Origin of the sequence: Methylobacterium sp. GC_Met_3 (assembly GCF_026540775.1) — a bacterium.
Taxonomy (GTDB): domain Bacteria; phylum Pseudomonadota; class Alphaproteobacteria; order Rhizobiales; family Beijerinckiaceae; genus Methylobacterium.
In genome coordinates, this window is record NZ_JALNUL010000005.1 from 50,572 (window position 1) to 98,962 (window position 48,391).

Below are 48,391 nucleotides of genomic sequence, written 5' to 3' on the forward strand. Positions count from 1 at the left end.
ATGGACGCGGCCGCGCCCTTGGTCTGGTCCGAGGTGCGCTTGAGCGCGCTCTCGACCTTGCTGAGCGGGCCGGAGACCTGATCGTCCAGTTGCGCGACGATGCGTAATTTATCGTCGGCCACGGCCTGCCCTGTCGTCGAGAGTGGCGATCACCGCGCGCCGTGCGCTCGGATTATTCGTCGTCGGCGAGCCCATCCGGCTCAGCCTGCGCCGCATCGTCGAAATCCCGCATACGCGCCTCGATGTAGGCGAGGTCGCGCGGGCGGATCTGATCGGGCGGTATGCTGAAGGGCCAGCACCGCCCCCAGAGCATCCCGTGGCGGATGATCTGATCGACGCGTGCCGTCAGGCCGCCGCCCGGTTGAAAAAACGGCTGAGGCGGGCCGCCAGCGCGATCACGTCCTCGGCCGCCATCGTGTCGACTGTCGAGGCCGGCACCTTCGCGAGGCGGGAGATCAGGGGTCGGACCTGATCCTGCGTGAGGCCGGTCAAGAGATTGAACTCGAAAACTTCCTTGCCGGACGGCGCGTCGAGGACGAGGCAAATCATGTCGTCGCCGTGCGCCTTCACCTGTCGGCTGAGCTGGAATTCGTAAGGCCACACCAGAATTTCGGGCGCGGCTGCCGGGGCTTCGGCTTCCTGGCCATCGGAGGCGGACTTCAGCATCGCGGTATCTCCGGATCAGTTTGACAGGGCGCGGCCATCGGCCGGCATGAACAGCGGGTGGACCGTTTCCCGGTTCTCCGCGAGCAGCTCCTCGGCGCGGCCGGCGTCGCCGTAGAGGCGGTTAGCGAGCGTCAGGAGCGGCATGCGGGTCGCGAACGTGTAGGGGACGATCCGCGGCAGCGGGCGGGCCCGAGCAGTCAGGTCACGAACTGCCGCGCCGTGCATCGCGACTAGCGAGCGCCAAACGGCATTGTTGAAGCGACCGGCAGCGAAGTCTTCGGCCGGCGCGAAGGCCGCGTTCACGCGCACGAGGGTAGCGTCGACGTCCTGCCGGCTCGTGAAGGTTGTCGCCGCGATGATGCGGGTCATCTGCACCAATGCCAGCACGGCGGCCGTCTGGGCCACGCGCTGCACCGGAAGGTCGGCCGCCGTGACGCTCTGTGCCTGCTGCCGAACCCGATCCATGCCCGCGAATGTGGCGCCGGCTACCGTAGCGGCCGCGAAGCAAGCGCGCAGCTGCGTGCCGAAGGTACCGGCTTGGACTTGGTCGACCGCGTCGGCTGCGAGCGCGCCGCAGAGCTGCCGGAGCGTCGCTCCGTCCGGGCTCGCGGTGTCGACGCCAGAGGCAAGCAACGCGTCGAGCACGGCCTTCAGCGCCGCGACAGCGACGCGGCGCTGGGCAAAGGTCATCGGGTCTCAGCTCCAGTCGTCGTCGGTGCCGGCGGACAGCGCTGCGGCATTCTCGGCATCGAGAGCCGCCGCCATGGCGTTTGACTGAGTGTCCTCGCTCGGTGGCGGCGCTGCCGACCCGCTCTGCGATCGGACGAAGGCCATCTCGAAGCGGCAGAAGCCGCCCTGGTCCTTCGTTTCCGTCCGCTGGTAGGTCTCACACCGCATGATCGCCCTGCCCATCGTGGACAGGACGAGCAGGCCTCCGCCTTCTTTCTGGAGGGCCGCTTCGAGCGCATCGGCCTCGTCGAGATAGTCCGAGCCGATGACGTAGGCGCTGATCGTGACGCGGGTGACGCGTCGACCCAGGTCCTCGTCGAGCGAGCGGTCGCTCTTGGCGAACTCGAAGGCGAACCCTCGGCGGCCGCCGTATCGGGTGTTCGCCTCGATCTTGAACGGCACGCCGCGGAACGATGGCGGCCGAAGCTCGTCATGCCAGGACATCGTAGCCCCTCAGACCGGGACCCCGGTCACAGCTCGTCGCAAGCGAGCCCGGTCCAGACAACGCCGACCTTGCCGGCCGCCGTGTCGATCTCGTGCGCGGACTCGGTCCAGGCGCTGCTCAGCACGTAGGCCTTGCCGTTGTTGAGTTCGGCCGTGACCGTCACGTCGGTCATCGCGTCGAGTTCGGCGATGGTCAGACCCGCCGTGGTGGACAGATCGCCCTTGATGAAGGGCAGGCGCGGCGTCTCGATGAAGCCGTGCGGGCCATCCTGGCCGGCCACACCCTCGCGCTTCACGCTCGACGGCGAGACGATGAACGAGCCGCGCAGGTCGTACTGCTTGCCGCCGGCCTTGAGGAAGGCTGTGCCGCCGATCTTTCCAGCCATGACAGGCTCTCCAAAGAAAAACCCGCCTCAGAGGGCGGGTCATGTTGCGAGTAGGACGGAGGGCCGATCAGGTGCCGGAGGCGCTGAGCGGAAATTGAAGCCTAAATTGCGCTTTGATGTTCAGCCTACGCAGCTGGTTCACGACGTCCGGCGGATCCAGGATCTCGACCGTGTTGGGCTCGGTGTTCGAGCGCGTCACCGACAGGTTGGCGATGTAGAGGTCGGCGTTCTCGACGAGGCCGTCCGTCTCCATGTCCCGGTATTCCGAGACCATCTCGGCCTTGATCATCAGCGGGGTGACGATCGGCTTGCCGGCGCCGAACTTCGTCCCGTCGTTGGCGAGCGCACAGCGCGGGTACTTGCTCGTCAGTGCCTGCCGAACCCGGGTGTAGCGCTCATCGAGGGTGGCGAGGGTCGTGACCAGCTCGTAGGCGTTGTCGGCTTGGCCGTAGCTGTTCTTCTGGTAGTTCGTCTGCTCGCGCAGGATGATCGGCTGACCCGTGGAGCCGCCGTAGACGTCGGTCCCCTGGATCGCGATGCCGACCTGGGCGAGCGCGTTCAGCTGCGCCTTGTTCCAGCGGTAATCCGCCGGCGCCGGCAGCACGCCGATCAGCGGTAGCGTCTGGAGCGGCTGGGCCGCGTAGGCGTTGATCGAGAAGGCGGCGGCCGCGGTGTAGGCGGCGGTCCACTCCCAGCCTGGGGATGGCGACTGCTGCTCGAACCCCATGGTGGAGATCAGCGCCGAGTTGTTCGACTGACCCCACAGGAAGGTGTCGGCGTAGGTACCGCGCCGTGCCGAGAAGATCTGGCCGTAGCTCTGGCGGTACGGGCCCCAGCGCCCGCTGTCGGTGAAGCCGTATTCCTGATCCCACACCGCGTAGGAGCCGCTGTCGTGGAACGGCAGGCCGACGAACTTGAACGGCCGGTCGAGGAGAGCTGCGATCGCGTTGGTGAAGTCCGGTGTGCCGGTCCCGCCCGCGAGCAGGTTGCCGGTCGGGTAGGTCAGCGCGAGGCCGGCCGGCAGCTGCTCGCCGCCATACGTCCCTCGGTAGCTGTCCAGGACCGTTACGCTGTTGCCGGTGATCCCCTTCCACTTGCAGGTCAGGGTCACGATGGCAGCCGCAACGGTCGCGGTCACCGGCAGGTCCGGGGTCGCGTTGATCGCCGCGGCGATCTTTGCGGCCACCGTCGCGGTGGTGTCGGCCGAGACGATCGAGACCGGCACGAGCTGGCCGGCGATGTACAGCGCGAGCGTACCCGCAACGGACGGCGCATTCGCCACGGTGATCGCGCCCGAGGCCGCCACACCCGCGGCCGGCTCTGGCACCGGCAGGCAGATGATCGGCACGCTGGTGACGCCCTTGAAGGCCGTCTTGAACATGCGCGCGAGCATCGATCCGGCGCCGAACTGCGCGTCCGCATCGTTGTTCGTGCCGCAGGCCACTGCCACGTTCGGCTTGGCGGCAGCTCCGGTCAGGAGATGCCCGACGAGCAAGATCCACTTCGGCGAGACCGGCGTGCCGGCCTGCGAGGGATCCATCTGAACGTTGGGGCCCGGGAGCTTGTAGTTGTCCGGGATCGTGGTGATGCCCATCGCGGCTTAGCCCTGATGCTCGGTGGCGGCGGGAGCGCCGGCGGGCGCGGCGGAGGAAGCGGTGGCGGCAGCCTCGACGGGCGCGCCGCTGTCGTGCAGGTCCTCGAGGAGGCGGATGGCGCCGTCCCGGGCGAGCGCGAACGTGAACTGGTCGGCGGGCCAGCGGGCGGTGCCGTCGGCCTCGAACCCGGTCTGCGACGGGAAGTGCTTGAGCGCGCGGTAGCGCGCCTCGGTCGCCTCGACGGCGACCGTGGTTTCACCGGCCATGGCTGTGTCCTCGGGGGTAGGAGCGGCGCGGGCCGGCTCAGGTCGTGGGGATGTCGATCGTCAGGTCGATCGGTGGCGTGCCCGGGCCGGCGCCGGCGGGGCGGGCGGTGATGCGCACGTGTTCGAGCACGTCGTCGATGTCCGGGTCGTAGGAGGTGCGGAACACGAAGGTCATCTCGACCCGGCCCTCGGCGAAGTACGAGGCGCCCTCCTGCGGGAAGAGGCGACCGCGCCGGACCTTGGTCACCGCCTCGAACAGCGGGTAGCGGTCCGGATCGTCGAGGGCCTTGGACGGGTCGATCCCGCGCACGAAGGTCGGATCCTGCAGGAGCCGCTTGCGGATGCCGTTCGTGGCCTTGTCGAGCTGCTCGTCGAGATCCTCGGGAGAGGAGTATCCGACGCAGTACGAGATCCCGATCGTGACCTCGTTCATGAACCGAGGCTGGCCCTGGTTGGCCTCATCCTCGGGGCTCTCCAACTCGTCGGCGATGACGACCAGGAGGGCGGGGAGCTCTTCCTCCTGAAGCTGCGGGCGCACCTGGCGCCGGAAGCCGTTGACCGGCAGCCAGTCCTGCCCCGTGAGGCGTTCGATGATCGCGTCGCGGATCTTCGTGGCTTCGGACGGCATCAGGCGCCCTTCGGCTTCTTCTTGAGGGTGAGCGTGGCCCCGCCCTGGCCGTCCGGGTCGACGTCGTCGATCCAGAGCTTGCCCTCGTCCGGGTACGAGCCGGCGGCGTGCACCAAGACCTCCATCCCCTGGACGGGCTTGACCGGCCAATCGGCCAGCCGGATGCCCAAGGTGATCGTGGTCGTGTTCAGGCTCTCGTTCGGCCCCATCGCCACGTCGACATTGCGCACCGCCCAGACGCCGGTGGTGGAGAACGGCGGCTTGGCCGGACGCGAGCCCAGCGGCGTCACCGTCACCGGCCGGCCGAACGTGGCGATGCCCGGTCCGAGCGCGAGCGCGGCGAAGTCGATCACGCGGCGGCCTGCGGCTTCGGCTTGGAGGCCTTGGCGTCGACCGACGCGACGCCATCGGCCGGCACAGCATCGTCGACGCCCGCCTCGAACCGGCGGATCACCTGCTCCTGGATCCGGGCCTCGGTCCAGGCGTCATAGGTCCAGACGCTGCCTTCGGCCGCGAGCGCACCATCCACGGGATGGACGAGGCCGACGTGCTCATCGGCGGTCGGTAGGACCTTGATGGAAACGCTCATGGCTGGCTCCAGCGTTGGACAGGACATCCGGGGTCGCGCCCGATTAAGATTACCGGGCGCGATCGCGTCAGGACGCGGCCTGGGCGAGCACCACCGGGCCGATCGAGGACGGGTTTGTCGCCACGTCAGCCGCGTAGCCCACCGGCAGAAGCGCGCCAGAGTTCACGTTGGTGACGACGGCGTTTGCGGCATCCCAGTACAGGCTGTCGCCCTGGTTCCAGGCCTGCGCGTTCGTCTTCGGCAGGCTGAAGATGCCCTTGCGCCAGAGGGCGAAGGTCTCGCCGACCAGGCGGGTCGAGCCACAGACGCCGAAGATCTTGCCGATGATGAGGGGCTGGCCGCTGACGACGCCGCCCGCCGGCGCCACGACGTTGAGCGCGTCGCCGTTCTGGAGGAAATTCTTCATGGGATGAGTTCCGGAAGCTCGGGAAGCGGATCGGCCGGCGCTCGGAGGTCAAGCCCGGCCGCGAGTTCGGCGGGGTGCGATTACTGCGGCAGCGCGCCCGGGTTCTTGTAGGCGCCGCGGAAGTCGATCGCGCCGCAGGCGAAGTCGTGCTCGAGCGAAATCTGGACGCCCTGCGTGCCGAAGGGCTCGTAGGTCTTCACCCGCGGGCCGTTCGAGCCGTTCAGGAAGCCGTGCACGAAGCACGGGACCTGGTTCGGGTCGGACATCAGGTACCAGCTGTTGTCGGTGATGTTGGCGTCCGACACCGACTGCAGCTTGCCCGAGAACGGGTTCACCGAGGTGGTGAGCTGGGGCGAGATGGTGGCGACCAGCTGATCCGCCGACGTCTCCTGGTTCGGGCCGGTCAGGATGATCCGGGGCGGCACGTTCAATAGGAAGCCCGAGAGCGACTTCTGCCCGCGGAGCGAAGCGCGGCCGGCGCCAACGTTCGGCACCGAGATCACACCCGCCGCCGCCGCGAGGTTGTTGTGCTTGGCGTGCCAGACCGCGTTCCCGTCCTGGGCCAGGACCGGGTTCGAGTTGAACATCGCGAAGAAGGTGACGTTCTCGAACAGCCGAACCGCGTCGCCGGACGAGCCGAGGATCTGGTCGATGGCGCCGAGTTCGTCGTTGACGATCATCTGCCGCGAGATCGGGAAGATGACGCCGTAGGGCACGAGGGAGATGTTCTCCCCGCTATCGGCCGACGTGCCCGCCTTGAGCTCGCCGGTCTGGGTCACTGGCTGCAGCATCGGGAACTCGCCCGCGCGGATCATCGGGTGCGGGCGGAAGTCGTTGAACTGCCGCTCGATCGAGATCCGCTTGTAGGTTGGCTCGGCCAGCTCGTAGCGGGCGAGCAGGCTCTTGTTGAGCACGTTCTGGAAGATCGCCGGGAAGTCCGAGGTGGACTGGAAGGCGCGCTCGACGATGTCGATGGCTTGGCGGGCGGTGCGGATGTTGCCGCGGTGACCGACGCACTCGGCGGCGATCTCCACGAAGCCCATGCCGGCGTACTGCTCGGACCGCGCGGAGTGCTTCTCGACCCACTGCTTGTCGGCCTTGCGCTTGGGCGCATAGTCGATGCCGTCCGAACCGCGCGCGGCGAGCGTGCGGGTGACGAGCGCCAGCGTCATGGCGTCGGCGCGGCCTTCGCGCTCGTCGCGGCCGAACTGGATGCGGCCGGTCTCCGAACCCTTGTGGGAACCCCTCACAGCGGTCTCCTTGCTCTTCTCGGCCAGCTTGTCGAAAGCGATCTTGCGGAAGGCCGCGGCGCTCAGGCCCCGGGTGATCGCGTCGACCACGTTCAGGGTGACGCCTTGGCCGCGAGCCTGCTCCGCGATCTCGGCGAGCTGGGCGGCGTGCTTCTGCGTGAAGGCGGGCTTGGCTGCGCGCTTGCCCTTGGCCGGGGCCGCGCGGGCGGCACCGCGGCCACGCGGGGCGGCGCGGGTATCGTCGTCCTCCATCTCGCCGTCGCGCTCGGCCTTCACCGGCTCGTCGCTCGGCTCGCCATCGACGTCCACGAAGTTGCCCTCGGCATCGACGTAGTAGCCGTCTTCGTTCACGTCCGGCTCGGCACGCTCGACCTTCACCGGCTCGTCGACGGGGTTGCCGTCGGCATCCACGAACTCGCCGTCGGCGTCGACGTAGTACCCGTCCTCGTTGACGCTGACCTCGGCGCGCTCGGCCTTGACCGGCTCGTCCACCGGCGCGCCGGACGCGTCCACGAAGTTGCCGTCGGCATCGACGTAGTAGCCGTCCTCGTTGACGGTCGGCTCGGCGCGGACCTGCCGCTTGCCGGGGGCGTTCTTGCCGTGGGTGTGCTTGGCCATACGCTTGTCCTCTCTGGGTTCGGGCCAAGCCCGCTCGTGCGGTCCGGTGGAGCCGTACCGGTAGGTGATCGAGGCATCGCCCCGGGTGACGGTGATCTCCTTCGCGCCGCGGCCCATCGGGCTGGCGCGCAGGTCGGGACCTGCCGTCGGATCGGCGGCGCCCTCTTGGGCGCGCACCATCGCGGCGGGATCGGCGGGGACGGAGACGAGCGAGGCTTCGAGCAGCTCCCAGCGGGTCGCCGTGAAGGTCAGGCCGTCGTCGACGTCGAGGATCTGCTTCTCGGGGTCGATCACGGTGCCGTCGGCGTCGGTGATCTCCCAGCCGTCGACGCGGTAGCCGATCGAGATGCCCTTGATCTCGCCGCGGGCGACCATGCCCTCGGCGGCCTTGCCGGGCTCGGTGGCGGCGAACTTCGCCCGGCCGAGGATGCGGCCTTCCGCGAACCACACGTCGACGATGCGCCCGAGCACGGCGCCGAGTCCGTAGCTGTTGTGGCTGTCGAGGAACGGGATGCCGGACGAGGCGAGCCGGTCGATGCAGACCGCGGCCTCGTCGGTCGACAGGCGTTCGGTGCCGTACCAACGCACGACGTCCGAGCCCTCGGAGAGGATCAGCTCGATCGTGTGCTCGTTGGCGTCGTAGCTCGCCGGCGCGACCTCCAGGAAGCGGCGCCCGCGGGTGCCGAGCGCCTTGAGGTCGATCGGGCGTGCGGAGCCGCCCGCGGCAGCGGCGCGCTGCCCGGTCTTCTTCGTTGCCATTGGGGGATCCGTCAGTTGGAGGCGGACGCCGTGATCGGCTCGCCGAAATCGTCCTTCAGGGGCTTCGGCTTGCCGCCGGTCGGATCACCGCCGGCCCCATCGCCATCGACGGACTGGAGCTTGCCGGACTGGTCGGTGCGGCGCGCGTCGATGTCGTAGGCGAGGCCCAGGCGATCGGCGCGCTTGTAGAAGGCGGCCGTCATGTCCTGGACCTTGCGCCAGTTGTTGCCGAAGCTCGCGACGTATTCCTGCGGGCTGATCCGGCCCGTGCGGGCCGCCTTGATGTCCGCCTCGATGTCGTCGTTCGGGTTGATCGGCTCCCAGGCCGGCGTCATCCACTGCGCCCGGTAGGGCTCGGCGCGCGCCGGAAGCAGACCCGCCAGCACCGCGCGGGACACGAAGCGGTCCCAGGTCCTGTTGCAGACCTGCGGGATCACGACGTGGTTCTGCAGCTGCTCGGTCAGGCGGCGGAACTCGACCTTGCCCGCCCGGAGACTGGAGAAGTTCGCGCCCCGCAGGTCGCCCGAGACCTGGTCGTACGTGCAGCCGACGCCGGCGGCCATGGCTTGCAGGTTGAACAGCAGGATCGGCTCGACCTGCGTCGTGCCGGTCGGCGCGGCGAACTTGATGTCCTGACCCGAGCGCAGCTCCTTGAGCATGCCGGGTTCGAGCGAGGTCAGCTGCGCGTCCGGGTTCGCCGCGTCGCGCCCGGCCAGCCCAGGTCGGGCCGGGTCGAACATGTCGACGCCGGCGTCGTCGTTGTTGGTGACGAAGCCCGAGAAGCAGGCCTCGACCCGAGCCTTGACGTTCACCGCGTCCAGGAAATCGGCGAGCTCGCGCGACGTCATCAGGATCGGCGCGAACCAGGAGACGCCGCGGACTTGTCCAGGCCGCAGCTCCTTGAACAGGTGGATCAGCTCGTCCTGCGGCACGAAGGCGGAGACGCCCGGCCGCATGGCCGCGGTGTTGATCTCGCCTGGGTGGTTCGGGTTGAGCCACAGGCCGACGCGGCGGTCGTACTGACCGAGGCCGACGCCGAGCCGGGTATGCTCCAGGCCCTCGGCGCCGGCTTGTCCGTCGTTGCCGTAGATCCCGTCCCGCCACTGATCGATGAAGTCGGACTCGAGCAGCTGCAGCTGCAGCGGTACCCGCCGCGGATCGTCGAGGGGCTGATCGATGAAGCGGATCACGCTCTCGCCGGACTCGACCATGCCGCGCACGGAGAGCGCCTGCATGCCGTAGAAGCCCATGCGGCCGGTGACGTCCGCCTGGCCCTCCCAATCGTCCCAGAGGTTCTCCAGGCGCCGATCGAGCGCGTCCACCCCCGTGTCGGGGATCGGCGTGATGCCCGTGCCCACCACGTGTGAGGTGATGATGTCGAGCATGCGCGCCGCGTAGGGCGTGTTGCGCGCCAGATCCCGGGCGCGCGAGCGCAGCGGGCGCAGCGCCCCCTGGATCTCGGCGTTGGCCGAGGTGTTCAGCGCCTTGAACGAGGACGCGCGCCGGCCGACGCTGGCGCCCTCGTAGATGCGCAGCGCGTGGCGGGCGCGGGCCCGGGACAGCGCCGTGCGCGGCGCCACCCAGCCGATCGCGCGGTCGAGGGCATTCATCGTGGCGACCCGCTACCAGCCGGAACGGAGGCAGCCGTCGGCCGAGATCCCGCCGGGGAAGCCGCGATCGTGCGCGACCAGGATCGTCGCGGACTTCTGCGGGTCGAGGCCGAGCGCGCGCCGGATGATCGAGCGCACGCGCAGCATCTCGTCGAGCGAGCGATAGGTGGCCGTCTTGCCCTCGTAGGAGACCGACGTGACGCCGGCGGCGATGCCGGCCTCGATCGCGTCGAGCTGCGCTTGGCTGAAGGCCATCAGTCTCTTCCGCGGTTCATCCAGCCACCGGGCCGGCCATGGTTGATGAAGCCCGAGTGCTGCGGGCGGGTGTAGGCGGGCGGCGGCGGTGGCAGAGTTGGCGGCGGGGGAGCCGCCGGTACGTGAGCGGCCTCGGCGATCTGCGCCGGCGGTTCGGCCGACACAGGGGCTGGCTCGCCGTCGTCCGGTGCGACCGCCTCGGGTTCAGCCTCGGCCTCAGCCTCCTCGGCCTCGTCCCGCTCCGGTATCCGCCCGAGCGCCACGTAGCGCCCGCTGGAGGCCTGCAGGCCGCACATCGCGACGTAGGCGTAGACGAAGCATACGCCGGCCTCGTGGGCGGCCTTGGGCTTCTCCCACTCGCTGTAGCCCTGGCGAACGTTCACCAGGGGCTTCTCACGCGTGAGCTGCTCGAAGTACTCGGCATCGATCGGGCGCGAGCCGGAGGCCGGCACGAGCGGGAAATGCACGTAGCGGGGCCCCGGCTCGACGAGCGCGAGCGAGCCGTAGGCGAAGTCGCGAGCGGCGTTGCCGCCGATCATGTACAGGTTCGCGCCGAGCTTCGTGGTCGGCAGCCGCGGCCAGACCCTGGTCCGGGCTCCTCGCGCTTCGGATTTGCCCTTGATCGCCCAGACCTTGCGGCGGCGGCGCTCGTTGCAGAAGGCGTAGACCTCTGACGTGTGGTGGCCGCCGGAGTCGATGGCGGCCGCGCTGATCCGGAGCGCCACGCCGTCGCTGCGGGTGAACCCGCGCAGCAGCAGCCGGTCGAGGTTCTGCCAGACCTCCGGCTTGGCCGGGTCGCCCGGAAGGACGAAGTGTCCGATGAGCGCGCATTCGAGGCCCGCGCCCCAACCCCAGACGGCACCCTCGAGGCGCGCGTTGGCGCCGGACTGGACGTCGCCGCCCAGCGTCAGCGTGCGGACCCAGTCGGGCAGCTCGGCGCCGTAGGCCTCCCGGCGCTCCAAGAAGGTGTCAGGCCGGATCTCCTGACCGTAGCTCTGCCGGTGCACCCGGCCGAGCACGTTGTTGTTGAACGTCTGGACCTTGCCGGCGGGGTCGTCGCACGCCTCCAGCCATTCCTGCACGATCACGGGCCAAGCCGCGTTCGCGTTGAGCGACATGCCGGTCCAGAGGTGGAAGCCGGCGTGGGGCGTCTTCGGGACCGCCGTCGGGCGCCAGATGCCGTTCTCGTCCATCCAGGCCTTGCGGCCCTCGTCGATCGTGTGGCCGCAGGTGCCCTGGTACCAGACGTCCCTGAGTGACCCGTCCGGGCCGAGGTCCCATTTCATCCCGTGGGGCAGGTCTTTGCCGCCCCAGTCGAGGTACTGGAACACGCCGCAGCGCGGACAGGGCACGAAGTACCGACGCTGGTCCGAGGCCAGCCAGCGCTTCCAGATCCGGCTGGTGCTCTCCAGGAGCGGCGTCGAGCCAAAGATCTGCTTGCGGTTGTAGAATGTTTCCCCGCGCGTCCAGAACAGCTTGGCCTTGTCGCCCTGGCTGCCGGCACCCGGGGTCCAGCCATCCGCGTCGTACTCGTCGCCGACCTGGAACCGCGCCGAGTAGCGCCGGAACGCGTCGTCCGAAGCCGCGCCGGGCACCCGCACAATGGCGCCGTTGGCCAGCTGGAAGAAGGTGTTGCTGTCCTGTTTGTGGCCCTTCCGGACCGGCCGCAGCAGCTCGGCCAGCACCGGCGTCTCGCGCAGCATCGGCGCGATCTCGGTGGCGCCGAACTCCTCCGCGTCCTTCGCCACCGGCTGGGCGAAGGCGCAGAGCGTCGGCTCCTGGTGGAGATGGTAGCCCAGCGCCAGCAGGGCGCAGCGGGTGTAACCGACGCGGGCCGCCTTCAGGACCGATACGAGCGGGATCGTCGGGTCACAGAAGGCGTCGAGGAGCCCGCGCTGATACCCGTAGAGGGTCACCGCGCCACTCTCGGCGCCCGTGCTCTTCGGGATCCGCCCGTACTCCTCGGCCCAGGCCGAGCCGGTCATCTCGGCCTTGAACGCCAGCGCCTCGTCGAACAGCGCGTCAATCGACCCGCGCAGGGCTTCGCGGCCGGCCGGGTACTCACCCCTCCGGTGGCTGCTGATCCTCTCCGTCAGGCTCATCGTCGGCGTCGCTCTCCGGGAGCCAGCGGCGGCCGAGCTCCAGCCGCGCCGCGGCGAAGGCCCGGTTGGTCTCTTTGCGGGCGAGCGCCTCGATCTCGGGGGCGCTATCCATCGTCGTGGCGCGCGCGGCGATTTTGGCCGCCATGTTCGACAGGCCGGTCCGGAGGACCTGGCAGAACGTCGCCAGGTCGGCGAGCGCATCGTGCCGGGAGACGACGGACTTCAGCGCCTCGTCGGCGCCGATCTCGGCCACCACCGCGTTGGCCACCGCGCGGCGGCAGTCCGCATCCTCGCGTCTGGCCTTGCTGCTGTCCTTGCAGCCTTCATCGCCGGCGCTCATCGTCACGTTCTCAACGGCGCGCTGGATCTTCCACTCGATCACAGCCGCCGAGTCGAACTGGTACTCCACGCCGTTGCTGCCGCGCTCGACGTAGGGGCAGCCCTTCTCGACCCAGGTCGAGATGGTGTTGGTGCTGACGGCGAAGATCTTGGCGAGCTCGGTGCGGTTGAGCAGCCGTCCGTCGATCGCGCCGGACATCAACAACAACCCCGGTTTTCAAAATTTCAGAGACGGTGAACCAGTGGGGTCCGAATTCCCCTCACCCCGTCCCCCCTCCCGGAAGGACCCTGGGGATTTGGCCCCGGGGGGTACCCCCCTAGGGGAGGGGTGGGTGCTCCCCGATGCCCTCCCAGTGGCCTGCGCGGCCCGCTGGTGGCCTCCGCCCGATCAGCCCTTCCGGCGCACGTCGTTGACGACGAAGCGCTCCCAGGCCGCCCGGAAATGCTTCCGGTAGGCGACGGGCACCACGGCGCCCGCCTTCTCGTAGTAGGGGAACCGCTTCTTGTAGCTGACCCCCTTCACGAACAGGAAGACCGGGACGGCGAACTTGTCCTTCTGCAGGTAGATCCCGTTCGGCGCCTTCCCGTGATCGCGGAAGACGACGTACTCGACATTGCGACCGGCGTTCCGGCGCTTCGAGCGCGCCGTGGTGTTCTGATGACGGTCCGACTGGGCACCGACTGCCGAGAGCATGCGGGTGATGAAGGCGCCCGAGACGTTGCCGTTGCCGTCCCGCGGGCAGCGCGTGCTGGGCACCGCGAACTCGCCCGCGAGCATCAAGCCCTTGCGGATCAGCAGCACCTCGAACCGCTTGTGGCGGCGCGTGCCGCCGGCGACCTGAGGCCCGAGATACTTCCAAGCCGGGATCGAGCCGTTGCCCTCCTTGAAGCCCAGCTCGGCCTGGAGTCGCTGCTTCGTGGCAGGCCGGACCATCAGGCTGTTGAGCGTGAACTTCGATGGCTGGTCGAACACGGACCGCATGGTCTCGCGCTCGGCTTCGCGAGCGTCCTTCATGGCGTTGGTCAGCGCGAAGGCGGCGACGAAGGGGACCTGCCGGGCAGCCCGTCCAACGGCCTCGGCCTTGAGGCCGAACTCGCTGGCGTCGAGCTTCAGCATGCGATCAGCGCCCGACGGTGATTGTCTTAACCTTGCCCGAGACGGGATCGAGGATCGTCAGCGTCTGGGCGGCCATGATCAGCAGACCTGCATCGGTTGCGGCACGTCCAGGCTCTGCTGCACGAGGCGCGTGGCCGGCCGCTCGATCGACAGCTCGGCGGCGTTGTCGAGGACGACGACGGTGACGTCCCGGACGCCGGCGGCCGCGCACATGCGGATCAGGTCGTCCTGCCAGCGCGTGGCGGTCTCAGGCTGCAGCTTCTGCGAAGTCCGCAGCACTAGGATGTCGCCGTGCCGGACCTCGAGGCGGTCGAGCTGGCGGTCCATTTCGCCAACACCGTGCGCGCCGGAGACGATGATCTGCCCGGGCTCAAGGTGGCGCAGAAGATGATGCTTCAAGTCTTCGGTAAGGGCACCGGGTGCGACCGTCGCGTACCGGAGCTCGCAGAGGCGCTCGTAGCAGCCCTGGCTCAAACAGGAGGCGCCACGTTCGGCGGTGCAGTCGGCGCAGGGCATGGATCTACCGGACGATGCGGGCGTGCGCGCCCTGGCGGTTGACGTGGGTCACGGCGCCGCCTGTCACGAAGACGACTTCGATCCGGCCCGCATACACTTGATTGTTGAGCACGTAGCTGACCGTCCCGGGCCACCACTTTCCGCCCTTCGGCGAAGCGATCTCGTCCCGGTTCAAGCCATCGGCGATCGCCCGGACCGTGCGACCGGCGCCATTCTCCTCGAAGATCCGAAGAACCACGGGGGCGCGTTCCGGATCGACGACGAGGCCGCCCTTACTGTCCGACAGGTAGCCGAATGGGATGCGGCCGCAGCTGAACCCGCCCTGGCCGGCCTTTTGGACGCGGCCACCCTTCGTGCGCTCCACGATCGCGTCGCGTTCGTTCTCCGCCATGGCTGAGAACACCGAGAAGATGAGCTTGCCCGAGGGCGAGCCCGTGTCGATCGCCTCAGTGACCGAGCGGATGGTTACGCCGTGCGCCGTATCGAGCTCGGCCGAGGTGGTGACCGCGAGCGCGATGTTGCGCGCCAACCGGTCGAACCGCTTCACCAGGAGCACGCTGAAACGGCGCTCTGCCGCGAGCTGCACGATCCGGCTGAAGCCTGGTCGATCGAAGGGCCGCGTCGTTCCCGAGACACCTGGATCGGCCACGACGTCGATCAGCTCCAGGCCGGTCGCATCTGCGAATTTTCGGACCGCATCTTCCTGCGCGTCGAGGCCGAAGCCCGATTGCGCCTGCTCTTCGGTCGACACCCGCAGATAGCCGACCGCTTTGGTGCGGACGGTCTCGCGCTCGGCCGCCTGGACTGCATTCCTACGGATTGAGCGGCGGGCGCGGGCGCTACTTGCAGCCACCCGCAAACCCCTGTTAATGTTAATGTTTTCGACGTGACCCGAGCCGCTGTCTGATTATTCAAGAATTATCAGGCAAGGCCGGTTTTCGAAGGCGTTTTTAGCCCCGGAAGGCTCGGGCCACGCCGAGCGCGAACCGCAGATACCATCCACGGAACATCACTCGTCCCGCAGGATCCGGCCCCACTCCGCGAGCAGGGCCATCGGCAGCTGGTAGTTCGCCTCGACGATAATGGTCGCTGCGGCGGTGTAGATGCCGATCAGCGACCAGAGGTCGAGGTATCGGGGCGGGTCAGAGCGCGTCATCGCCGATCAGGTCCTCGACGATCGCGTCGCGCTCGAAGTCGAAATCGGCCAGATGATAGACGTGCAGCTCGGTGGCTCGGTCATACCGGGCCCACTCCAAGGCTTCCCACATCTTGCCGCGATGGCCGGCGCCGACGATGCGGGCGATGCCGTCATCACCGCGGCGGACCGCCAGGAAGACAGCGCCAGGCGCATCAGCCCCGACGGCCTTATCCAGCGTCCAGACACCGACGACGTAGCGACGACCGGACAACCCGCGCCATGCGGACAGGGCGACCGTCAACGACCGGGTCACGTTGAGGCGTTCCTCGCGGACCTGCGAGCGGGCTAAACGATCAGCTTTGAGCCGCGAGAGTTCGTTCGACCAGGCGAGGCGGCGGCGCGCACTCATGGACGCGACCCGCAGACCACCTTGGTGTAGCGGCCATCACCGAGGAGCTGATCTCGGGCGACGGTCGCCTGTCCCGTCATCATGCAGGCGAATACGGAGGGCGTCTTCATGGTGATGACGTCGAGCGCGGTGTCGCGCTGGCAGTCGGGCTGCGCAGTTGAGGCGGCGCACACCAGGATCAGGGCGAAGACCGTGTTCATGCGCCGGGCATCCCTTCGACGGGCAGGCAGCGGGCGGTGATCCGTGCTCCGGCCGGCAGCAGCTTGGTGAGGTCGGCGAACTCGGCGATGCGGGTCGCCCGCGTCATGCAGACGTACTTGCTCTCGGTGCGCTCGCGGCCGAGCATCACTCGGCAGGCCTTGGTGCAGGCCTGGACCTCGATGCGCCAGCCGAGCGTCGCAGCCTCGCCGAAGCCGATGGCGCCGAGCAGGATCGCGGCCGCCAGCGCCATCTCCAGAATGAGGAGCGCCAGTAGACCGCGGATCGTCATCTTCAGCCCTTGGTCGGGGACAGCGCCGAGCAGAGCAGGATCACCAGCGCGATCACCAAAACCTGCGCGGTCAGCGGCGACAGGCAGACCGGCGGCACGAACGGGGCGACGTGCTCCGGCGCGGGAAGGTCGAGAATGAGACCGTCCATATCAGGCAGCCATTCGGATCGCCGCCGGCGAGCCGCCGAGGTGATCCGTGGGCAGACCGCGCCAGGGCGCGACGCCGACATCGAACTGGGCATGGCCGAGGTGCTGCTGCGCGTAGGCGCGAGCACGGTCGGCCGAAGAGAACTTCTCGGCGCGGCTCAGATCCTTCGTCCACACGAAGGGTCGATGCCCGTTCTCATGCGCGCCGGTGGTCTCAGCCTGAGCCAAGTACCGTTTGAAGCGACCGAAGCCGAAGCGGACGACGTGGACGAGGTTCACAGGCGGAAGCCCTGTAGGAAGGCACGCCGCACCTGCACGCACTCGGCGGCGTTGCGGCACTCCTCGCTGACCACGGCCGCAATCCGCTCGTGCATCGCCGAGGGCGCCTTGGACGCGTAGGCGTCGAACGCGTCGGCCGCGGCCCGGAAGCTGGCTGGCGAGGTGCCGACCATCGGTGCGAGCTGCTCTACGGCCTGATCGACGAGCTCTGAGGCGCTGAAGGTCATGCGGATCGGGCTCTCAGCCGAAGATCGAGCGGAAGAACGAAGCATCGAATACCAGCCGGAACTGAAGGCTGTGCGCGCGGAAGCGGATGTCGGCCGGGGCGCAGTCGCAGCGCTGGATCGCGGCGCACAGGTCGAGGAGCGCGGCGCGCTGACCAGGCGTCACGACACGATCCCCAGGCGCTTGTGGGAGATGCGGCGCCAGCCCTTGGTCGGATGCAGCACGTGGATCGCGTCGGCACCGTACTGGATGGCGGCGATGCGCTTCGGAGCGATCGCGTTCCACGCGGCATCGACCCGTGCCCGGTAGGCCTCGGTCAGGTTCATCTGGGGCTTCCAAAGAAAAACCCCGCCGAAGCGGGGTTGTGGGTCGGGGCGTAGGACTGGCGGTCAGGCGCGGGCGGCGCGGGTGCGTTCCCGGTGGCGCAGGATGGCGGCCGGGACCGGCGCCGGCGCGCGGCGCGGCGGTCCGGAGGCCTCCTGGTCGGGCCAGTGCCCGGTGAGCTCGCGGTAGAAGCGGCGGAGGCCGTCGCGGATCTCGTCACGGTCGACCATGAACGACTCGGCGCTGTGCCGATGGCTCGGCATCTTCAGCCGGTCGGCCTGCGTACAGAGCTGCCTGAGGCGCTCGGCGATGGCGGTCTCAGTCATCACCGGGCGCTGTGCGCGCGCGTCATGGTGGGGATCATAGCCGATCGCCTCCTGCGCTGCGACAACCCTCGGGGCGTGCTTTCGGAAGAGCAGGAAGCACCCGCTCCTTTGGCGCCGACCCCATCAGGACGCGAAACGCCTGTGCGTTCCGGCGACGGCGCTGCGCCTTGCCCGTCGACATGCGATTGAGACGATCGCGTAGGGATGCGCTCGGCCGCACGGCCACGACCGGACCAGTCTGAGACCAGCACGCCTGCATCTGCGATCCTGAAGTTTGGGGAAGGTGCGGGCCGGGGCTACAGCTTCAACCACTGCCCGAGAGCAGCTGCGGGTCTTTCAGGCGTCCTGGCTGGCCGGCTTACTGCGATGCCTTTTTCACGGACCCTGTCCGCCGCACCATCTCGATGCCCGTTCGGGCGAAGGTCTGGAGAGTGGCCTCGCCTGCGTTGCGGCGGTCCGGCCTGCTCACGGGTGGGCTTTCGCCCTGACGGTCACATGGCCGACCCCGGGAACGACGAAGGCCCCGCGCGTTTCCGCCGGGGCCTTCTAAATCTCTGCAGGGTCCGAACTACCGCAAGCCTCAGACCCGGTCAAGCCTAGAGCGCGATGCGCTCATCGTCATCGTGACACTCCTGCTCGCGCAGGACGCGCTCGACGACCTTCGGCTCGTGCGCGATCACCAGCAGGTAAGCGCGTGCGGAAGTGTCGGGGCGTGCGCGCCCCTGCTCCCAGTCACGAAGGGTCGTGATCGGGAAGCCGTAGGCAGCCGCGAACGACTCCTGGGTCATGTGCACGCTCCTGCGGATTGCGCGCACGTCGATGCTGCTCGGGACGTGGACGCGGTAGGTGCCGCGCTCGGCGCGACCCTCGGCGATCGCGATCGCGTCTTCGAGGCCCGCGGCGATGTCATCAAAGATGTCTTTAGCCATGACGATCAACCTGCACGCGCGGGGAGAGTGACAACCTTGTTCGCATATGAACGCACAAGTGTTGCTGACAGCTTGTCGAGCTTGTTTCGCTCGGCCTGTGTCAGGTTCACCTTCACGCCTTTTGCGAACACGGTTAGCAGGAACACAGGAATTGAAGTCGACGTGTACAGGGTGATGGCCCTGAACCCGCCGCTCTTGCCCTTGCCCTTACCCCCAAACCGAACCTTCCGCGCGCCCCCTGTTCCAACGATCAGGTCGCCCGCATCAGGCTGCTCGCCGAGCATGGTGACGAGATGGAACCGGTCCAAATCGGTCATGCCCGCTTCGGCGGCCTGACGCAGGAACTGCGCGGTTTCGATCACGGTGTGCATATAGTGCGTGTACCGGTAACCGGTAGTTCCGTCAATCGGAATGTACCGGCTGTCGGTAGTTCCGCTAAGCGCGCCGCTCGCTCGGCGGCGTCCAATCCCGCGGGTCGATCCTCCGAACCGGGGACGCCCGGAGCGGCGCGGCGCGCCGACCGGCCACTCGGCGCTCCACCTCGATGTGACGGCGCGGGCGCAGGTTCGGCAGCGGTGCGCGTTCTTCCGCCTCCGTCTCGACCCACGGCGCGATCGGAGCCTTCGGCGGCAGGACCTCGATGCTGGTGAGGAACTGCAGCGCTGGCACGAGGTAGACGAGCGCGGCGTGCCAGTAGGCGTAGCGCAGCTGCTCCTCCAGAACCTCGTCGCCGGTGCGGGTGTAGTTCAGCTTGCAGAACAGACCGGCGTCGCGGCTGTCGCCCTTCACGGCCGCGACTTCGTCGTGGCTGGTGAACCACGGCTTGCCATCCGGCCCCTCGCCGCAGGGCGTCTGGACCGTGCGCCAGATGGCGACCTTGTTGTTCTTGGCCATCACCGGCTCGATCTCGATGCCGCCAGCGACCTCCGGGGGCCTGCGGATCGCGCCGGTCATGAGCCAGGACGGGGTCGCGTGCAGCACGGCCGAGGTCAGCACGCCGAGGTCAGCCTTGCCGCGCAGGTTGAACTGGATTGGGTAGCAGGTGAGGTCGAGCGGGCACACGGCCGAGCCGGCCGCCGCTTTCTGCAGCGTCTCGCTGAGGACCTGGAGGTGCGCCTCGATCGTGATGGCGTCCGGATGTGGATCGCCCATCGCCGGCGGCATCCCCGGCTCACGGGACCAGTTGTCGACCCGGCCGCCCATGGCGACCATCCGCCAGACCGGATCGGAGGCACATTGCGGACCCCGGATCGGGGCGTCGGCGCGGCGCTTCGGCAGCTCGTCCCGGATCGCCCAGCGCAGCGCGTCCTCTATCGTCATCTTGCGGCGCTTGGGTGCGCCTTGGGTGGTGCTCTGCGTCGTTGCCGGCACGGTGGATCCCCAATGCTGTGCCGGTTCGATACAAAGCGGCAACGGCCCAGTCGTCCGGCGCCGGTTTGGACATTGTCAAGCTGATCTCGCGCGGCATCTCAGCCGCGACCGTCGATCCTGTTCTTCTCTGCTGCGATGTGCTCGCAAGCGCGCACCCGCTTCCTGTCGAAAGTGCGCCTGTTCCAACCTCTCGCTTCGCAGAACTGCGCGATCGAGCCGCCGATCTCGCCCTCGGTGACGATCGCCCGCGCCCAGACCAGCAGGATCTTGCGCTCATCGGACCTGTCGCCAAGCACGGTGCCCGTGAAGGCCAGGATGTCGAAGGTGGCGCTGGGCTGGCTCTTGTTGGCGCTCTGCAGCGTGTTCCCCCGCGGCGCGTAGATCGGGGTGTAGGGCATCGCCCGGAACGCCGTCTTCAGCCAACGCTCGACATCGGCGCAGGTGAAGGGTTCGCGAGGGGGTTCAGGACCTTCCGGACGGGTGAGCATCAAACGCGGTGGCGCGGCCCAAAGCGCCGCTCTACGTTCCTAGCATGTTCCTTACGGTGAGAGCGTGGCAGGAGTGCCGCTTACCCCGACCATAAGCTGGAGAATGCGGAACGTTTCCCTACGAAACAATATTTCTGCACCGATATAGGTAGAACAAGCAGTTCAAAAATAACCAATTGTTAACCCCATAGAAATACCTTGGGTATTCTCGGGCGCCGGGCGCAATCGATGACATCGATCGATCTAAGCGGTTATAAACTGACCTTCGATGACGAGTTCAACACTCGCAGCATCTCGCAAACAGGTGCTGGAACGACATGGGCCGACATCCGTTCGGAATGGCGCTATGATGCCAACTCCGACATCGGCTTCGGGCACTCGTCGTTTGTCGACTCTGCCTCCGGTTACGATCCGTTCAGCGTCCAGAACGGCGCGCTCACCATCACGGCGGTGCCTGATCGGACCTCATCGGGGTACCCGGGTAGCTGGGAGTCGGGCCTAATCACCACGCAAGGCAACTTTTCGCAAACGTACGGGTACTTCGAAATTCGAGCCGACTTTTCGAAATTGGCCGGCGCTTGGGATGCGTTTTGGTTGCTGCCCGACCAGCAAACGCCAGACCCTAATAATGCAGGTGGCTGGCAAGAGCTTGATGCCGTTGAGCATTACGGCGCCAATGACGCGGGCGTCTACAGCACGATCCATACCACAGATCCGCAGAACGGCATCGCATGGCAGGAAAACCGCCAAGTCTACAGTGAGATGTCCAATCCTTCCGGCTATCACACCTACGGCGTCGATTGGGAGGCAGACCAAATCAAATTCTACGTCGATGGTCAGCTTGTGGGCTCGCAAGCTACGCCGTCGGATATGCACAGTGCGATGTACATACTCGCGGATCTGGCTACGCAATCCGACGCTTCGGGCAACTCGATTTCGTCGAGCATTGACTACATCCGTGCATACTCCAGCGACCCGAACGCTGTTGCCGTGGTGCAAGACACAGTCTCCTCGCCTGATGGCCAGGATCCGGGACTGTACGGGGCCGTCTCGGGTTCCAGCATCGCCACGAGCGCCGACAACGCCGCATCCACATCGTCCGATGCGCATGCGTCCGAAATCGCACGGTTGTACTACGGCCTGCTCGATCGCGCCCCCGACGCCGGCGGGCTGCAAAGCTGGACTAACGCCATCACGAGCGGAGGCATGTCGCTTCATGATGTGGCTCAAGCCATGCTCAGCTCCGCCGAGTACGCCAGCGACACCGGCGCCGTGACCGACAGCACCTACGTGCAGGACCTCTACCAGCAGGTGCTCGATCGGGCCGCAGAAGCTTCTGGCCTGCAGGCCTGGACCAGCGCACTGGCTAGCGGCGCTGATCGCAGCAGCGTCGCGCAAGCATTTGTCGATTCGTCCGAGTACCAGGGCCATTACGCCGGCCAGAGTAACGCGGCTTACGTCGAAGGGCTGTATGAACACGTGCTTGGCCGAACGGGCGACGCGGCCGGCCTGCAGGCGTGGTCGAGTGCGCTGGACAGCAACGCTACGACCCGGGTCGACGTGGCCAATAGCATCGTGCACGCGGCCGAGTTTCAATCGCACTTGAGCCAGCTGGCCGGTGGGCAGAGCGACAGCGCGTTCGTGGAGAGCCTGTACGAGAACGCGTTGGGCCGGCAGGCGGACGCGGGCGGACTGCAGGCGTGGACGGACGCGCTGGCGCACGGCACCTCGCGGACTGATGTCGCGGTGGGGATCGCGGAGAGCACGGAGGCGCAGCAGCACCTCGCCGCGCTAGTCCAGCAGAGCTATCACCTCGCCTGAACGGGCGACGTGGTCGCGAGTAATCAGGTGAGTGGCGGAGACGGTCTATCTTCTTTGGCTTTGCCAATGGAATGCCACCGACGAGGAGCAACGCGTCCAAGGCGCCCGGCCAAACGGGCTGCGTAGCCGACGAGCGCGATGGCCGCTTGCACGTCGGGCCGGGTCTCGGGCGGCAGGCCCGCGAACATCATCGCCTCTGCCCGGCCGCCGACCGGTCGATCTCCCACTGCCAGAACTGCTCCTCGCTCAGGTAGACGAGGGCGCCGTTTTGCCGGACCGGGATGTTGTGGACCTCGTCCGGCTCGTGCCGGCGGACGTACTCGCCTCGGGCCCAAGCGCCGAAGAGCGTCAGGAATGCGCCCCGGCAGCTCTTGCAGCAGTCGAGCGAGTAGATCTGCTCTTCAGCCAGGCGGACGCCGCCGATCGGATCCTGGACGGTGCGCATCCGGATCAGCGGCGTACCGCCCTCGGTGATCCCACCATCCTCCGTGATGAACCGGTCGCGCGTCCCGGCCGGGTAGCGGCGGGTCGCGCCCCAGATCGCGCCGTCCTCCGGGACCTCTCGGAAGATCGGTTCGCGAGCAGCCTCCGGTGCCACCTCGCTCACGTCGTAGAAGCACTCGACGGAAACGTGGCGCATGTCGTCCACGTCCGCCTCGAGGCAGATCGGGCAGGTGCGGGAGCGGTCGCCGGCCATCGCGCTACTCCGCCGCTTGCCGCTTCGCCTGACCACCGGGGACGCCCAGTCCGATCGCCTTGGCGAGGGCGGAGCGCTGCTCGGCGTAGGCCGGGGCGACCATCGGGTAATCGGCCGGCAGGCCGTAGCGGTCGCGGTAGGCCCGCGGGTCCAGCCCGTGGCTGGTCAGGTGACGCTTGAGCGTCTTGTAGGTCTTGCCGTCGATGAAGCTGACGATCCCGTCGGGACGGACCGACTTGCGGATCTGGGCCGCGCTCGGCCGGTCGATGTCGGGCTGCACAGACGTCACCAGGGCCGTCGGTCCCTGCGCCAGGTCGCGGAGCGCCCCGTGGACGGTGTCGATCAAGCCAATCAGGTCCTGCGGCCAGATCGGGTTGTGGCTGACGTAGGCCGCTACGATGCCGGCGGTGAGGTCGAGGATCGGATCGTGGGCGTCGGACATGGTGGTCTCCTGTGGTGAAGCCGGCTGGATCGCGCGCCGGCCGGGCGCGTGTTTCAGTGGATGTCGGCTTGCTCGTGATCTGGCACGGGCACCCGGAGGCCGATCTGCCGGGCGAGCTCGTCACTGATGGGCAGACGGCCCCAAATGGCCTGGCCGCGGCCCTGTGCCTCGGCCTCGGTGCGGGCGCGCTCGCGGAAACGGTCGTTCACCCTGGCCATCGAGGCGCGCTCGGCGGAGATCTCGTCCTCCGTGCGCTCGGTGATCGCGGACTCACCGCGCATCTCGGCCTTTATCGCCTCCCAGTAGGCAACTGCTCCGGCACGCTCGCCGTCCGTTGCCCCTGTCTCGTAAGGGACAGCGTCCAGGATCGTCTCGATCCGGGCCAGCTCGGCCTCGAACGGCAAGGTCTCGTAGCGGCACTCGGCGCCGACATCGGCCTCGGACGGGCACCCGGAACCGTCCCATAGGCAACGCCAATTCGGGCGGCTGAGGCGTTCGATCGCCCGCTCAATCGCCCATGTGGGCTGGCTTGCGAGCGCCCGAGCGTAGGCGGCAACCTTGATCCCGATCTCTCGATCCGACGCGCCGTAGACCGCCTTGCTGCCAATCAGCAGAAGGATGGCTTGCGTCGACTGGCGTCCCGGAGTGGCCGTGAGAGCTGCTCGTAACACGTCGCGACGCGTCTCTAGTGCGGCGCGGTCTTGGCCGGTGGGCACGTCGACAGCGGCGATGGTTTTGCGCCGGAAGTCGGCAGGGTGATCCTCAAGCTTGTTCGAGAAGACGCGCGTGAGACGGTCCACCCGTTCCGTAGGTGGGAGAGGCATCGCCGGCAGCGCCGAGCCCGAGGGTATCGAGGATATCGCGTGCGTCATGGGGCATTCCGACCATTTCAGCGAGGAGGGAGAGGCCACCGTTGGTGGACCGGCGGGGGTGGGCAGAGCTGGTTGAGGAGGCGCGCCGGGCGGCCCGAGCGGCCTGCTCGGCAGCTTCGCGCAGGGCGGTCTTCAGCATCCCATCGAAGGCAAGCGACCAGTCGGTCTTCCAGGCCTTCGGCTGATGCGCGTTGGCGTGCGACCACTGGCGGATCGCCTCGGCTCGCTCGTGGACGAAGACCCTGTCGAATCCGGCTGCCTCGGCCGCCGCGAAGTGGCGCTCCTCCGGCTGGAAATCGTCAGGGCATAAAACCGCCCGGAGAGAGAGAGCCCCGTCAGGGGCGGCGTCCGCGTGAGCGGACGCGGGACGGCGACCCGGTGCAGAATATGTCTCTCTCGGGGGATTCGGCTTTGGTGAATCCGTCCTTGGTTGGGTTCGTCCTTTGTTAGGAGTCCGTCCTACGGACTCCGGGTCGCCGGACTCCGGCTGGGCGGACTCCAGAGGCGCTGACGCAGCGCCGCCCGCGCCCTCGGTGCCGTCGAGTGGAAGGTCATCCTGAACCTCCTGGCGGATGTTGAAGACCTTGTAGTCTCCACGGGAGAAGGACCCGTTCGCCAGCTTGCGCGGCGGCAGGCGTTGGACCCAGCCCGCGGCGATCAGCTCGCGCATGATCCGCTTCAGGCGTTCGAGCCCGCATCCCCATCGTCGCCGGAGGTCCTGCAGGCAGACCGTCCAGTCGTGCGGCAGGGCGAGCAGGCGCCCCATGGCCGCGATCGCGTCGAGCGAAAGCTGTTGGTCGTTGAGAAGTTCGTTCGGCAGGACTGTGAAGCGCTCAGTCAGGCGCGGGGAGATGATCATCGACCGCCCCCCGGAAGCCGTGTCGATGCGGTCTCAAAGCTGTCGTGATACGGTGCTGATCTGCACATGCGGGCGGTCTTTCCGGACAAAGCTTCACCGTCGCCTCGCGAGGCCTATTCAGCCTCGGGCGTTTGAGGACCCTTCGCCGAAATCGCTGGGCAAGCGCGGCGTTGGATCAGCAGTGGTGGAGAGCTCGCAGCGCGGGCCGGCCGCTCGATCCCGCCGAAAAAGACGGCTTTGGGATCGAGCGGTACGGGCCTGCGGGTCGGGCGGGATGGCTCGGCCGGACCGGGCGGTATCAGTCCAGTGTCGTGGCTATGTCCCGATGCAGGGCGCGCGAGGATCTATGGGGCCGGGCGCGGGGGACCGCGCGGCAGGGGCCAGAGCATGATGATCATGGTGGTGCTGCCCTCAGAGTGAGGTGGCCGACGGGGCGTCGGCCGGCGCGGTCGGGATCGCCGGCACGGCGATCGCGAGCGCGGGATCGACGTCGGTGGCGAGCGTGGTCATGGCGGGCGCGGGAACGTCGGCCGCGCCGGCGCCGGCGCCGGCGCCGATGCGCGGCGTGCCGCCCGGTCCCTGATCAGGGCCGAGGAGATCGAGCCGCCGGAGCGTATCGTTCTGCCGGACGCCGGCCAGCGCCAGGCAGTCGATGATGCCGAGGTTATTGATCCGGATCGCCCTGGACGTCGGTGAGGCGTCGCCTTCCAAGGCGTCGTTCTTGATGCGCAGGTCCTGGGTGATGGCGGACAGCAGCTCTTCCAGCTTGAGACCGGATGGATTGCCGGCCGACATCAGCAGCTTGGTGGTGGGCGTGCTCATCGATGGCCTCGGGAGGGTTGCCGCGCGCAGGCGGAGGGACGGCCGGAGCTGGCTGAGGGGGATTCAGAGTCCGACTCTGGTGGGAGTCTGGGCCGCCCTGCGGCCTGCTCCCGGACGCCACGCTAGGCGTCCGGTCCGGGTGACGCTGGGAGCGTCGGGGGTGGCTGTACAGGGGCATCCAGGCGACCGCGGTGCGGACATTCGAAGTCGCACCACTCTGTGCCAGCGTTCATGCAGGCGCCGTGGTCGGTCAGCCCGCAATCGTCGGCCGGGTCCCAGTCATCCGGCTCCTCGTTCCAGTCGTCGTCGGGATAGTCGAGGTCGTGCTCGTCGAGCTCGCGCCGCGCCTCGGCCTCGACGCGGACGCGGCAGGCCTGGCAGACCCGGTAGACCGGGCCGCTCATCCCCTCGTCGTAGTCCCGCGCCCACGCGAGGTCGGCCGCCTCGCGCTTGCACCAGTCGCAGGCGCCTGTGTGCGCTTCCTCGGTCGCCTCGTAGGCGCGATCCGCATCCGGGCATTCCTGGCACATGAGGATCGTCTCGAATCCGAAGCTGTCCGTCTCGCCCTGGACGTTGGCGACGGCCGCGCGGTCGGGATGTTCGTCGCACATCGCGCCATCGGGCAGCGGGTGGCGGCGTCCGGGCAGGCCGCTCATGGCGCGCCTCCTGTGGTCGATGGCGAGCCGTTGGCGGCAGCCAAGCGCATGGATTCGCGCACCAGCAGCTCGGCGTAGAGCCGGCGTCGCATCGGGGCGCCGAACGAGTGGTAGGCCGCGATCTCGGGCGGGTAGACGAGCGCCAGGGCCGCGATCGCACGGGCCTCGTCGGCCTGCTGCGCCGCGATGCTAGCGTGATTCGAATCGAGACCGGCCGCCAATCGCGAGAGATGATTGGGGATCGAAGCCAGACGCTCTGCAGGCTCGATGTCGAGCTCGATCGTGGTCCGATCGAGCGCTTCAGCGAAGCGGCTTAAGCCGGCGAACCGCTCCTGGCTGAAATCGCCCGCAGATCCCGAGCTGAGGCGTCGGAGCAGCCCCGCGCCGGCGGGGCCGGGCGGCGCACCTGCGGCCGCGGCGAGGGGCGTGGCGGCGAGCAAGCCGAGGAAGTGGCGGCGCTGCGGATTCGCGCTCATTCGGCCGCCTCGCTCATCGCGGGCGGGGCAGCGTACAGATTCTTGAAGTCCGGCCGGGCGAGCCGCTGGAAGGCCTCACCGTAGGGCGGGTAGCTGCAGGCGCGGACCAGGTCGTAGAAGCCCTCGGGCTTCTCGCTGTTGGCCCCCACCGGCCAGTCGTGATCGGTCCGGACCGAGCGGGCGGGGCGCAGCGTCCGCAGTTCACCGCGGACGGCGAAGAGCACGTGCTCGGTGCTGTTGCGGAAGTACCGGCCCAGCCCGATCGTCGACTTCGTCCAGGTGTGGACCGTCTTGTAGGCGAAGCCCCAGCCCGCGATCAGCTCGAAGGCCAGCCCGAGCGTGTTGTTCGTCGCCCAAAGGTAGAGGTGGCAGTTCTCCTCGGCCCAGTCCGCGACCGGCATCGCGCGAATCTGGTCGAACGGCATCGTCGCATAGTCGTGCCCGGCTGCTCGGGAGATGTTGTCCTCACCCCACGGCGGGTCGACCACGAGCGTGCGGAAGCGACCGGCGACAGGAGCGAGCGACAGGACGCGCTGCTCGTCGAGAATCCGGTTCAGCTCCTTGCGTGCCGAATCCGGGCCGCCGGCCTTGTCCATCATCGCCACGAGGTGGCCGAAGCGGTCGGGGTCGGCCGCCGCGGCCTCGGCGACGTCGAAGATCTTTCGCAGGGTCCGGCCGGTGATCCCGTACCGCTCCGCGGCCCGGTCCATCGCCAAGGAAGGTCGTGAAATTTTCACGCCCTTCCCGCCCATAGAAATGCGCGCGCGGGCCTGCTCCTGCTCCTGCTCCAACAGGGGGCGTGCCGACACAGCGATGTCGCTCGGCTTCCACCGCGACAGCTCACGCATGAACGAGCCCTGATCCGGATTGGGATTACGAGTGGGGATGGCGCGCGGGGAAGCACGCCGGGGCGTCATGCCGGATCGAATCCAGGCATGGGCGAACGGGCCGACATCAGATGAACCCCCGCCGCAGCGGCACGCGCAGGGCCTTCTCGGCCGCCCGGCCCTCGCGCCGTGCCTGCCACCGCAGGGCGATGAGTAGCCCGAGCTGGACCGGCGCGGTGAGCAGCGCGGCGAAGCTCGGATGCACCATGATCGCGGTCACGACGACGACCGCGATCAGGAGCCAGAGGGACGGGGAGCGGGCGGCCATCGCGTCAGTTCTGCGGCTGCGCGATCGCCTGGATCTGCGGCTTGGCGGCCGTGAAGGCCCGCAGCAGACCATCGTAGGGGCGCTCGTTGGCGTTCACCCAGGGCAGCGCGGTCACGAACAGGGCGTCGACCGCGATCGTGTCGAGCGCCTTGGTGCCGAACACGAGGCCGCCTGGCTGGATGCGCGGGTACGTGCCGGCCGGGATCTCGCCGTAGTCGTAGACCGGCTGGCCGCGGGCGTCCTTGGCCGAGCCCACCATCTCCCGGTCGTCGGAGCGGACCAGCACCACGCGGTCACCTTGAGCCTGGGCGTCATTCTTGATGAAGGATGCGTTGAGCGCCCCAACCCAGAGCGCGCACTGCACCTGGCTACCGTCGGCCACGGCCGAGAGCGCGCGCACGCCCGAGCGGGGGTCGATGTTGACCGGCCCAAAGCGCTTCTTGTCGGCGAGCGCGAACGCGTCCCACGTTGTGCGGCCGCCCGAGCCATCGGGGCCTACCGCCACCGTGGTCGCCTTGCCGAGGTCCGTGATGCGGGCGATGCCGGCGGCCCGATTGCACAGGAGATGCACCTGCTCTTGGTAGAGCACGCCGGCCCGCTCGATCGTGGACAGCGCGGCCGCGTTCTTCGAGCTGTAGACCAACAGTGCATCGGACTGGACGAAGGCGCCGTCGCATTGCCCGGCGCTGACCTTGTCCAGGTTGTCGAGCGAGCCCTGCGTCGGGACGACCTCGACCTTCAGGCTGCTGGCCTTGCTCTTCAGGATATGGCCAGCGCGGAAGTAGTTGCCGGATTCGGATCCGGTGCAGAGGCGGAACGCGGGCGGCTCGGCCGCGAGGGCGGCAGAGGAACTAGCGAGGACGAGGGCGAGGGCGGCGAGCGAAGCGCGCATGGGCGGGTCTCAGGCTTGGGAAGGGAGGGCTTCGGACGGGGCGGCGGCAGGATCGCCAGAGCCGCCGTTCTTCGAGCCATTGCCTACGGTGGGATCGGCCATGGGGCCTTCGGCGATGCCGACGACGGGCTCGTAGGCGGCGAGCGCGGAGCCGGACCACCACGCCTCGGTCAAGCGTCCATCGGCGGCGCGGTACCGAACGAAGTAGCTCGGCGCACTCTCCAGGTAATCAGCACGTCCTGAGACGTAGCCCTGCTCGGCGCTGCCGATGAGTTTCACTTGCTGACCCAGTTCGAACTGGAATGTCATAGGTCTCTCCTCAGGCTCCGGGTGGGGGGTGAAGGTCGGTGTGCTGGCCGCGGGACCAGAGACGGCGGTCCCACTCCGTCGGCGGGCAGATCGCGTCGGCCGCTGCGCCGTGCCGATCGGCATCGCCGACCCGGCGGTCGCGCCAATCGCGCAAGCCGCGGATTCGCGCGTTCGCCCATTCGATGTCGCGGTGGGCGAACCACTCCAGGAAGCGGTGCCAGTGGAAGGCGAGCGGCCTCATGTGCCGGCCCTCCGCTGCCAATCCTCGGCGAGCATGGCGTCGATCGCCTGCCGCTCGGCCAGGAGCTTGCGCTTACGGTCCTCGCGGGCGAGGTCGTCGAGCCACGGCAGCGGGGCGGCCATGGCGCCGACCACGAAGGCCAGCCCGTAACGGTTGAGGATGGGCCCTACGTAGTCCAGCGACGGTTTGGCCTCGCCGGAGAACCACTTCTCGACCGTACGGACTGGCGCGTCGATGGCTTCAGCCACGCATTGCGCTGGCTTGACCGGGTGGAGCTTGTGCCACTGGTCTACCCAAAGTTGGGGTTTAATCACCCAACCGCGGGTCTCATCAGTCCCAGACTTCCGCATATCCTTCCTCGACACTGCGGGTATCGAGGCGGTGGTTCGAGCCAAGCGGCCGGACTGCGGGAACGAGGCGCTCCCGCTCATGGGGCGCCCCGCGAAAGGAGGTCGGTACTGTGCAGATGATCGCGCGCCGGGGCTGCCAGGCTGTGAGGCGTGCGAGGGAAAGCGGGGGCGGTTCGCGTCATGCGGGCCGCCCCGTAACTATGAGGCCGAGCGCGATCGCGCCGGCCGCGGCGCAGAGCGCCCAGAAGATGGACGACAGTCCCACCTGCAGCGGCAAGCGCAGGGCCTCGTCGATGAGGCCGATGCTCATCAGCGCCAGCGCGGTCGCGGGAAGGAGGAGCAGGAGCGCCATGTCAGGCCCGCTCCCGGCGGTAGTGCTGGACGACGTCGATGCCGATGTAGAGCCCAGTGGCAATCGAAATCGGTACGATCCAGGCGAGCCAAGGCGCCACCGTGCCGGCGCGGATCAGCAGCACCAGGAACAGCGCCCAGGCGAGGTCGATCGCAGCGAGGGTAAGGCCGTAGGCAGCGAGGCGCGCCGACATCAGGCGCCTCCCAAAGGAGCCGGAGCCCGAAGGCCCCGGCAAGTCGAAGGGAGGAAACGCCCACCATGGGCAGGGGTACGGCTTGCACATGGCGTGCTGGCCGAAGCGGGATGCGTCCGGTGAGCGCGCACCATCTACACGGCCTCCGGATCGAGGACGGTGGGGATTGGCTCGGCGCCGTACGGCAGGAGCTTGGTCTGGACCTTCGTTCCGTTGGCGAGGATGCCGACCGCGTCCTGGCGGGTGGGGAGCGGCACGCCGACGGCCGCGGCGAGGTCGAGCGTCAACTGCTCCCGGCTCGGGATCGCCTCGCCGGGGAGCTTGGTACGGATGTGCCAGAGGCCGAGGATGAAGCCGGCGCCGCGCACGAGCTGCTCGGCGTTGAGCGGGAAGCCCGAGAGTGTCGGTACGTGGTGTCCGCTCGGCGTGGTGGGGCTGCCGCAGTAGGGGCAGCGGTTGCGGGCGCCGGTCATGCCGCGGCTCCCTCGGTGGGCGCGCGGCCGAACGTTGGCGGCTCGGGGATGTCCGCAGGCCAGTCGGGCACGAGCTTCGAAATGGCCGCGCCATGCTGAGCACAGTACGCCTCGAACTGGGAGCGGCTGTTCAGCTCTCGGTGGATGCGCGCGTCGATCCGACGGTCGAGCCAGCGGGAGAGGCTGCGGGAGAGGCTGCGGATGGGCCGGCGCATCAGGCGGCAGCTCCCTCGGTGGGGGCGAGGAGGCGCTTGGCTTTGCGTTCGTCAGATTGGGTTGCCCAATCCGAGAGCCCAACCCTGCCGTCGGTGGCGCGCTCAATGCGCACGATCGTCGACGCGTCCGGTTCGCGCTCGCCGTACTTCCACTTTTTCACGGCGTACGAGCCGCACTCGCCGAGGCGTTCAGCGAACGCCTCGTCGTCGAGCCCTTCCTCGCGCATGTAGTCGAGCAACCGCATGGCTGAGACGATTCCCCAAAACGGGGATCCACGTCAAGTGGAGTCTGCCCCAACTTGGGGAGCGACGCGCGCCCGCTGTTCGGCGATTGTCCCCGCTATGGGGAAAACGACCCGTCCAAACAACAACCTGAAACGGCTGCGCGAGGCGTCTGGCATGACGCAAGAGCAGGCGGCGACAGCATTTGGCCTGTCGAAGGGCGGGTACATCAAGATCGAAGATGGGGATCGCGGCCTGAAGGCCGAGCGTATCGCCAAGGCGGCAGAGATTTTCAAGGTTCAGCCAGCCGACGTTATTGGCGAACTAGGAAACCTTGGACCCGACACCTCGCCAGCATTTGAGGATGTTCTGCTGGAGCGTGCCCGCGCCGCAACCGCGGATGCGAGTCCCGACTTTCTTCCGGTCGTGGGCGAAGTCGCCGCAGGCCGATGGCTGGAGATCGACGATTTTGTGGACGAGCCGGCTTTCGATCCGGTGCCGGTCCGCGCAGACCCGCGCTGGCCGGCCGAGCACCAATACGGCCTAGTGGTGAGAGGCGAGTCGATCAACAAGTTCGCGCACGATGGTGACGTGCTCGTCTGCGTCTCCGCGATCCCGACCCGCTACCAGCCCAAAGACGGCGACCTGGTCATCGTGGAGCTGCGCCGCAATGCCGGCCTGCTCCGCCAACGTACGGCCAAACGGTACGTACGGACGGAAACGCACGTCGAGCTCTGGCCCGACTCCGATCACGAGCGCTGGCAGAAGCCAATCATTATCCCAAAGGGGCTGACGCCGCTGGAGTTCTTCCTGGAGGAGGAGGGCGGGGGCATCGAGGCCGAGATCGTCGCCTTCGTGACCAGCGCCGTGCGCCAGGTTCAGCGTTGGAGGCGACCATGATGCCTGGCGCAAAGCGCTTCAGGATCAGATGGTCTTTTCTCGGCTCGCTATCGATCCTTTGCGCAACGCCGGCCTGTGCGTGGGATGTCGGCATGCCGGCCGCCGAGGTGGGCGCGCGCGTGACTGCCGCCTCAACGAGGATCGGCGAGCACGTAGACTGGGGTGCGGGCACCTGCGGTGAGCCGAAGTATCTCAAGGGTACGTGTGTCTGGGAACTCGGATCCCAGCTGTCGTTGACCGCCAACACGATCGGCCCGCAGTCGGCCGCGACCATGATCGTCAGCCGCTGGTCGCACTTCGACATGCGGGATGCCACGACGCGCAAGGTCTTTGATCAGGCCTGTCGCGCCCTGGTGGCGGCGCTGCGCCCCGACTGGCCGGCCGCGAAGGTCGCCAAGTTCACGAGCGCGCTGATCGGACCAGCGAAGAAGGACCACGAGGTGAAAGCCGAGGGCATCGCCTTCGCCTTCTACACCTATCCCGAAACCCTGACGTGTGAGGCGCAGCCGGCGACATGACCCAGCCCACGCCCTTCCGCCCCGACAAGGCCGCCTACCTCCAGCTCGGCGAGCTCCACACCGACTTCATCCTGCCGATCTGCCTGCCGGATCCCGAGCTTCAGGTCGGAGACGCCCTCGCCGTCCTGGTGGTGACCACCGTGGAAGGACACCGGGTGGGGGTGCCAATCGGGGTGAATGCGCTGGAGCACCTGCGGGGGGTCGTGGAGGCGGGGCTGCGGGTGATGCGCGAGGGGCACGCGGACGAGGGGCAGTGAGCGCAATGCCAAATGTTTCGACGCCACTGCGACTCTGAGGATCAGATGGATATCACTCCACCAACCGATCCTATAGCGCGGCTGGAACTTACATTTGACGAAGCTGCGAAGTTTCTCACCGAAGTTGCGCCAAAATGGAGCTGCCAGATCTGTGACAATAAATCCATAACGCTGTACGTTACTCAGCCGGACGGGAGCATTCCTGCGCACATCCGACTTGATCAAGCGGGCGGTGGCTTGGTCGCTTTCCGCTCCTTTGCGGGGATCTGCGATAGATGTGGCTTCGTACATACCTTTGATGTTGGTCCTCTCCTGCGCTGGAGAATGGCAAAAGCCGGAGACGCGAAGTGAGCGGCTTTCGGCGTCCGACAGAGGCTGATGCTGGCGCGCCAGCTCGGGTCTTGCCGTTCCCAGGAGGGCCTATCTCGCGCGAAGGCGGCGGTGATGGTATGCCACCCGATATGGAACGCGTCTGGGATAAGCTGCGGGAGCACGACGATCGCTTCGGCAAGATCGAGGCGCGGCTAGAGAAGATTGGCGATCAGATCGGCCAGCTTCATCTGTGGATGGCCGGTACGGCAGTAGCGACGTTTCTCGCAATGGCTGGGCTGATGGTCGGCCTGTGGTCGTACAGCGCTACCAGCAATCAGACAGCCCTTGCGGCGATCCAAACAATACTTGCTGCACGGCCGCCCGAGCCATCCTCGCCTCAGCAGCCTACTATCATCGTTGTACCAACGCCCGCCCAGCCGGGCGCGCCTGCGCCCGCGCCCCAGGAGCAGCCGAAGGGCGGTGGTGGTGGGGGGAAGCTTCAAAAAGAGCTGATGGCTCCGGTCACGCCACCGTAGCCCATCAGAACGGCAGCTGATCCGCCAGACCCGGCGGTACCTTCCCGAAGATCGCCAGCGTGATCGGCTCTCCGCCATCGTCGTAGTCCGGATCCACGACGTGCGGGTGAAGGCGGCCGCGCCGATGGCTTCGCTCGGCGGGGCGCCGCAACTGTGCAACACGCCTTATGTGCATCGCTGCCGCCGATCAGCTCGCTCCGCCTTATCGTTCGCCAAAATCTCCTGAGCAAACAAAATTGTCTTTCGGAGATAATGCCGAGCAAATGCGCCTACTAGCGAAACTGTGAAGTGGGGCAACGTTACGACTTGGCCCAGATGATGCAACGGTGCCGTTACGATAAACATATCGTGGTATAGCAGCTGGCCGCCTTGTATTTAAAAGATTTGTTGCCGGCACCACGTCGTGGCCGCATGGCTGTTAGCTTGCCGTGCCGGTTTCCCTGTGAGTCTGAATGACCGTTCTGGCAGTCATTCAAGGACCGCTGCGGTTTCTTCTGCAACGCGTGGAGCGCTGGTCGCTGGTTATCCGCTCGGCCATGTCGTTATCTGACCTTCAGAAGGGAGCGGGATACGCTTCTCCAGAGTGTACCCGGATCCCCCACACCATCATTCCGGCCTCTCCACACAGTGTATTGGCTGAAACGTCTCATCAGCGTCAGACGGCAGAACTGCAAACGACCGGAACGCTAGACATTCTGCTCGTAGGTGACTCGCTCGCCGAACATTGGCCAGCCTATGCCTGGCATCCATGGGGAATATATAGCTTAGGCGTCGGCGGGGATTTGACCCAGCATATCCTGTGGCGCTTGGATCAAATCGTTTGGGGTACTTGTCGGCCGAAGCGCATCCTCATCGCGGCCGGGACTAACAATCTACTGTTCGGCGAGAACCATGCCGACGTGGCCTCCGGCATTGAGGCAATCGCGGAAAGACTTGTTGCCGTTCACCCGGCCGCTGAACTGTTCGTTCTCCTGCCTCCTCCGTTCGGTCTCGATCTGCGGCGCGCTGATGAAGAGCGCCAGCGCTTGAAGGCACGCCTCAACGCCTGGTGCGGCCACCGACTGATAGATGCCGACGCGGCTTTGCTGGCGGGAGGTCGGCAGTCGAGCCCGAACTACCAGCCGGATCTCGTGCACCTCACCGCGCGTGGGTATGAAGGCCTCACCGATGTAGCGCGAGCTGCCTGCGAGCGGGCCAATGGTGATCAGAACGGCAGCTGATCCGCGAGCCCGGGCGGCACCTTCCCAAAGATCGCCAGCGTAATCGGCTCTCCCCCGTCATCGTAGTCCGGATCCATGACCGTGCGGGTGAAGGCGGCCGCGCCGATCGCCCGGCCGAGGCGAACCTTCTCTTCGGCCACCCTACAAGCCTCAGCTACTCCCTTGCGTTCGATGTAGCGGCCTTGGGCGAACTTGCCTTTCAGTAAGATAAACAGCTGCACACCGTGGGCGACGATTGGCTTCAGGGCCATGGGTGTTCCTCAGGACTGCGTTGGCCAATGGGAACGCTAGATTAAGAACAAATCAAGAACGTTATCGAGGGCCTGTGGATGAATGTGGATAGGTTCTGAGGACTGTCGACGCATCAATTCCCCATAATGGGGTTGACTGCATTCCCCGTTTTGGGGAGGATGGCCCATCGCCCCTTGCGACGGAGCCGCCCCGGTGCTCACCGCCTACCTCGACCACCTCCAGCACGCCCCGGCGGCCATCCAGGTCGCGAGCTGCCTGCTTGGCTCCCTCAGCGTTTTCGCCGCGTGCTTCGCGCCGTGCGTGATCGCCGATCACGTCCGCGTCTACCGGGCGAGCCGCTGACATGGCCGCCTCGCTCCCCCGCGGCACCCGCATCGGCCGCCCTCGTGCGGACGGCTCCCTCGTCCCCGGTACCGTCCTCGGTCCCGCCTTCGGCGAGGGCTTCTATCGCGTCGAGTTGAGAGGCAGCGGTGGTCCTCAAATCGTCTGCCTCCACGTCGGCGAGGTCGTGATCGAGCCGGCCTTCGGCGATCTGCGCGCGATCGCTGCGGCGATGCAGGCGTGTGATCGCGCTGCGGCCCCTGTCGCTCCGGCTGTCGGCCCGCGCCGTCTCGTGGGAGCGTTCTGATGGCCGCCCGCCCGCAGAACGTCTCCGGCGACCGCGCCGAAGCCGAGCGTGCCTTCAACTACGGCCTGACTTCCCTCGCAGGCGTGGCGCTCGGGATGGCTGACCGGCTGGGCGCCGACACCCAGGCGAACGCGCGCAAGCTCGCCGAGGCGATGGAAGCCGGCATCGGCCAGCTCGTCACTGCGCGTCGCCTGCTGCTCCAGCGCGCCGGGGTGCTGTGATGCGAGCGCTCCGCATGAACTTCCCGGGCCGCGTCCGCGAGGCTGCGCTCGATCGCGCCGAGGGTCGCTGCGAGCACGTGGATGCCGACGGCAACCGCTGCCCCTGCGCCCTCCACTCAGGCCACTACGAGTTCGCCCATATCCTGGCCGACCGCATGGGTGGGCGCCCGACGCTCGACAACTGCGCTGTCTGGTGCACGCCCTGCCACCGTGCCGAGTACGCCGCCGACGCGGCCAAGATCGCCCGGCAGCGCCGCGTGGAGAAGCGCGAGCGTGGCACCAAGGCGCCATCTCGTCCGATGGCGGGCTCGTCCTTTTACCCGACCTCCCGCGGCATGGATGGGCAGGTGCGTGACCGCGCCACCGGCGCCGTCCTGCCCCGCCGCGGCTCGATCGACGTGCGGGACTTGTGATGGCCGTTTCCGCCCACTCCCCCGAGCCCTGGCATCAGGACAGCGCGCGCCCCGAGATGGTGTTCGACGCCGTCGGCCGCCTCGTGGTCGATTGCGATCATCATGGCCTCGCGCCCCGCCAGCGAGCCGAGGCCAACGCCGCGCGGACCGCGGCGGCGCCTGATCTGCTGGCGATGGCCCGCGCGCTCGTGGAGCCGTTCGCCGACGTCAGCTCGGAGTTCTTGGCCGAGTGCGCGGACGAGTGTCCCGGCGATCTGCACCTGATCGGCGGGCGCGGGCTCACCGCGCATTTCGCTCGAGCGATCCTGGCGGCGCGGACCGCCATCGCAAAGGCGGAGGGTCGCTGACATGCCCCACGCCAAGGAGCACCCGCTCGCCGGCCGCCGCGTCGTCCCCGACGCGCAGACCGGGGCTGCCCTCTACGTGGTGGATTGGCTCGATCGCCTCCCCGGCGCTGGCTACTTGCTGAGGCTCGGCAATCCGGTCGGAGACGCCTTCCGCCGCCGCATCGCGGGGCTCGACCTGCACGTATCGGGCGCCGTGCTCGCCCATGCCGCCCCCGGCGTCGCCCTCGTCCATCACGCCGAGCTGCCGTCCTATGATCCTGTGCCCGTGGGGGTGATCTCGTGACCGACCGCGCTTTCCTGGGCGTCTTCGCCCACCTCGATCCCCGTGCTCCAGGACAGACCATGGAGCTCAAGATCATCCTGCCGCGCGGCGAATGCGACGCGGTCGTGAAGGTGCTAGGCGCCCCGGATCCGGAGTTCGGCCCCCACGTCGCCCTTCTGCCCTCTCTGCGCCCGGACTACCCCCGCAGCGACGACGGCGCGGTCCTGTTGGCCGCGCTGCGCACCACCAACCGCCTTCTGGCGGCGGGTCTGCCCCGGCTGACCCCCGAGCTGCTGCACGAACTCGGTCTGCTCGCGACTCTGATCCCCGGTCGAACGCGTCGCCGGGACATCACCGCACCGCCCTCTGTCCCGACCCCGATCCGGGAGCGGTGGTGATGGCCTACGACCTGATCAAGCAGACCCATCCCGCCGCACCGACCGTCATCGGCGCCCGCGTCGTCGAGCGCCTGTCGGGGCGGCTCGGTACCGTCGCCCCGGCCCGTGCTGGACTCGCCGGCATCGCCGTCCAGTTCGACGGCCGCTTCGGCGTCGTGGACTGCCAGCCCGAGCGGATCCGGTACGCGGCCCCGCCGCCGGCGGCCTCGCAGAATTGGAGCGTTCGATGAGCGTCGCCCCCGCCCGCTCCGCCGAACTGCTGGACCGGATCGCCGCCGCACTCGGTGTGCCGGTCGCGACGTTCAGCACAGTGCCACCGCCGACGACTGAAACGGCACCAAGCGCGCTCGTGGCTACCCTGCTCTTCGATCCGGACGGTCGGCGCTTCGTTGCGGCGTTCCCAGCGCTGTCCCCGCAGCTCCGACGCTCATTCGCGGACAACGCCGAGGCACTCGCCGCAGTGACGGCAGATCCGAAGGACGCGCCCTGATGGCTTGGCCCGCGCGCGACCGCCGCCGTCACCCGATCTCCGGGGAAACCTACGCGAACCTGCGGGATCGCGCCCGGTCCATGCGCTCCGACGGCTGCACTATGGCTACCATCATGGAGGCCCTCGGCGTGTCCAAGCCGACGGCGTGGAAATGGGTCCGGGATCTGCCGTGCCACGCGGAGATCGCCCGGGCGAACACGCGCGCTGGCGCCGACCAGCGTCGGATCTACCCGCCCGGATCGCTGGCCTACGTCCGGCAGCTGACGCGGAAGGGGTTCACGCCGATCGAGCGCATCCGCCTCGCACAGGAGGCTGCGCAATGACCGGCCGCTCTGCGCCCCTCGGCATCGCCATGGCGGTCCTCGTCCTGTTCCTCGTCCTTGGGATCGTCCTCATCCCGTGGCTGGACGAGCTGCTGCGGGATGCGATCGCGCGGAAGGAAGCGGCCGAGGTGGCAGTCAACGACAACAGCCGGGCAGCAGCCCAAAAGCCAGAAAGGCAAGTCGGATGAGCGAACGCTCAGCCCTTCACCGGGAGGTGGCGAACCTCCGTGAGCGCGTCGACGTGCTGGAGGAGGAAGTCCGCCAGCTTCGCGACGCGTTCGAACCGTCCGTGGCGATGCCCGAGGCGTGGAAGCTCACCAAGAGCGAGGCCCGCTTGCTGGCTGCGCTCGCCCGCACGCGCGGCGGCTACCTGACGAAGGAGCGGATCCTAACGGCGCTCTACGGACTGGAGCCCGACGTCGATATGAAGATCGTTGACGTCTACGTCTGCAAGCTCCGCAGGAAGCTCACGGATGCCGGCAGTGCGATCGAGATCCGGACCTATCACGGGATAGGCTTCGGGCTCACCGCCGAGGGACATGCCGCTTTCCGTGCAGAGACTGCGCCGGTTGCTGATGTCCGGGCCGAGCGGGACGCAGAGGTCGAGGCGTGGCTGCAGGAGCGGCTTGCCGCCCTGGAGGTCGAGAACGACCGCCTGAGAGAGATCGCTGGGCGCGCGCTCCCGTCGGCTACGGTAGTCCGCCCGCGCTGGTCTTGGCGGGATCACGCATCGCGTGATCGGCGGAGGCGCGCATGACCGCCTCGAAGCTCTTCCGCCTGCGCGCCGAGGTGCACGTCTACCTCGACCCGATCTGGCGCGAGGCCGCGCAGACCGGCGGTTACACCCGACGCGAGATCCGGAAGTACGCCGGCCCGGCCGCCTACTACTTCGAGCAATCGGCCCGCTGCCGCGTCTACGGCTGGCTGGCCGAGCAGATGCTGCTCACGGTCGACGAGTGCCACGCGGCCAAGTTCACTGCGGCTCAGTGCCGGCAGGCGATTGATCTGCTGGCCGGCGTCACCTTCGCGGAGATCCGCCAGTGGGCCGCACGGACGGGCTTCAAAGTCAGACGCCGCTACGACCTCGTGTCGAGGGACGCCGCCTGATGGTTGCTTACTCATTCAAGAAGCGGTTCGGCCCGCCCATCCTCGCCGGCACCAAGGCACAGACGATCCGGGCCGAGCGCGCGGGCAAGTCCCGCCATGCCCGCCTGGGCGAGCTCGTCCAGCTCTACACCGGCATGCGCACCCGCCAGTGCACCAAGCTCGGCGAGACGCGGTGCCTGGAGGTCCTGCCGATCAGGATGGACCTGATCCTCAGCCTCGTGGTCGCTGGCGGCGAATGCATCCGGGAGATCCGCGAGCTTCACGCATTCGCCCAGCGGGACGGCTTCGCGGACTGGTGGGGGCTCGTCGCCTTCTGGGTAGCCGAGCATCCGGGCGTCGACCTGTTCGAGGGCGTGCTGATCCGTTGGCAACCGCTCGTGCCGGCGTCCGAGCTCGACATCGCCGGAGTGGCGGCATGAGGAAGCGCGCCCCCAAGCTCCCGCCGCCCACCATGCTGGAGCGCGCCGAAGCGGCGATCGCTGCCCGCGCGTTGGCTGCTGCCGTCGCCGATCCGTCCAGCCGCGGCGAGCGCAGTGTCGCGTTCCTCGACTTCAGCAACCCGCGCCGGGGCGAGTGCCACATCACCTGGTCGAACCTTCCCGGCTTCCTCCAGGTCAACGACCGTTATTCACACGTCTGCCTGCCGGGCTGGGAATACACGAGGGCCGAGATCGCCCTGGAGATGATCCCGGACCTGCGGGCGCTGGCCGAACACGGCGTGCGGCCGTGTGTGGCGACGGATGGCCGACCGCTGACCCCCGATCTGTTCGGGGGCATGGCATGACCGAGGCCTACCCGCTCCAGTGGCCCGACTTCATCCCGCGTTCGACGCGCCGAGAGACCGGCCAGTTCAAGACGTCGCTCTCGGCCGCGCTGGAGAACGTACGCCGGAGTCTGCGCCTCTTCGGCTCGGACAGCGGCAAGCCCACCGGCGACGTTGTGCTTTCGTCGAACGTCACGCTCGGCCACGAGAAGCCGTCAGATCCCGGGATCGCCGTCTGGTTCACGTGGGACGGCGAGCAGCGGTGCATCCCGGTCGACCGCTACGCGAGCCCGGCTGCGAACCTGCAGGCAATCCATCACATCATCGAAGCCCGCCGCGTCGAGCTGCGACACGGGACGCTCGCGCTGGTGCGCGCCTCGATGCGCGGCTTCCAGGCGCTGGCGGCACCGGGTCGAACGCCGTGGTGGCAGGTGCTCGGCCTCGGGGCCGCGGTAACCGTCGAGGAGATCGAGGTCGCGTTCCGCCGCCTCGCCCGCGAGCGCCACCCCGACGTCGCCGGTGGCTCCCACGAGCTGATGGCCGATCTGAACCGAGCCCGGGACGAGGGCCTGCGGGAGAGAGCGCATGGGTGAGAGCAAGCGTCGACCGAGCGTCGCCGACCTGTCCTACGAGGCGCAGCAGCGCATCGAGGCGATGAAAAGCCAACTGCTCATTGCCTTTGTGAACCGCCTCGGCGGCTCACTCACCATGCCGGTCGATGAGGTCGACGGCACGGGGCAGTTCAACCTGCTCATGGGCACCGACGACGTGGCGCGGACCTTCACATTCCGTGTCGAGCGGAAGGAGCGGTAGGCATGGCGGAGACCACCGGCATCTCCTGGTGCGACCGGACGTGGAGTCCATGGTTTGGATGCACCAAGGTCAGCATCGCCTGCGACGGGTGCTATGCTGAGAACCTGATGGACCTACGCTACGGCAAGGTCACGTGGGGTCCCCACGGCGAGCGCGTCCGCTCCAGCGCCGCCTACTGGCGCAACCCGCGCAGGTGGGACCGCGAGGCCGCGGCGGCCGGCCGCCGGTTCACCGTGTTCCCGTCGCTCTGCGACCCGTTCGACAACCACGCCGATCCGGTGATCCGCGCCGAGTGGTTTGCGCTCATGCGGGAGACGCCGCACCTCGTATGGCTGCTGCTGACGAAGCGCCCGCAGAACATTGTGGCGATGTGTAAGGCCGCCGGCGGCCTGCCGGAGAACGCAGCGCTCGGTGCCACCTGCGAGAACCAGGAGATCGCCAATCGCAACGTGCGGCACCTGCTCGACGCGGCGCGCGACCTCTACCCGGTCTTCACGTTCGTGTCGGCCGAGCCGCTGCTCGGGCCCATCGACTTCACCAAGATCGTCTACGGGACGGCCGGTGACCATACGATCGTGCGCGACGCCCTGAAGGCCTCCGACATCGAGCGGATCGACTGGGTCATCACGGGCGGAGAGACCGACCAGGGCAAGCACCGGGCGCGTCCGACCGCCACGACGTGGCTGCGCCAGATCCGGGACGCCTGCGCCACTGCCGGCGTGCCCTACCACCACAAGCAGAACGGCGAATGGCAGGGTGGTATCACGGCGCGTGATGGCGAGCCTGGGCAATTCGCGCTGCACTGGGCCGAAGCGCCGGGCCGCTGGAGCTACCTCGACTACGGGCCGCGCCAGTTCGCGCAGTTCGGCGCCGACGCCCGCATGACGCGTGTCGGCAAGAAAGCCGTCGGCCGCCTCCTGGATGGCGTCGAGCACAACGGCTTTCCGGAGATGCGCGCCTAATGCCGTTCTTCCGCTGCCCGTCGACCGTCCCCTGTAGCGTCTGAGGAGATCCGCCCATGCCGTCGCCGTCCCTCGTCCAAGATGCCCGCCGCGCCCCCGACGCCCTCGATCACGTCATCCGCATGGTGCGGGTGATGCAGGAGCGGATCACCGGGCCCGAGGAGGCCTGCACGATCGTCCACCTGTTCCAGGCGGGCTTCACCGAGGTGCAGGTTCATGCCTTTCGGGATCCAGCAAGAGCCCTGATGCAGGGGCAGCCGACCGGGCTGCGCCACAACCCGCCCGGGCGACTCGCCGCAAAGCTCGCCTTGCAGCGCGTCCCATCGATCCGCGCGGCGATGGCCGAGCGCCAAGCGGCCGATCGGCCCACGTGGTCGGCACCGGCAGTCCAAGAGCGTGCCTCTGAGGTGGCGGCATGACCGCGGGCCTCAACACATCCAGCGACGTCTCCCCAGCTGAGGGCGTGGCCGCCGACGAGCTGAAGCAGTTCATCGAGCGGCTCGAACGGCTCGAGGAGGAGAAGGCCGGCATCATGGGCGACATCAAGGAGGTGTTCGCCGAGCTGAAGGGCCGGGGTTTCGACTCCAAGGCGGTCCGCACCATCCTGCGGATCCGCAAGCAGGATCACAGCGAGCGGCAGGAGCAGGAAGCCATCCTCGAGCTCTACATGCAGGCGCTGGGGATCGCGTGATGGCTCAGCTCCGTCTCATCCCGCCCGACGATTCCGACTGGACGATCGACGCGGTGCCGACGCCCGACGGCGTCGAACTCGCGATCGCCTTCACGCTCCAGGGCCAGCCCGTCACCGCGCGCTTCGTGATGGATCGCCCGGACGCCCGGTCCCTGTCGGATGGCCTCCGCGCGGCCGCCGGCGACGGCACGATGCGCACCTTCCCCCATCCGCAGATCCCGGAGGCCTGATCCATGTCCGAGCATCCCGACCTCCGCACCGAGAGCGATCGCACGCCGGGTCCGTACAAGAGCCCCGTCGAGCGCGGCGAGTACCGCAACATCTACCGCCGGTCCGACGGCTCCGAGCGGCACGGCTGCACGTGGCACGATCCGGTCAGCGCCGAGGCGATGCGCGTGGCCTTGGACGGGGAGACCTTCGTCGAGCTCCGCGACATGCGCGATGCGACGAGCATGGCCCTGGTGGGCGTCTCCGGCGCGGCGGAGGGCGGCCGTGGCTGAGGAGTCCGCTCCCCTCGTCCAGGTGTTCGTCACCAGCGATCCGCTGACGCACGGCGTCATCCCGGAGGTCGGGGCTCGGATCGAGGGCGATACCATCGTCCACAGCGCCTACGAGTATCGGCTCACGGGCGAGGGCCGCATGTGGCACCGGCGGCGCTGGGCGGCAGAGAATTACGCGCGCCAGCTCCAAGCGGCGAAGCTCGCCGAGCTTCGCGCCGAGGTCGCCCGCATCGAGAGGCTGCGCTTCGGGAGGCCGGGATCGTGACCAAGCCTCGCACTGCCCGGCCTGGCCGCCCTGCCCTCACCCTCGACGATCTGCCGTTGTTCGCGTCCGACCGGGACATCGCCGAGGCGGTCGTCGGACCGGACGAGGACGACAAGCGCGCATGGTGCGCGAGCGTCGTGAGCCTGGAGGCCTGCGGGTTCCCGGCTCCGGCGAAGCTCTACGGCAAGCGCTACGTACCGGCGGTTCGTGCCTTCTACGAACGGCAGTATGGTCCCGCGGGTCGGTCGCCTGCCGACTCAGGCATTGCAGAGGCTCCGGCGGAATGGACAGGCCGCAGATCAAGGCCCCGGGTCTGAAGTTCAGACCGCGCAGCGACGGTTGGGCGGCGTACTGGCTCCCCTCCCCCGAGGCCCAGCGCCGCGGCTACCCCTCCGGAGCCGTGCCGCTGTCGCACCTCATCGCCCTGCCCGAGCTGCTGATCGACGCCTGCCAGCGCCTGCAGACGGATATGCTCGCGTGGCTCGACGGGCTGCGCCGCACACGCAACACGTACGATGGCACGCTCGGCAGCGTGTTCCGGGTCTACCAGACGCACGCCCAGTCGCCGTTCCACGGTTTGAAACCGGGCACGCGCCATCCCTACGTCACCTATCTGCGGCTGCTCGATGCCGAGCTCGGCGACATTCGGCTCGACGGGCTTACCGCTCTGCATGTCAAGGGCTGGCATACTGGCTGGACCGGCGGTGGTGCGCGGCCGGCCGCTGGGCACATGCGGCTCGCCATCCTGAAGGCCGCCCTCACCTTCTGCGTCGTCGCCGGTCACCGAGACTGTCGGGCGCTCCGGGACGACATCCGGGAGCTGCGCCTTCCGGGGCCGCGGGCGCGCACGCTGGTAGCGAGCGCCGAGCAGGTGCGCCGCGCAATCACGGCTGCGCACGTGCTCAAGCGCCCCTCGCTCGCCCTGGCTTACGCTGTCCAGTTCGAGACTGCGCTGCGCCAGTGGGACGTCACCGGTCAATGGTACCCGCTCGCAGACCCGACGCTCTGCTCTGTGGCTCACGGCGACCGTAAGTGGGCCGGCCTCGAATGGCGCCACATCGGCGACGACGGCCTTCTGCGCTACACGCCCTCAAAGACGCGCGGATCGAGCGGCGCGGAGATCCTGATCGACCTCAGCCTCTGTCCCATGGTGTTGCAGGAGATCGAGCGCGTGCCAGAGGCTGCACGGACTGGCCCGCTCATCGTGAGCGAGAGGACCGGGCGGCCCTGGCTCGATGTCGATTTCCGCCGGACCTGGCGGCGCGTTCGTGAGGTCGCCGCGTTGCCGCCGCAGCTATGGAGTCGGGACCTACGCGCCTCGGCGATCACGGAAGGGCGGCGCGGCGGCGCGGTCAACGATGACGCGGCCAAGGTCGCCGGCCACACCAACAGCCGCATCACCGCCGACGTGTACGATCGCGAACGGCTGGAGGCCCACCGGCGGTTCGCCACCGCGCGCCTCGGGAAACGCGCACCGAACCCCGACGGGACAGCTTGAGAACGTTCCGCGGAACGCGCTCGGAACGCCCTCAACAAGGTATTGCGTTGACATCGTTAATTGAAACGATCTGTTAACGACCCCTTAACGCCGTTTGCCTTGCAGCCCCTCCGGCGTGGTATGGACTCGTCCTTGCCGGGCGCGGACCAGCGGCGGCCGGAACGTGCGAGTGCGTAACCTTGCGATGGCTGCAATCCGTGTTCGGTTCTGACGGCTCCCCCATCGTTCAATATGTCGTGATCTTCGCCGTCATCTTTACGGCGCTGGCGGCAATCGTCTTCACGGTGCGGCGGCTCACGGGGCGGAACCTTGCGCTGCCGGGGCGGAACGGCGGCCGCGGGCGGCAGCCGCGGCTCGGCATCGTCGACGTGTACGAGCTCGATCGCGCCCGCCAGCTGATCCTGCTGCGTCGGGACAATGTCGAGCATCTGCTCCTCGTCGGCGGGCCCAACGACGTCGTGGTCGAGCGCAACATCCAGCGCAGCCAGCGTCCCCTGACGGAGGCGTCCCTGAGGGCGGATACCGCGCCGGACGCCCTCGACGAACCGCTGTCGGATCCTCTGGTCCAAGGCGGGCGCCTGTCCGAGCCGTCACGCGCTCTGCCCGAGATGTCCGGGCTGCGCGCCGAGCCGCTGTTCGATCCCGGCTTCGAGATGCCCGTGATCGTGCCCTCGCCCGTGCCGCGCTCCGGGGCGGGGCCGACCGTGAACCTGCCGCTTGATCCTGCGCTGCTCGGCGGCGACGAGCCCGGGCAGGACGTCTCCGAACCGCTGTTGCCGCTGGCGCCTGCGCCTCCTCAGAAACTCACCGAACCGCTGCGCGCTCCGGTTCGCGAGCCGGTCGCTCCGCGCCGGGTCATGAGCCGGACTGCGCCGCCGCTGGTCGATCCGCGGCCCGGCCCGGCCTCGGAGCGCGCCGCCGATCCGGCGCCCGCCGTGGATCAGACGGCCCGGCCGGCGCCGAGCCTCGCGGTCCCGTCCGAGCGCCGGAGCGTCGATCCGGCGATCCTCTCCGACATGGCCCGGCAGCTACAGGCGGCTTTGTCGCGTCCCTCGTCGGCGGTGACCCCGGCCCCGCCGCCCATCGCGGCCTCGGCCCCGGACGACGGCGTCGATCCGATCGCCGCCGCGATGGCGACCACTCCGCCGGTCTCCGCGACGCCGCCCGAACCGGTGCTGCCCTCAACCGTCGACATGCCTGTCGACGAGCCTGCAACGCCGAGCGTTGTGGCCGCAGCTCCGTCGGTCGCGGAGGTAGAGCCTCCGGAGGTGCCGGCTCCCGCACCGCCTCCGCCTGCACCCCCTCCTCCTGCGCCGGCCGTGGCCCGGCCCGAGCCGAAGGCGCCGCCCACGTTCCGGCCTCCGCCTCCGCCCGAGCCGTCCTCACCCCCGACACGCCCCGACGCGAAGACGTCGGGAAATCCCTTCTCCGTGGAGGAGATCGAGGCCGAATTCGCCCGGCTGCTGGGACGCCCGCTCGACAAGCGGAGCTGAGCCCGATTCTTCGTGACCACACGGCGGTAACGCGGCGTTAACCATCTGCTGGAACGCTCGGGTCTGGAGGATGACCCGATGCTCTCTCTGAACGCCGAGACCGCCCGCCGCAGCCGCGCCTACCGCGCGTTCAAGCTCGATCGTGCCGGCCGCGTCGCCTCGGCCGAGATCGTTGCGGCCGAGGACGATGGCCATGCGCGTCGACAGGTGCGTGCCATGGCGGAGCGCAGCACGATCGAACTCTGGGAGCGGACGCGGTTCCTCGGCCGCTTCGAGCCCGCTGGGCCGGGACGGAACTAGAGCCGCGCTCGATCGCACTGCGATCGCGACTGGCTCCAAACCCCTGTTGTGACGCGCTCTCTCGCGCTGAACCGATACCCACGGCGGCGGTGCACGCTTTAGCGGCCCGCCGTCTCCGGCATTGCCAGCACGGCGAGGAAGCTGAGGATCGCCGCGACCCCCAGGTAGATCCCGACGAAGCCGATCCCGCCGATGTTGACGAGTTCCTGGGCGATGTAGGGCGCTCCGGAGGCGCCCAGGATTCCCGCTAGGTTGTAGGTGACCGAGGCGCCCGTGTAGCGGACCCGGGTCGGGAACAGTTCGGGCAGGACGGCGCCCATCGGGCCGAACACCCAACCCATGGACAGCAGCGCAAGGCACAGGAAGCCGAGGACCGGCGGCCATGTGCCGGTGCCGGCGGCATGGCCGAGCATCGGCCCCATCAGGAAGCCGAGCCCGAATACTGCGGCCATCCCGGAGAGCAGCACCGGACGGCGGCCGAAACGGTCCGCAGCGGCGCCCGAGATCACGATGCCGAGCGCCATGAAGCAGACTGCGATGCACTCGAACAGCAGGAAGGTCGGCCGCGCGTAGCCGAGCGTGCCGGTGCCGTAGCCCAGCGCGAACACGGTCGAGAGATAGAACACCGCGTAGACCGCCACCATGGCGAAGGTGCCCATGACGACCGCGCGCCCGTGCTGCGTCAGCATGGTGGCGAAGGGCACGCGCTCCGGCCGCGCTTGGCTCAGCGCAGCCTTGAAGGCCGGCGTCTCGGTGAGCTTCAGGCGGACATAGAGCCCGACGCCCACGAGGGCTGCCGAAGCCAGGAACGGCAGGCGCCAGCCCCAGCTCTGGAAGCTCTCGGGCGTCAGGCCGAAGCTCAGCGCCAGGAAGCCGAGATTGGCCAGGATGAATCCGACCGGCGCGCCGAGCTGCGGAAAGATCCCGTACCAGGCCCGCCGGCCGGGCGGCGCGTTCTCGACCGCCAACAGGGCCGCGCCGCCCCACTCACCGCCGAACCCGATGCCCTGGCCGCAGCGCAGGATGCAGAGCGCCGCCGGTGCCCACCAGCCGGCGGTGGCGTAGCTCGGCAGGCAGCCGATCAGAACCGTGGACAGCCCCATGATCAGGAGCGAGGCCACCAGGGTCGCCTTGCGGCCGACCCGGTCGCCGAAATGCCCGAACAGGGCTGCGCCCACCGGCCGGGCGACGAACGCGATCGCGAAGGTCGCGAAGGCGCTCAGCTGCTGCACGCCGGGCGCCCCGGCCGGAAAGAACACCGGGCCGATCACGAGCGCGGCGGCGGTGGCGTAGATGTAGAAATCGAAGAACTCGATCGCCGTGCCGACGAAGCTCGCGGCCAGGATGCGCCCGGCGCTGGGCGGGGTGGCGGTCGCGTCGGCGCTTTCGACGGTCTGAAGCATGGCGGCGTTGCGATTTATCTTGACGGCAAACGGGATTGCGGCGCTTTCGCACGGGGCGGCGCCCGCGGGAA

Annotated in this window: 88 protein-coding genes (1 of these 88 cut by a window edge); 34 read left to right on the top strand and 54 right to left on the bottom strand. The window is 68.2% G+C overall.

Annotated features, from left to right (window positions below; all coding sequences use genetic code 11):
• The 34 genes from OXS27_RS09080 to OXS27_RS09245 all read right to left on the bottom strand — a co-directional run.
• A protein-coding gene (locus tag OXS27_RS09080; protein ID WP_267355619.1) for a hypothetical protein crosses the window boundary here: on the bottom strand, positions 1-122 show its beginning. It extends 2,359 nt beyond the left edge of the window; 122 of the gene's 2,481 nt are visible here — the first part of the coding sequence; its start codon is at positions 120-122; the stop codon falls past the left edge of the window.
• A gap of 50 nt (positions 123-172) precedes the next feature.
• Positions 173-313 (bottom strand): hypothetical protein, encoded by a 141-nt coding sequence (locus OXS27_RS09085; RefSeq protein ID WP_267355621.1) that lies wholly within the window; start codon positions 311-313, stop codon positions 173-175.
• Between the two features lie 32 nt (positions 314-345).
• The gene (locus tag OXS27_RS09090; RefSeq protein ID WP_267355623.1) at positions 346-666 is read right to left on the bottom strand and encodes a hypothetical protein; all 321 of its coding nucleotides are present in this window, start codon (positions 664-666) and stop codon (positions 346-348) included.
• Positions 667-681: 15 nt separating this feature from the next.
• Entirely contained in the window at positions 682-1,356 is a 675-nt protein-coding gene (locus OXS27_RS09095; RefSeq protein WP_267355625.1) for a hypothetical protein, read from the bottom strand.
• A 6-nt stretch (positions 1,357-1,362) separates the two neighbouring features.
• Positions 1,363-1,839, bottom strand: a complete 477-nt coding sequence (locus OXS27_RS09100) for a DNA circularization N-terminal domain-containing protein (RefSeq protein ID WP_267355627.1) — start codon at positions 1,837-1,839, stop codon at positions 1,363-1,365.
• Positions 1,840-1,865: 26 nt separating this feature from the next.
• On the bottom strand, positions 1,866-2,225 hold the full coding sequence (locus tag OXS27_RS09105; RefSeq protein WP_267355629.1) for a phage tail tube protein: 360 nt from the start codon (positions 2,223-2,225) through the stop codon (positions 1,866-1,868).
• A 67-nt stretch (positions 2,226-2,292) separates the two neighbouring features.
• Complete coding sequence (locus OXS27_RS09110; protein ID WP_267355631.1) at positions 2,293-3,819, bottom strand: phage tail sheath C-terminal domain-containing protein; 1,527 nt, start codon at positions 3,817-3,819, stop codon at positions 2,293-2,295.
• A gap of 6 nt (positions 3,820-3,825) precedes the next feature.
• Positions 3,826-4,086, bottom strand: a complete 261-nt coding sequence (locus tag OXS27_RS09115; RefSeq protein WP_267355633.1) for a hypothetical protein — start codon at positions 4,084-4,086, stop codon at positions 3,826-3,828.
• Positions 4,087-4,123: 37 nt separating this feature from the next.
• On the bottom strand, positions 4,124-4,714 hold the full coding sequence (locus OXS27_RS09120; protein WP_267355635.1) for a hypothetical protein: 591 nt from the start codon (positions 4,712-4,714) through the stop codon (positions 4,124-4,126).
• Positions 4,714-5,067 carry a hypothetical protein gene (locus tag OXS27_RS09125; protein ID WP_267355637.1) on the bottom strand — a complete coding sequence of 118 codons (354 nt, stop codon included), beginning with the start codon at positions 5,065-5,067 and terminating at the stop codon, positions 4,714-4,716. The genes OXS27_RS09120 and OXS27_RS09125 overlap by 1 nt, the downstream gene beginning before the upstream one ends.
• On the bottom strand, positions 5,064-5,303 hold the full coding sequence (locus tag OXS27_RS09130) for a hypothetical protein (RefSeq protein WP_267355639.1): 240 nt from the start codon (positions 5,301-5,303) through the stop codon (positions 5,064-5,066). Before OXS27_RS09130 ends, OXS27_RS09125 begins: the two co-directional genes overlap by 4 nt.
• 67 nt (positions 5,304-5,370) lie before the next feature.
• Positions 5,371-5,709 (bottom strand): DUF2190 family protein, encoded by a 339-nt coding sequence (locus OXS27_RS09135; protein WP_267355640.1) that lies wholly within the window; start codon positions 5,707-5,709, stop codon positions 5,371-5,373.
• Positions 5,710-5,789: 80 nt separating this feature from the next.
• Positions 5,790-8,336, bottom strand: coding sequence for an HK97 family phage prohead protease (locus tag OXS27_RS09140; RefSeq protein ID WP_267355642.1), 2,547 nt, complete (start codon positions 8,334-8,336; stop codon positions 5,790-5,792).
• Between the two features lie 11 nt (positions 8,337-8,347).
• Positions 8,348-9,946 carry a phage portal protein gene (locus OXS27_RS09145; protein ID WP_267355644.1) on the bottom strand — a complete coding sequence of 533 codons (1,599 nt, stop codon included), beginning with the start codon at positions 9,944-9,946 and terminating at the stop codon, positions 8,348-8,350.
• A gap of 12 nt (positions 9,947-9,958) precedes the next feature.
• A complete protein-coding gene (locus tag OXS27_RS09150; RefSeq protein WP_243925096.1) occupies positions 9,959-10,201 on the bottom strand; it encodes a hypothetical protein in 243 nt (80 codons plus the stop codon).
• Positions 10,201-12,303 carry a terminase gpA endonuclease subunit gene (locus OXS27_RS09155; RefSeq protein ID WP_267355647.1) on the bottom strand — a complete coding sequence of 701 codons (2,103 nt, stop codon included), beginning with the start codon at positions 12,301-12,303 and terminating at the stop codon, positions 10,201-10,203. The genes OXS27_RS09150 and OXS27_RS09155 overlap by 1 nt, the downstream gene beginning before the upstream one ends.
• On the bottom strand, positions 12,263-12,841 hold the full coding sequence (locus OXS27_RS09160; RefSeq protein WP_267355649.1) for a terminase small subunit: 579 nt from the start codon (positions 12,839-12,841) through the stop codon (positions 12,263-12,265). The genes OXS27_RS09155 and OXS27_RS09160 overlap by 41 nt, the downstream gene beginning before the upstream one ends.
• A 189-nt stretch (positions 12,842-13,030) precedes the next feature.
• Complete coding sequence (locus OXS27_RS09165; protein WP_267355651.1) at positions 13,031-13,759, bottom strand: hypothetical protein; 729 nt, start codon at positions 13,757-13,759, stop codon at positions 13,031-13,033.
• A gap of 78 nt (positions 13,760-13,837) precedes the next feature.
• Entirely contained in the window at positions 13,838-14,158 is a 321-nt protein-coding gene (locus tag OXS27_RS09170; protein ID WP_267355653.1) for a hypothetical protein, read from the bottom strand.
• A gap of 121 nt (positions 14,159-14,279) precedes the next feature.
• Positions 14,280-15,128, bottom strand: coding sequence for a recombinase family protein (locus tag OXS27_RS09175; protein WP_267355655.1), 849 nt, complete (start codon positions 15,126-15,128; stop codon positions 14,280-14,282).
• 156 nt (positions 15,129-15,284) lie between these two features.
• Positions 15,285-15,431, bottom strand: coding sequence for a hypothetical protein (locus tag OXS27_RS09180; protein ID WP_267355657.1), 147 nt, complete (start codon positions 15,429-15,431; stop codon positions 15,285-15,287).
• On the bottom strand, positions 15,418-15,822 hold the full coding sequence (locus OXS27_RS09185; RefSeq protein WP_267355659.1) for a hypothetical protein: 405 nt from the start codon (positions 15,820-15,822) through the stop codon (positions 15,418-15,420). The genes OXS27_RS09180 and OXS27_RS09185 overlap by 14 nt, the downstream gene beginning before the upstream one ends.
• Positions 15,819-16,022, bottom strand: a complete 204-nt coding sequence (locus OXS27_RS09190; RefSeq protein WP_267355661.1) for a hypothetical protein — start codon at positions 16,020-16,022, stop codon at positions 15,819-15,821. Before OXS27_RS09190 ends, OXS27_RS09185 begins: the two co-directional genes overlap by 4 nt.
• The gene (locus OXS27_RS09195) at positions 16,019-16,312 is read right to left on the bottom strand and encodes a hypothetical protein (RefSeq protein WP_267355663.1); all 294 of its coding nucleotides are present in this window, start codon (positions 16,310-16,312) and stop codon (positions 16,019-16,021) included. The genes OXS27_RS09190 and OXS27_RS09195 overlap by 4 nt, the downstream gene beginning before the upstream one ends.
• Before the next feature lie 2 nt (positions 16,313-16,314).
• On the bottom strand, positions 16,315-16,461 hold the full coding sequence (locus tag OXS27_RS09200) for a hypothetical protein (RefSeq protein WP_267355665.1): 147 nt from the start codon (positions 16,459-16,461) through the stop codon (positions 16,315-16,317).
• Position 16,462: 1 nt separating this feature from the next.
• A complete protein-coding gene (locus OXS27_RS09205) occupies positions 16,463-16,738 on the bottom strand; it encodes a hypothetical protein (RefSeq protein ID WP_267355667.1) in 276 nt (91 codons plus the stop codon).
• Positions 16,735-16,965, bottom strand: coding sequence for a hypothetical protein (locus OXS27_RS09210; RefSeq protein ID WP_267355669.1), 231 nt, complete (start codon positions 16,963-16,965; stop codon positions 16,735-16,737). The genes OXS27_RS09205 and OXS27_RS09210 overlap by 4 nt, the downstream gene beginning before the upstream one ends.
• A 13-nt stretch (positions 16,966-16,978) precedes the next feature.
• Positions 16,979-17,128, bottom strand: a complete 150-nt coding sequence (locus OXS27_RS09215) for a hypothetical protein (protein ID WP_267355671.1) — start codon at positions 17,126-17,128, stop codon at positions 16,979-16,981.
• Positions 17,125-17,289 carry a hypothetical protein gene (locus OXS27_RS09220; protein ID WP_267355673.1) on the bottom strand — a complete coding sequence of 55 codons (165 nt, stop codon included), beginning with the start codon at positions 17,287-17,289 and terminating at the stop codon, positions 17,125-17,127. Before OXS27_RS09220 ends, OXS27_RS09215 begins: the two co-directional genes overlap by 4 nt.
• A gap of 63 nt (positions 17,290-17,352) precedes the next feature.
• The gene (locus tag OXS27_RS09225; protein ID WP_267355675.1) at positions 17,353-17,613 is read right to left on the bottom strand and encodes a hypothetical protein; all 261 of its coding nucleotides are present in this window, start codon (positions 17,611-17,613) and stop codon (positions 17,353-17,355) included.
• Positions 17,614-18,209: 596 nt separating this feature from the next.
• On the bottom strand, positions 18,210-18,542 hold the full coding sequence (locus OXS27_RS09230) for a helix-turn-helix domain-containing protein (protein ID WP_267355677.1): 333 nt from the start codon (positions 18,540-18,542) through the stop codon (positions 18,210-18,212).
• A gap of 5 nt (positions 18,543-18,547) precedes the next feature.
• The gene (locus tag OXS27_RS09235; RefSeq protein ID WP_267355679.1) at positions 18,548-18,913 is read right to left on the bottom strand and encodes a type II toxin-antitoxin system RelE/ParE family toxin; all 366 of its coding nucleotides are present in this window, start codon (positions 18,911-18,913) and stop codon (positions 18,548-18,550) included.
• Between the two features lie 64 nt (positions 18,914-18,977).
• Positions 18,978-19,862, bottom strand: coding sequence for a hypothetical protein (locus OXS27_RS09240; protein WP_267355681.1), 885 nt, complete (start codon positions 19,860-19,862; stop codon positions 18,978-18,980).
• 149 nt (positions 19,863-20,011) lie between these two features.
• Positions 20,012-20,401 carry a hypothetical protein gene (locus tag OXS27_RS09245; RefSeq protein WP_267355683.1) on the bottom strand — a complete coding sequence of 130 codons (390 nt, stop codon included), beginning with the start codon at positions 20,399-20,401 and terminating at the stop codon, positions 20,012-20,014.
• Positions 20,402-20,629: 228 nt separating this feature from the next.
• Here OXS27_RS09245 and OXS27_RS09250 point away from each other — a divergent pair, with 228 nt between their 5' ends.
• Entirely contained in the window at positions 20,630-22,222 is a 1,593-nt protein-coding gene (locus OXS27_RS09250; protein WP_267355685.1) for a DUF4214 domain-containing protein, read from the top strand.
• 187 nt (positions 22,223-22,409) lie between these two features.
• Here OXS27_RS09250 and OXS27_RS09255 read toward each other — a convergent pair whose 3' ends face one another.
• The 18 genes from OXS27_RS09255 to OXS27_RS09340 form a co-directional block, all read right to left on the bottom strand.
• Entirely contained in the window at positions 22,410-22,919 is a 510-nt protein-coding gene (locus OXS27_RS09255; protein WP_267355687.1) for a hypothetical protein, read from the bottom strand.
• 4 nt (positions 22,920-22,923) lie between these two features.
• Complete coding sequence (locus tag OXS27_RS09260; protein ID WP_267355688.1) at positions 22,924-23,361, bottom strand: MucR family transcriptional regulator; 438 nt, start codon at positions 23,359-23,361, stop codon at positions 22,924-22,926.
• 53 nt (positions 23,362-23,414) lie between these two features.
• Complete coding sequence (locus OXS27_RS09265; protein WP_267355689.1) at positions 23,415-24,161, bottom strand: hypothetical protein; 747 nt, start codon at positions 24,159-24,161, stop codon at positions 23,415-23,417.
• Entirely contained in the window at positions 24,124-24,999 is an 876-nt protein-coding gene (locus OXS27_RS09270) for a hypothetical protein (protein ID WP_267355690.1), read from the bottom strand. Before OXS27_RS09270 ends, OXS27_RS09265 begins: the two co-directional genes overlap by 38 nt.
• Positions 25,000-25,503: 504 nt before the next feature.
• Positions 25,504-25,914 carry a hypothetical protein gene (locus OXS27_RS09275; protein WP_267355691.1) on the bottom strand — a complete coding sequence of 137 codons (411 nt, stop codon included), beginning with the start codon at positions 25,912-25,914 and terminating at the stop codon, positions 25,504-25,506.
• 122 nt (positions 25,915-26,036) lie between these two features.
• Positions 26,037-26,570 (bottom strand): hypothetical protein, encoded by a 534-nt coding sequence (locus OXS27_RS09280; RefSeq protein ID WP_267355692.1) that lies wholly within the window; start codon positions 26,568-26,570, stop codon positions 26,037-26,039.
• Positions 26,567-27,046 (bottom strand): hypothetical protein, encoded by a 480-nt coding sequence (locus OXS27_RS09285; RefSeq protein ID WP_267355694.1) that lies wholly within the window; start codon positions 27,044-27,046, stop codon positions 26,567-26,569. The genes OXS27_RS09280 and OXS27_RS09285 overlap by 4 nt, the downstream gene beginning before the upstream one ends.
• Positions 27,043-27,894 (bottom strand): MT-A70 family methyltransferase, encoded by an 852-nt coding sequence (locus tag OXS27_RS09290; RefSeq protein WP_267355696.1) that lies wholly within the window; start codon positions 27,892-27,894, stop codon positions 27,043-27,045. The genes OXS27_RS09285 and OXS27_RS09290 overlap by 4 nt, the downstream gene beginning before the upstream one ends.
• Before the next feature lie 106 nt (positions 27,895-28,000).
• Entirely contained in the window at positions 28,001-28,201 is a 201-nt protein-coding gene (locus OXS27_RS09295) for a hypothetical protein (protein WP_267355698.1), read from the bottom strand.
• 4 nt (positions 28,202-28,205) lie between these two features.
• Complete coding sequence (locus OXS27_RS09300) at positions 28,206-29,093, bottom strand: TAXI family TRAP transporter solute-binding subunit (protein ID WP_267355700.1); 888 nt, start codon at positions 29,091-29,093, stop codon at positions 28,206-28,208.
• A 9-nt stretch (positions 29,094-29,102) separates the two neighbouring features.
• Positions 29,103-29,402 carry a hypothetical protein gene (locus OXS27_RS09305; RefSeq protein WP_267355702.1) on the bottom strand — a complete coding sequence of 100 codons (300 nt, stop codon included), beginning with the start codon at positions 29,400-29,402 and terminating at the stop codon, positions 29,103-29,105.
• Positions 29,403-29,412: 10 nt separating this feature from the next.
• The gene (locus OXS27_RS09310; RefSeq protein WP_267355703.1) at positions 29,413-29,643 is read right to left on the bottom strand and encodes a glycogen synthase; all 231 of its coding nucleotides are present in this window, start codon (positions 29,641-29,643) and stop codon (positions 29,413-29,415) included.
• Positions 29,640-29,891 carry a hypothetical protein gene (locus OXS27_RS09315; protein ID WP_267355705.1) on the bottom strand — a complete coding sequence of 84 codons (252 nt, stop codon included), beginning with the start codon at positions 29,889-29,891 and terminating at the stop codon, positions 29,640-29,642. Before OXS27_RS09315 ends, OXS27_RS09310 begins: the two co-directional genes overlap by 4 nt.
• A gap of 280 nt (positions 29,892-30,171) precedes the next feature.
• Entirely contained in the window at positions 30,172-30,345 is a 174-nt protein-coding gene (locus tag OXS27_RS09320) for a hypothetical protein (RefSeq protein WP_267355706.1), read from the bottom strand.
• A gap of 1 nt (position 30,346) precedes the next feature.
• A complete protein-coding gene (locus OXS27_RS09325) occupies positions 30,347-30,538 on the bottom strand; it encodes a hypothetical protein (protein ID WP_267355708.1) in 192 nt (63 codons plus the stop codon).
• A gap of 134 nt (positions 30,539-30,672) precedes the next feature.
• The gene (locus OXS27_RS09330) at positions 30,673-31,011 is read right to left on the bottom strand and encodes a hypothetical protein (protein ID WP_267355710.1); all 339 of its coding nucleotides are present in this window, start codon (positions 31,009-31,011) and stop codon (positions 30,673-30,675) included.
• Positions 31,008-31,226: a hypothetical protein gene (locus OXS27_RS09335; RefSeq protein ID WP_267355712.1), complete on the bottom strand. Its 219-nt coding sequence runs from the start codon at positions 31,224-31,226 to the stop codon at positions 31,008-31,010. The genes OXS27_RS09330 and OXS27_RS09335 overlap by 4 nt, the downstream gene beginning before the upstream one ends.
• Entirely contained in the window at positions 31,226-31,471 is a 246-nt protein-coding gene (locus OXS27_RS09340) for a hypothetical protein (protein ID WP_267355714.1), read from the bottom strand. The genes OXS27_RS09335 and OXS27_RS09340 overlap by 1 nt, the downstream gene beginning before the upstream one ends.
• Before the next feature lie 97 nt (positions 31,472-31,568).
• On the opposite strand from OXS27_RS09340, the gene OXS27_RS09345 reads away from it, so the two are divergent.
• From OXS27_RS09345 to OXS27_RS09370, 6 genes are all read left to right on the top strand, one after another.
• A complete protein-coding gene (locus tag OXS27_RS09345; RefSeq protein WP_267355716.1) occupies positions 31,569-32,348 on the top strand; it encodes an XRE family transcriptional regulator in 780 nt (259 codons plus the stop codon).
• Positions 32,345-32,866 (top strand): hypothetical protein, encoded by a 522-nt coding sequence (locus tag OXS27_RS09350; RefSeq protein ID WP_267355718.1) that lies wholly within the window; start codon positions 32,345-32,347, stop codon positions 32,864-32,866. Before OXS27_RS09345 ends, OXS27_RS09350 begins: the two co-directional genes overlap by 4 nt.
• Complete coding sequence (locus tag OXS27_RS09355; RefSeq protein WP_267355720.1) at positions 32,863-33,123, top strand: hypothetical protein; 261 nt, start codon at positions 32,863-32,865, stop codon at positions 33,121-33,123. The genes OXS27_RS09350 and OXS27_RS09355 overlap by 4 nt, the downstream gene beginning before the upstream one ends.
• A gap of 45 nt (positions 33,124-33,168) precedes the next feature.
• Positions 33,169-33,474, top strand: a complete 306-nt coding sequence (locus OXS27_RS09360; protein ID WP_267355722.1) for a hypothetical protein — start codon at positions 33,169-33,171, stop codon at positions 33,472-33,474.
• A 98-nt stretch (positions 33,475-33,572) separates the two neighbouring features.
• Positions 33,573-33,971, top strand: a complete 399-nt coding sequence (locus OXS27_RS09365) for a hypothetical protein (protein WP_267355724.1) — start codon at positions 33,573-33,575, stop codon at positions 33,969-33,971.
• Between the two features lie 452 nt (positions 33,972-34,423).
• Entirely contained in the window at positions 34,424-35,191 is a 768-nt protein-coding gene (locus OXS27_RS09370; protein WP_267355726.1) for a GDSL-type esterase/lipase family protein, read from the top strand.
• Here the strand turns inward: OXS27_RS09370 and OXS27_RS09375 are convergent.
• Entirely contained in the window at positions 35,176-35,442 is a 267-nt protein-coding gene (locus OXS27_RS09375) for a hypothetical protein (protein WP_267355727.1), read from the bottom strand. The genes OXS27_RS09370 and OXS27_RS09375 overlap by 16 nt on opposite strands.
• A 193-nt stretch (positions 35,443-35,635) precedes the next feature.
• Here OXS27_RS09375 and OXS27_RS09380 point away from each other — a divergent pair, with 193 nt between their 5' ends.
• From OXS27_RS09380 to OXS27_RS09510, 27 genes are all read left to right on the top strand, one after another.
• Positions 35,636-35,785 (top strand): hypothetical protein, encoded by a 150-nt coding sequence (locus tag OXS27_RS09380; RefSeq protein ID WP_267355729.1) that lies wholly within the window; start codon positions 35,636-35,638, stop codon positions 35,783-35,785.
• Between the two features lies 1 nt (position 35,786).
• A complete protein-coding gene (locus OXS27_RS09385) occupies positions 35,787-36,071 on the top strand; it encodes a hypothetical protein (protein WP_267355731.1) in 285 nt (94 codons plus the stop codon).
• Positions 36,071-36,292: a hypothetical protein gene (locus OXS27_RS09390; RefSeq protein ID WP_267355733.1), complete on the top strand. Its 222-nt coding sequence runs from the start codon at positions 36,071-36,073 to the stop codon at positions 36,290-36,292. Before OXS27_RS09385 ends, OXS27_RS09390 begins: the two co-directional genes overlap by 1 nt.
• Before the next feature lie 14 nt (positions 36,293-36,306).
• Positions 36,307-36,705 (top strand): hypothetical protein, encoded by a 399-nt coding sequence (locus OXS27_RS09395; protein ID WP_267355734.1) that lies wholly within the window; start codon positions 36,307-36,309, stop codon positions 36,703-36,705.
• Positions 36,705-37,052 carry a hypothetical protein gene (locus tag OXS27_RS09400; RefSeq protein ID WP_267355736.1) on the top strand — a complete coding sequence of 116 codons (348 nt, stop codon included), beginning with the start codon at positions 36,705-36,707 and terminating at the stop codon, positions 37,050-37,052. The genes OXS27_RS09395 and OXS27_RS09400 overlap by 1 nt, the downstream gene beginning before the upstream one ends.
• A 1-nt stretch (position 37,053) precedes the next feature.
• Positions 37,054-37,335 (top strand): hypothetical protein, encoded by a 282-nt coding sequence (locus OXS27_RS09405; RefSeq protein WP_267355738.1) that lies wholly within the window; start codon positions 37,054-37,056, stop codon positions 37,333-37,335.
• Positions 37,332-37,712, top strand: coding sequence for a hypothetical protein (locus OXS27_RS09410; protein ID WP_267355740.1), 381 nt, complete (start codon positions 37,332-37,334; stop codon positions 37,710-37,712). The genes OXS27_RS09405 and OXS27_RS09410 overlap by 4 nt, the downstream gene beginning before the upstream one ends.
• Positions 37,712-37,942: a hypothetical protein gene (locus tag OXS27_RS09415; protein ID WP_267355742.1), complete on the top strand. Its 231-nt coding sequence runs from the start codon at positions 37,712-37,714 to the stop codon at positions 37,940-37,942. Before OXS27_RS09410 ends, OXS27_RS09415 begins: the two co-directional genes overlap by 1 nt.
• Positions 37,939-38,202, top strand: a complete 264-nt coding sequence (locus tag OXS27_RS09420) for a hypothetical protein (protein WP_267355744.1) — start codon at positions 37,939-37,941, stop codon at positions 38,200-38,202. Before OXS27_RS09415 ends, OXS27_RS09420 begins: the two co-directional genes overlap by 4 nt.
• The gene (locus OXS27_RS09425) at positions 38,202-38,525 is read left to right on the top strand and encodes a hypothetical protein (RefSeq protein ID WP_267355746.1); all 324 of its coding nucleotides are present in this window, start codon (positions 38,202-38,204) and stop codon (positions 38,523-38,525) included. Before OXS27_RS09420 ends, OXS27_RS09425 begins: the two co-directional genes overlap by 1 nt.
• Positions 38,522-38,713, top strand: a complete 192-nt coding sequence (locus tag OXS27_RS09430; protein ID WP_267355748.1) for a hypothetical protein — start codon at positions 38,522-38,524, stop codon at positions 38,711-38,713. The genes OXS27_RS09425 and OXS27_RS09430 overlap by 4 nt, the downstream gene beginning before the upstream one ends.
• On the top strand, positions 38,710-39,282 hold the full coding sequence (locus OXS27_RS09435; RefSeq protein ID WP_267355750.1) for a helix-turn-helix domain-containing protein: 573 nt from the start codon (positions 38,710-38,712) through the stop codon (positions 39,280-39,282). The genes OXS27_RS09430 and OXS27_RS09435 overlap by 4 nt, the downstream gene beginning before the upstream one ends.
• Positions 39,279-39,632 carry a hypothetical protein gene (locus tag OXS27_RS09440; RefSeq protein WP_267355752.1) on the top strand — a complete coding sequence of 118 codons (354 nt, stop codon included), beginning with the start codon at positions 39,279-39,281 and terminating at the stop codon, positions 39,630-39,632. The genes OXS27_RS09435 and OXS27_RS09440 overlap by 4 nt, the downstream gene beginning before the upstream one ends.
• Positions 39,632-40,051 carry a hypothetical protein gene (locus OXS27_RS09445; protein ID WP_267355754.1) on the top strand — a complete coding sequence of 140 codons (420 nt, stop codon included), beginning with the start codon at positions 39,632-39,634 and terminating at the stop codon, positions 40,049-40,051. The genes OXS27_RS09440 and OXS27_RS09445 overlap by 1 nt, the downstream gene beginning before the upstream one ends.
• On the top strand, positions 40,048-40,416 hold the full coding sequence (locus OXS27_RS09450; protein ID WP_267355756.1) for a hypothetical protein: 369 nt from the start codon (positions 40,048-40,050) through the stop codon (positions 40,414-40,416). The genes OXS27_RS09445 and OXS27_RS09450 overlap by 4 nt, the downstream gene beginning before the upstream one ends.
• A complete protein-coding gene (locus OXS27_RS09455) occupies positions 40,413-40,988 on the top strand; it encodes a J domain-containing protein (protein WP_267355758.1) in 576 nt (191 codons plus the stop codon). The genes OXS27_RS09450 and OXS27_RS09455 overlap by 4 nt, the downstream gene beginning before the upstream one ends.
• Complete coding sequence (locus OXS27_RS09460) at positions 40,981-41,208, top strand: hypothetical protein (protein WP_267355760.1); 228 nt, start codon at positions 40,981-40,983, stop codon at positions 41,206-41,208. Before OXS27_RS09455 ends, OXS27_RS09460 begins: the two co-directional genes overlap by 8 nt.
• Before the next feature lie 2 nt (positions 41,209-41,210).
• Positions 41,211-42,170 (top strand): DUF5131 family protein, encoded by a 960-nt coding sequence (locus tag OXS27_RS09465; protein WP_267355762.1) that lies wholly within the window; start codon positions 41,211-41,213, stop codon positions 42,168-42,170.
• Positions 42,171-42,226: 56 nt separating this feature from the next.
• Positions 42,227-42,589 (top strand): hypothetical protein, encoded by a 363-nt coding sequence (locus OXS27_RS09470; RefSeq protein ID WP_267355764.1) that lies wholly within the window; start codon positions 42,227-42,229, stop codon positions 42,587-42,589.
• Complete coding sequence (locus OXS27_RS09475; RefSeq protein ID WP_267355766.1) at positions 42,586-42,861, top strand: DUF2312 domain-containing protein; 276 nt, start codon at positions 42,586-42,588, stop codon at positions 42,859-42,861. Before OXS27_RS09470 ends, OXS27_RS09475 begins: the two co-directional genes overlap by 4 nt.
• Positions 42,861-43,091 (top strand): hypothetical protein, encoded by a 231-nt coding sequence (locus OXS27_RS09480; RefSeq protein WP_267355768.1) that lies wholly within the window; start codon positions 42,861-42,863, stop codon positions 43,089-43,091. Before OXS27_RS09475 ends, OXS27_RS09480 begins: the two co-directional genes overlap by 1 nt.
• A gap of 3 nt (positions 43,092-43,094) precedes the next feature.
• Positions 43,095-43,361: a hypothetical protein gene (locus OXS27_RS09485; RefSeq protein WP_267355770.1), complete on the top strand. Its 267-nt coding sequence runs from the start codon at positions 43,095-43,097 to the stop codon at positions 43,359-43,361.
• Entirely contained in the window at positions 43,354-43,626 is a 273-nt protein-coding gene (locus OXS27_RS09490) for a hypothetical protein (RefSeq protein WP_267355772.1), read from the top strand. Before OXS27_RS09485 ends, OXS27_RS09490 begins: the two co-directional genes overlap by 8 nt.
• On the top strand, positions 43,623-43,943 hold the full coding sequence (locus OXS27_RS09495) for a hypothetical protein (RefSeq protein WP_267355774.1): 321 nt from the start codon (positions 43,623-43,625) through the stop codon (positions 43,941-43,943). Before OXS27_RS09490 ends, OXS27_RS09495 begins: the two co-directional genes overlap by 4 nt.
• Positions 43,910-45,124, top strand: a complete 1,215-nt coding sequence (locus OXS27_RS09500; protein ID WP_267355775.1) for an integrase — start codon at positions 43,910-43,912, stop codon at positions 45,122-45,124. Before OXS27_RS09495 ends, OXS27_RS09500 begins: the two co-directional genes overlap by 34 nt.
• 197 nt (positions 45,125-45,321) lie before the next feature.
• Positions 45,322-46,617, top strand: a complete 1,296-nt coding sequence (locus OXS27_RS09505; RefSeq protein ID WP_267355776.1) for a hypothetical protein — start codon at positions 45,322-45,324, stop codon at positions 46,615-46,617.
• Between the two features lie 78 nt (positions 46,618-46,695).
• On the top strand, positions 46,696-46,917 hold the full coding sequence (locus tag OXS27_RS09510; protein WP_243920369.1) for a hypothetical protein: 222 nt from the start codon (positions 46,696-46,698) through the stop codon (positions 46,915-46,917).
• Between the two features lie 98 nt (positions 46,918-47,015).
• Here OXS27_RS09510 and OXS27_RS09515 read toward each other — a convergent pair whose 3' ends face one another.
• The gene (locus OXS27_RS09515; protein ID WP_267355777.1) at positions 47,016-48,320 is read right to left on the bottom strand and encodes an MFS transporter; all 1,305 of its coding nucleotides are present in this window, start codon (positions 48,318-48,320) and stop codon (positions 47,016-47,018) included.
• Positions 48,321-48,391: the final 71 nt, after the last annotated feature.

Coding starts and splice junctions, on each gene's coding strand:
- OXS27_RS09345 (WP_267355716.1), top strand. CDS start 31,569: ATGGGGAAAACGACCCGTCCAAACAACAACCTGAAACGGCTGCGCGAG.
- OXS27_RS09165 (WP_267355651.1), bottom strand. CDS start 13,759: ATGCTGAAGCTCGACGCCAGCGAGTTCGGCCTCAAGGCCGAGGCCGTT.
- OXS27_RS09195 (WP_267355663.1), bottom strand. CDS start 16,312: ATGACGATCCGCGGTCTACTGGCGCTCCTCATTCTGGAGATGGCGCTG.
- OXS27_RS09470 (WP_267355764.1), top strand. CDS start 42,227: ATGCCGTCGCCGTCCCTCGTCCAAGATGCCCGCCGCGCCCCCGACGCC.
- OXS27_RS09475 (WP_267355766.1), top strand. CDS start 42,586: ATGACCGCGGGCCTCAACACATCCAGCGACGTCTCCCCAGCTGAGGGC.
- OXS27_RS09430 (WP_267355748.1), top strand. CDS start 38,522: ATGACCGGCCGCTCTGCGCCCCTCGGCATCGCCATGGCGGTCCTCGTC.
- OXS27_RS09280 (WP_267355692.1), bottom strand. CDS start 26,570: ATGAGCGGCCTGCCCGGACGCCGCCACCCGCTGCCCGATGGCGCGATG.
- OXS27_RS09440 (WP_267355752.1), top strand. CDS start 39,279: ATGACCGCCTCGAAGCTCTTCCGCCTGCGCGCCGAGGTGCACGTCTAC.
- OXS27_RS09360 (WP_267355722.1), top strand. CDS start 33,169: ATGGATATCACTCCACCAACCGATCCTATAGCGCGGCTGGAACTTACA.
- OXS27_RS09330 (WP_267355710.1), bottom strand. CDS start 31,011: ATGACCGGCGCCCGCAACCGCTGCCCCTACTGCGGCAGCCCCACCACG.
- OXS27_RS09325 (WP_267355708.1), bottom strand. CDS start 30,538: ATGTCGGCGCGCCTCGCTGCCTACGGCCTTACCCTCGCTGCGATCGAC.
- OXS27_RS09480 (WP_267355768.1), top strand. CDS start 42,861: ATGGCTCAGCTCCGTCTCATCCCGCCCGACGATTCCGACTGGACGATC.
- OXS27_RS09295 (WP_267355698.1), bottom strand. CDS start 28,201: ATGGCCGCCCGCTCCCCGTCCCTCTGGCTCCTGATCGCGGTCGTCGTC.
- OXS27_RS09160 (WP_267355649.1), bottom strand. CDS start 12,841: ATGTCCGGCGCGATCGACGGACGGCTGCTCAACCGCACCGAGCTCGCC.
- OXS27_RS09290 (WP_267355696.1), bottom strand. CDS start 27,894: ATGCGTGAGCTGTCGCGGTGGAAGCCGAGCGACATCGCTGTGTCGGCA.
- OXS27_RS09105 (WP_267355629.1), bottom strand. CDS start 2,225: ATGGCTGGAAAGATCGGCGGCACAGCCTTCCTCAAGGCCGGCGGCAAG.
- OXS27_RS09235 (WP_267355679.1), bottom strand. CDS start 18,913: ATGCACACCGTGATCGAAACCGCGCAGTTCCTGCGTCAGGCCGCCGAA.
- OXS27_RS09390 (WP_267355733.1), top strand. CDS start 36,071: ATGGCCGCCCGCCCGCAGAACGTCTCCGGCGACCGCGCCGAAGCCGAG.
- OXS27_RS09230 (WP_267355677.1), bottom strand. CDS start 18,542: ATGGCTAAAGACATCTTTGATGACATCGCCGCGGGCCTCGAAGACGCG.
- OXS27_RS09425 (WP_267355746.1), top strand. CDS start 38,202: ATGGCTTGGCCCGCGCGCGACCGCCGCCGTCACCCGATCTCCGGGGAA.
- OXS27_RS09335 (WP_267355712.1), bottom strand. CDS start 31,226: ATGCGCCGGCCCATCCGCAGCCTCTCCCGCAGCCTCTCCCGCTGGCTC.
- OXS27_RS09310 (WP_267355703.1), bottom strand. CDS start 29,643: ATGAGGCCGCTCGCCTTCCACTGGCACCGCTTCCTGGAGTGGTTCGCC.
- OXS27_RS09340 (WP_267355714.1), bottom strand. CDS start 31,471: ATGCGGTTGCTCGACTACATGCGCGAGGAAGGGCTCGACGACGAGGCG.
- OXS27_RS09275 (WP_267355691.1), bottom strand. CDS start 25,914: ATGAGCACGCCCACCACCAAGCTGCTGATGTCGGCCGGCAATCCATCC.
- OXS27_RS09240 (WP_267355681.1), bottom strand. CDS start 19,862: ATGACGATAGAGGACGCGCTGCGCTGGGCGATCCGGGACGAGCTGCCG.
- OXS27_RS09515 (WP_267355777.1), bottom strand. CDS start 48,320: ATGCTTCAGACCGTCGAAAGCGCCGACGCGACCGCCACCCCGCCCAGC.
- OXS27_RS09095 (WP_267355625.1), bottom strand. CDS start 1,356: ATGACCTTTGCCCAGCGCCGCGTCGCTGTCGCGGCGCTGAAGGCCGTG.
- OXS27_RS09460 (WP_267355760.1), top strand. CDS start 40,981: ATGGGTGAGAGCAAGCGTCGACCGAGCGTCGCCGACCTGTCCTACGAG.
- OXS27_RS09365 (WP_267355724.1), top strand. CDS start 33,573: ATGCCACCCGATATGGAACGCGTCTGGGATAAGCTGCGGGAGCACGAC.
- OXS27_RS09300 (WP_267355700.1), bottom strand. CDS start 29,093: ATGCGCGCTTCGCTCGCCGCCCTCGCCCTCGTCCTCGCTAGTTCCTCT.
- OXS27_RS09355 (WP_267355720.1), top strand. CDS start 32,863: ATGACCCAGCCCACGCCCTTCCGCCCCGACAAGGCCGCCTACCTCCAG.
- OXS27_RS09285 (WP_267355694.1), bottom strand. CDS start 27,046: ATGAGCGCGAATCCGCAGCGCCGCCACTTCCTCGGCTTGCTCGCCGCC.
- OXS27_RS09110 (WP_267355631.1), bottom strand. CDS start 3,819: ATGGGCATCACCACGATCCCGGACAACTACAAGCTCCCGGGCCCCAAC.
- OXS27_RS09405 (WP_267355738.1), top strand. CDS start 37,054: ATGCCCCACGCCAAGGAGCACCCGCTCGCCGGCCGCCGCGTCGTCCCC.
- OXS27_RS09350 (WP_267355718.1), top strand. CDS start 32,345: ATGATGCCTGGCGCAAAGCGCTTCAGGATCAGATGGTCTTTTCTCGGC.
- OXS27_RS09185 (WP_267355659.1), bottom strand. CDS start 15,822: ATGAGTGCGCGCCGCCGCCTCGCCTGGTCGAACGAACTCTCGCGGCTC.
- OXS27_RS09385 (WP_267355731.1), top strand. CDS start 35,787: ATGGCCGCCTCGCTCCCCCGCGGCACCCGCATCGGCCGCCCTCGTGCG.
- OXS27_RS09370 (WP_267355726.1), top strand. CDS start 34,424: ATGACCGTTCTGGCAGTCATTCAAGGACCGCTGCGGTTTCTTCTGCAA.
- OXS27_RS09225 (WP_267355675.1), bottom strand. CDS start 17,613: ATGACTGAGACCGCCATCGCCGAGCGCCTCAGGCAGCTCTGTACGCAG.
- OXS27_RS09500 (WP_267355775.1), top strand. CDS start 43,910: ATGGACAGGCCGCAGATCAAGGCCCCGGGTCTGAAGTTCAGACCGCGC.
- OXS27_RS09145 (WP_267355644.1), bottom strand. CDS start 9,946: ATGAATGCCCTCGACCGCGCGATCGGCTGGGTGGCGCCGCGCACGGCG.
- OXS27_RS09420 (WP_267355744.1), top strand. CDS start 37,939: ATGAGCGTCGCCCCCGCCCGCTCCGCCGAACTGCTGGACCGGATCGCC.
- OXS27_RS09445 (WP_267355754.1), top strand. CDS start 39,632: ATGGTTGCTTACTCATTCAAGAAGCGGTTCGGCCCGCCCATCCTCGCC.
- OXS27_RS09415 (WP_267355742.1), top strand. CDS start 37,712: ATGGCCTACGACCTGATCAAGCAGACCCATCCCGCCGCACCGACCGTC.
- OXS27_RS09085 (WP_267355621.1), bottom strand. CDS start 313: ATGCTCTGGGGGCGGTGCTGGCCCTTCAGCATACCGCCCGATCAGATC.
- OXS27_RS09455 (WP_267355758.1), top strand. CDS start 40,413: ATGACCGAGGCCTACCCGCTCCAGTGGCCCGACTTCATCCCGCGTTCG.
- OXS27_RS09180 (WP_267355657.1), bottom strand. CDS start 15,431: ATGACGCGCTCTGACCCGCCCCGATACCTCGACCTCTGGTCGCTGATC.
- OXS27_RS09255 (WP_267355687.1), bottom strand. CDS start 22,919: ATGGCCGGCGACCGCTCCCGCACCTGCCCGATCTGCCTCGAGGCGGAC.
- OXS27_RS09510 (WP_243920369.1), top strand. CDS start 46,696: ATGCTCTCTCTGAACGCCGAGACCGCCCGCCGCAGCCGCGCCTACCGC.
- OXS27_RS09130 (WP_267355639.1), bottom strand. CDS start 5,303: ATGAGCGTTTCCATCAAGGTCCTACCGACCGCCGATGAGCACGTCGGC.
- OXS27_RS09150 (WP_243925096.1), bottom strand. CDS start 10,201: ATGGCCTTCAGCCAAGCGCAGCTCGACGCGATCGAGGCCGGCATCGCC.
- OXS27_RS09465 (WP_267355762.1), top strand. CDS start 41,211: ATGGCGGAGACCACCGGCATCTCCTGGTGCGACCGGACGTGGAGTCCA.
- OXS27_RS09450 (WP_267355756.1), top strand. CDS start 40,048: ATGAGGAAGCGCGCCCCCAAGCTCCCGCCGCCCACCATGCTGGAGCGC.
- OXS27_RS09400 (WP_267355736.1), top strand. CDS start 36,705: ATGGCCGTTTCCGCCCACTCCCCCGAGCCCTGGCATCAGGACAGCGCG.
- OXS27_RS09115 (WP_267355633.1), bottom strand. CDS start 4,086: ATGGCCGGTGAAACCACGGTCGCCGTCGAGGCGACCGAGGCGCGCTAC.
- OXS27_RS09100 (WP_267355627.1), bottom strand. CDS start 1,839: ATGTCCTGGCATGACGAGCTTCGGCCGCCATCGTTCCGCGGCGTGCCG.
- OXS27_RS09305 (WP_267355702.1), bottom strand. CDS start 29,402: ATGACATTCCAGTTCGAACTGGGTCAGCAAGTGAAACTCATCGGCAGC.
- OXS27_RS09120 (WP_267355635.1), bottom strand. CDS start 4,714: ATGCCGTCCGAAGCCACGAAGATCCGCGACGCGATCATCGAACGCCTC.
- OXS27_RS09245 (WP_267355683.1), bottom strand. CDS start 20,401: ATGCTCACCCGTCCGGAAGGTCCTGAACCCCCTCGCGAACCCTTCACC.
- OXS27_RS09395 (WP_267355734.1), top strand. CDS start 36,307: ATGAACTTCCCGGGCCGCGTCCGCGAGGCTGCGCTCGATCGCGCCGAG.
- OXS27_RS09320 (WP_267355706.1), bottom strand. CDS start 30,345: ATGGCGCTCCTGCTCCTCCTTCCCGCGACCGCGCTGGCGCTGATGAGC.
- OXS27_RS09375 (WP_267355727.1), bottom strand. CDS start 35,442: ATGGCCCTGAAGCCAATCGTCGCCCACGGTGTGCAGCTGTTTATCTTA.
- OXS27_RS09135 (WP_267355640.1), bottom strand. CDS start 5,709: ATGAAGAATTTCCTCCAGAACGGCGACGCGCTCAACGTCGTGGCGCCG.
- OXS27_RS09190 (WP_267355661.1), bottom strand. CDS start 16,022: ATGAACACGGTCTTCGCCCTGATCCTGGTGTGCGCCGCCTCAACTGCG.
- OXS27_RS09435 (WP_267355750.1), top strand. CDS start 38,710: ATGAGCGAACGCTCAGCCCTTCACCGGGAGGTGGCGAACCTCCGTGAG.
- OXS27_RS09270 (WP_267355690.1), bottom strand. CDS start 24,999: ATGGGGCGCCTGCTCGCCCTGCCGCACGACTGGACGGTCTGCCTGCAG.
- OXS27_RS09140 (WP_267355642.1), bottom strand. CDS start 8,336: ATGGCAACGAAGAAGACCGGGCAGCGCGCCGCTGCCGCGGGCGGCTCC.
- OXS27_RS09220 (WP_267355673.1), bottom strand. CDS start 17,289: ATGAACCTGACCGAGGCCTACCGGGCACGGGTCGATGCCGCGTGGAAC.
- OXS27_RS09210 (WP_267355669.1), bottom strand. CDS start 16,965: ATGACCTTCAGCGCCTCAGAGCTCGTCGATCAGGCCGTAGAGCAGCTC.
- OXS27_RS09485 (WP_267355770.1), top strand. CDS start 43,095: ATGTCCGAGCATCCCGACCTCCGCACCGAGAGCGATCGCACGCCGGGT.
- OXS27_RS09155 (WP_267355647.1), bottom strand. CDS start 12,303: ATGAGCCTGACGGAGAGGATCAGCAGCCACCGGAGGGGTGAGTACCCG.
- OXS27_RS09260 (WP_267355688.1), bottom strand. CDS start 23,361: ATGTCCGACGCCCACGATCCGATCCTCGACCTCACCGCCGGCATCGTA.
- OXS27_RS09090 (WP_267355623.1), bottom strand. CDS start 666: ATGCTGAAGTCCGCCTCCGATGGCCAGGAAGCCGAAGCCCCGGCAGCC.
- OXS27_RS09200 (WP_267355665.1), bottom strand. CDS start 16,461: ATGGACGGTCTCATTCTCGACCTTCCCGCGCCGGAGCACGTCGCCCCG.
- OXS27_RS09250 (WP_267355685.1), top strand. CDS start 20,630: ATGACATCGATCGATCTAAGCGGTTATAAACTGACCTTCGATGACGAG.